The 55,908-nt window shown below is 75.0% G+C and carries 53 protein-coding genes (1 of these 53 only partly in view); 26 read left to right on the forward strand and 27 right to left on the reverse strand.

What is annotated here, in order from left to right; all coding sequences use genetic code 11:
- From KCH_RS41750 to KCH_RS28900, 5 genes are all read right to left on the reverse strand, one after another.
- Positions 1–182 (reverse strand): FAD-dependent oxidoreductase (locus tag KCH_RS41750; protein ID WP_157032448.1); only part of this gene is annotated, 182 nt, incomplete at its 3' end.
- Positions 179–496: a phosphopantetheine-binding protein gene (locus KCH_RS28885; protein ID WP_084223982.1), complete on the reverse strand. Its 318-nt coding sequence runs from the start codon at positions 494–496 to the stop codon at positions 179–181. The genes KCH_RS28885 and KCH_RS41750, both read right to left, overlap by 4 nt.
- Before the next feature lie 195 nt (positions 497–691).
- On the reverse strand, positions 692–2,227 hold the full coding sequence (locus KCH_RS28890; RefSeq protein ID WP_051653560.1) for an amino acid adenylation domain-containing protein: 1,536 nt from the start codon (positions 2,225–2,227) through the stop codon (positions 692–694).
- 822 nt (positions 2,228–3,049) lie between these two features.
- Positions 3,050–3,259: a DUF397 domain-containing protein gene (locus KCH_RS28895; protein WP_035867777.1), complete on the reverse strand. Its 210-nt coding sequence runs from the start codon at positions 3,257–3,259 to the stop codon at positions 3,050–3,052.
- A gap of 393 nt (positions 3,260–3,652) precedes the next feature.
- Positions 3,653–5,833: a M4 family metallopeptidase gene (locus KCH_RS28900; RefSeq protein WP_035867780.1), complete on the reverse strand. Its 2,181-nt coding sequence runs from the start codon at positions 5,831–5,833 to the stop codon at positions 3,653–3,655.
- A gap of 209 nt (positions 5,834–6,042) precedes the next feature.
- Here KCH_RS28900 and KCH_RS28905 point away from each other — a divergent pair, with 209 nt between their 5' ends.
- Both KCH_RS28905 and KCH_RS28910 read left to right on the forward strand, forming a co-directional pair.
- Entirely contained in the window at positions 6,043–8,778 is a 2,736-nt protein-coding gene (locus KCH_RS28905; protein ID WP_244305475.1) for a helix-turn-helix transcriptional regulator, read from the forward strand.
- Positions 8,779–8,864: 86 nt separating this feature from the next.
- On the forward strand, positions 8,865–9,620 hold the full coding sequence (locus KCH_RS28910) for an alpha/beta fold hydrolase (protein WP_035867782.1): 756 nt from the start codon (positions 8,865–8,867) through the stop codon (positions 9,618–9,620).
- A 73-nt stretch (positions 9,621–9,693) separates the two neighbouring features.
- Here KCH_RS28910 and KCH_RS28915 read toward each other — a convergent pair whose 3' ends face one another.
- Positions 9,694–10,587: a hypothetical protein gene (locus tag KCH_RS28915; protein WP_035867783.1), complete on the reverse strand. Its 894-nt coding sequence runs from the start codon at positions 10,585–10,587 to the stop codon at positions 9,694–9,696.
- A gap of 128 nt (positions 10,588–10,715) precedes the next feature.
- On the opposite strand from KCH_RS28915, the gene KCH_RS41755 reads away from it, so the two are divergent.
- Together KCH_RS41755 and KCH_RS41760 are read left to right on the forward strand one after the other, a co-directional pair.
- Positions 10,716–11,381 (forward strand): hypothetical protein, encoded by a 666-nt coding sequence (locus tag KCH_RS41755; RefSeq protein ID WP_035867785.1) that lies wholly within the window; start codon positions 10,716–10,718, stop codon positions 11,379–11,381.
- Entirely contained in the window at positions 11,381–11,923 is a 543-nt protein-coding gene (locus KCH_RS41760; RefSeq protein WP_035867788.1) for a hypothetical protein, read from the forward strand. Before KCH_RS41755 ends, KCH_RS41760 begins: the two co-directional genes overlap by 1 nt.
- On the opposite strand, the gene KCH_RS28930 is transcribed toward KCH_RS41760, so the two are convergent.
- The 3 genes from KCH_RS28930 to KCH_RS28940 all read right to left on the reverse strand — a co-directional run bounded on the left by KCH_RS28930 (position 11,878) and on the right by KCH_RS28940 (position 13,640).
- Complete coding sequence (locus KCH_RS28930) at positions 11,878–12,387, reverse strand: NUDIX hydrolase (RefSeq protein WP_341865427.1); 510 nt, start codon at positions 12,385–12,387, stop codon at positions 11,878–11,880. The genes KCH_RS41760 and KCH_RS28930 overlap by 46 nt on opposite strands.
- 11 nt (positions 12,388–12,398) lie before the next feature.
- Positions 12,399–12,935, reverse strand: coding sequence for a GNAT family N-acetyltransferase (locus KCH_RS28935; protein WP_035867790.1), 537 nt, complete (start codon positions 12,933–12,935; stop codon positions 12,399–12,401).
- Between the two features lie 102 nt (positions 12,936–13,037).
- Complete coding sequence (locus KCH_RS28940; RefSeq protein WP_035867793.1) at positions 13,038–13,640, reverse strand: TetR/AcrR family transcriptional regulator; 603 nt, start codon at positions 13,638–13,640, stop codon at positions 13,038–13,040.
- A gap of 55 nt (positions 13,641–13,695) precedes the next feature.
- Between KCH_RS28940 and KCH_RS28945 the strand changes: the two genes are divergently transcribed.
- Positions 13,696–14,556 (forward strand): alpha/beta fold hydrolase, encoded by an 861-nt coding sequence (locus KCH_RS28945; RefSeq protein WP_244305476.1) that lies wholly within the window; start codon positions 13,696–13,698, stop codon positions 14,554–14,556.
- A 15-nt stretch (positions 14,557–14,571) separates the two neighbouring features.
- Here the strand turns inward: KCH_RS28945 and KCH_RS28950 are convergent, their stop codons facing one another.
- Positions 14,572–14,961, reverse strand: a complete 390-nt coding sequence (locus KCH_RS28950) for a VOC family protein (RefSeq protein WP_035867802.1) — start codon at positions 14,959–14,961, stop codon at positions 14,572–14,574.
- A 369-nt stretch (positions 14,962–15,330) separates the two neighbouring features.
- Between KCH_RS28950 and KCH_RS28955 the strand changes: the two genes are divergently transcribed.
- The 3 genes from KCH_RS28955 to KCH_RS28965 all read left to right on the forward strand — a co-directional run bounded on the left by KCH_RS28955 (position 15,331) and on the right by KCH_RS28965 (position 20,001).
- Entirely contained in the window at positions 15,331–16,809 is a 1,479-nt protein-coding gene (locus KCH_RS28955; RefSeq protein WP_051654061.1) for an APC family permease, read from the forward strand.
- Positions 16,810–16,858: 49 nt separating this feature from the next.
- A complete protein-coding gene (locus tag KCH_RS28960; RefSeq protein WP_035867805.1) occupies positions 16,859–18,499 on the forward strand; it encodes an amidohydrolase in 1,641 nt (546 codons plus the stop codon).
- 122 nt (positions 18,500–18,621) lie between these two features.
- Entirely contained in the window at positions 18,622–20,001 is a 1,380-nt protein-coding gene (locus tag KCH_RS28965; RefSeq protein ID WP_035867810.1) for an NAD(P)/FAD-dependent oxidoreductase, read from the forward strand.
- A 93-nt stretch (positions 20,002–20,094) separates the two neighbouring features.
- On the opposite strand, the gene KCH_RS28970 is transcribed toward KCH_RS28965, so the two are convergent.
- From KCH_RS28970 to KCH_RS28980, 3 genes are all read right to left on the reverse strand, one after another.
- Entirely contained in the window at positions 20,095–21,657 is a 1,563-nt protein-coding gene (locus tag KCH_RS28970; RefSeq protein ID WP_051653562.1) for an adenosine deaminase family protein, read from the reverse strand.
- A gap of 114 nt (positions 21,658–21,771) precedes the next feature.
- Positions 21,772–23,415, reverse strand: a complete 1,644-nt coding sequence (gene pgm / locus KCH_RS28975) for a phosphoglucomutase (alpha-D-glucose-1,6-bisphosphate-dependent) (protein WP_035867812.1) — start codon at positions 23,413–23,415, stop codon at positions 21,772–21,774.
- Positions 23,416–23,524: 109 nt separating this feature from the next.
- A complete protein-coding gene (locus KCH_RS28980) occupies positions 23,525–24,325 on the reverse strand; it encodes a LysR family substrate-binding domain-containing protein (protein ID WP_035867814.1) in 801 nt (266 codons plus the stop codon).
- Positions 24,326–24,384: 59 nt separating this feature from the next.
- Between KCH_RS28980 and KCH_RS28985 the strand changes: the two genes are divergently transcribed.
- The gene (locus tag KCH_RS28985) at positions 24,385–24,774 is read left to right on the forward strand and encodes a DUF5997 family protein (RefSeq protein WP_035867817.1); all 390 of its coding nucleotides are present in this window, start codon (positions 24,385–24,387) and stop codon (positions 24,772–24,774) included.
- Between the two features lie 189 nt (positions 24,775–24,963).
- Positions 24,964–26,046, forward strand: a complete 1,083-nt coding sequence (galT, locus tag KCH_RS28990) for a galactose-1-phosphate uridylyltransferase (RefSeq protein ID WP_035867819.1) — start codon at positions 24,964–24,966, stop codon at positions 26,044–26,046.
- A gap of 78 nt (positions 26,047–26,124) precedes the next feature.
- Here the strand turns inward: galT and galK are convergent, their stop codons facing one another.
- A complete protein-coding gene (gene galK, locus KCH_RS28995; protein WP_035867820.1) occupies positions 26,125–27,270 on the reverse strand; it encodes a galactokinase in 1,146 nt (381 codons plus the stop codon).
- Between the two features lie 123 nt (positions 27,271–27,393).
- On the opposite strand from galK, the gene KCH_RS29000 reads away from it, so the two are divergent.
- Positions 27,394–28,185 carry a DeoR/GlpR family DNA-binding transcription regulator gene (locus tag KCH_RS29000; RefSeq protein WP_035867821.1) on the forward strand — a complete coding sequence of 264 codons (792 nt, stop codon included), beginning with the start codon at positions 27,394–27,396 and terminating at the stop codon, positions 28,183–28,185.
- A 4-nt stretch (positions 28,186–28,189) separates the two neighbouring features.
- On the opposite strand, the gene KCH_RS29005 is transcribed toward KCH_RS29000, so the two are convergent.
- From KCH_RS29005 to KCH_RS29020, 4 genes are all read right to left on the reverse strand, one after another.
- Positions 28,190–29,146 (reverse strand): lytic polysaccharide monooxygenase auxiliary activity family 9 protein, encoded by a 957-nt coding sequence (locus tag KCH_RS29005; RefSeq protein WP_035867823.1) that lies wholly within the window; start codon positions 29,144–29,146, stop codon positions 28,190–28,192.
- A 38-nt stretch (positions 29,147–29,184) separates the two neighbouring features.
- A complete protein-coding gene (locus KCH_RS29010; RefSeq protein WP_035867825.1) occupies positions 29,185–30,729 on the reverse strand; it encodes a PAS domain-containing protein in 1,545 nt (514 codons plus the stop codon).
- 47 nt (positions 30,730–30,776) lie between these two features.
- Positions 30,777–33,260 (reverse strand): choice-of-anchor A family protein, encoded by a 2,484-nt coding sequence (locus tag KCH_RS37965; protein WP_051653563.1) that lies wholly within the window; start codon positions 33,258–33,260, stop codon positions 30,777–30,779.
- Positions 33,261–33,326: 66 nt separating this feature from the next.
- On the reverse strand, positions 33,327–34,856 hold the full coding sequence (locus tag KCH_RS29020) for a sensor histidine kinase (protein WP_063750196.1): 1,530 nt from the start codon (positions 34,854–34,856) through the stop codon (positions 33,327–33,329).
- 243 nt (positions 34,857–35,099) lie between these two features.
- Between KCH_RS29020 and KCH_RS46270 the strand changes: the two genes are divergently transcribed.
- From KCH_RS46270 to KCH_RS29040, 4 genes are all read left to right on the forward strand, one after another.
- Complete coding sequence (locus tag KCH_RS46270) at positions 35,100–35,630, forward strand: hypothetical protein (RefSeq protein ID WP_035867827.1); 531 nt, start codon at positions 35,100–35,102, stop codon at positions 35,628–35,630.
- A 339-nt stretch (positions 35,631–35,969) separates the two neighbouring features.
- On the forward strand, positions 35,970–36,710 hold the full coding sequence (locus tag KCH_RS29030) for a response regulator transcription factor (protein ID WP_084223987.1): 741 nt from the start codon (positions 35,970–35,972) through the stop codon (positions 36,708–36,710).
- A 186-nt stretch (positions 36,711–36,896) separates the two neighbouring features.
- Complete coding sequence (locus tag KCH_RS29035; RefSeq protein WP_035867830.1) at positions 36,897–38,162, forward strand: sensor histidine kinase; 1,266 nt, start codon at positions 36,897–36,899, stop codon at positions 38,160–38,162.
- Positions 38,147–38,818 carry a response regulator gene (locus KCH_RS29040; protein ID WP_035867831.1) on the forward strand — a complete coding sequence of 224 codons (672 nt, stop codon included), beginning with the start codon at positions 38,147–38,149 and terminating at the stop codon, positions 38,816–38,818. Before KCH_RS29035 ends, KCH_RS29040 begins: the two co-directional genes overlap by 16 nt.
- A gap of 65 nt (positions 38,819–38,883) precedes the next feature.
- Here KCH_RS29040 and KCH_RS29045 read toward each other — a convergent pair whose 3' ends face one another.
- The 3 genes from KCH_RS29045 to KCH_RS37970 all read right to left on the reverse strand — a co-directional run bounded on the left by KCH_RS29045 (position 38,884) and on the right by KCH_RS37970 (position 41,739).
- Positions 38,884–40,050 carry a glycosyltransferase family 4 protein gene (locus KCH_RS29045; RefSeq protein WP_035867833.1) on the reverse strand — a complete coding sequence of 389 codons (1,167 nt, stop codon included), beginning with the start codon at positions 40,048–40,050 and terminating at the stop codon, positions 38,884–38,886.
- A 45-nt stretch (positions 40,051–40,095) separates the two neighbouring features.
- A complete protein-coding gene (locus KCH_RS45180) occupies positions 40,096–40,503 on the reverse strand; it encodes a hypothetical protein (protein WP_244305477.1) in 408 nt (135 codons plus the stop codon).
- A 951-nt stretch (positions 40,504–41,454) separates the two neighbouring features.
- Complete coding sequence (locus KCH_RS37970) at positions 41,455–41,739, reverse strand: hypothetical protein (protein ID WP_157032232.1); 285 nt, start codon at positions 41,737–41,739, stop codon at positions 41,455–41,457.
- Positions 41,740–41,910: 171 nt separating this feature from the next.
- Here KCH_RS37970 and KCH_RS29060 point away from each other — a divergent pair, with 171 nt between their 5' ends.
- The 6 genes from KCH_RS29060 to KCH_RS29085 all read left to right on the forward strand — a co-directional run bounded on the left by KCH_RS29060 (position 41,911) and on the right by KCH_RS29085 (position 47,082).
- Positions 41,911–42,777: a helix-turn-helix domain-containing protein gene (locus tag KCH_RS29060; RefSeq protein WP_051653566.1), complete on the forward strand. Its 867-nt coding sequence runs from the start codon at positions 41,911–41,913 to the stop codon at positions 42,775–42,777.
- Positions 42,778–43,057: 280 nt separating this feature from the next.
- Entirely contained in the window at positions 43,058–43,912 is an 855-nt protein-coding gene (locus tag KCH_RS29065) for a dioxygenase family protein (protein WP_035867835.1), read from the forward strand.
- 283 nt (positions 43,913–44,195) lie between these two features.
- Positions 44,196–44,573, forward strand: coding sequence for a divalent-cation tolerance protein CutA (gene cutA / locus KCH_RS29070; RefSeq protein WP_051653567.1), 378 nt, complete (start codon positions 44,196–44,198; stop codon positions 44,571–44,573).
- Between the two features lie 119 nt (positions 44,574–44,692).
- Positions 44,693–45,880: a serpin family protein gene (locus tag KCH_RS29075; RefSeq protein WP_244305478.1), complete on the forward strand. Its 1,188-nt coding sequence runs from the start codon at positions 44,693–44,695 to the stop codon at positions 45,878–45,880.
- A gap of 110 nt (positions 45,881–45,990) precedes the next feature.
- Complete coding sequence (gene lepB / locus KCH_RS29080) at positions 45,991–46,638, forward strand: signal peptidase I (RefSeq protein WP_063750197.1); 648 nt, start codon at positions 45,991–45,993, stop codon at positions 46,636–46,638.
- Positions 46,639–46,674: 36 nt separating this feature from the next.
- Positions 46,675–47,082 (forward strand): DUF3224 domain-containing protein, encoded by a 408-nt coding sequence (locus tag KCH_RS29085; RefSeq protein ID WP_035867836.1) that lies wholly within the window; start codon positions 46,675–46,677, stop codon positions 47,080–47,082.
- A gap of 53 nt (positions 47,083–47,135) precedes the next feature.
- Here KCH_RS29085 and KCH_RS29090 read toward each other — a convergent pair whose 3' ends face one another.
- From KCH_RS29090 to KCH_RS29100, 3 genes are all read right to left on the reverse strand, one after another.
- On the reverse strand, positions 47,136–47,318 hold the full coding sequence (locus KCH_RS29090; RefSeq protein WP_035867839.1) for a hypothetical protein: 183 nt from the start codon (positions 47,316–47,318) through the stop codon (positions 47,136–47,138).
- 4 nt (positions 47,319–47,322) lie between these two features.
- Positions 47,323–48,546 (reverse strand): aminotransferase class V-fold PLP-dependent enzyme, encoded by a 1,224-nt coding sequence (locus KCH_RS29095; protein ID WP_035867841.1) that lies wholly within the window; start codon positions 48,544–48,546, stop codon positions 47,323–47,325.
- Positions 48,547–48,921: 375 nt separating this feature from the next.
- Entirely contained in the window at positions 48,922–49,443 is a 522-nt protein-coding gene (locus KCH_RS29100; RefSeq protein ID WP_035867842.1) for a GNAT family N-acetyltransferase, read from the reverse strand.
- Positions 49,444–49,518: 75 nt separating this feature from the next.
- On the opposite strand from KCH_RS29100, the gene KCH_RS29105 reads away from it, so the two are divergent.
- Positions 49,519–50,265, forward strand: a complete 747-nt coding sequence (locus tag KCH_RS29105) for a dienelactone hydrolase family protein (RefSeq protein WP_035867844.1) — start codon at positions 49,519–49,521, stop codon at positions 50,263–50,265.
- 103 nt (positions 50,266–50,368) lie between these two features.
- Here the strand turns inward: KCH_RS29105 and KCH_RS29110 are convergent, their stop codons facing one another.
- Positions 50,369–51,046, reverse strand: coding sequence for a CGNR zinc finger domain-containing protein (locus KCH_RS29110; protein WP_035867846.1), 678 nt, complete (start codon positions 51,044–51,046; stop codon positions 50,369–50,371).
- A 92-nt stretch (positions 51,047–51,138) separates the two neighbouring features.
- On the opposite strand from KCH_RS29110, the gene KCH_RS29115 reads away from it, so the two are divergent.
- Together KCH_RS29115 and KCH_RS29120 are read left to right on the forward strand one after the other, a co-directional pair.
- The gene (locus KCH_RS29115; protein ID WP_035867848.1) at positions 51,139–52,050 is read left to right on the forward strand and encodes an arginase family protein; all 912 of its coding nucleotides are present in this window, start codon (positions 51,139–51,141) and stop codon (positions 52,048–52,050) included.
- Positions 52,047–52,556, forward strand: coding sequence for a hypothetical protein (locus KCH_RS29120; RefSeq protein WP_035867850.1), 510 nt, complete (start codon positions 52,047–52,049; stop codon positions 52,554–52,556). The genes KCH_RS29115 and KCH_RS29120 overlap by 4 nt, the downstream gene beginning before the upstream one ends.
- A 16-nt stretch (positions 52,557–52,572) precedes the next feature.
- Here KCH_RS29120 and KCH_RS29125 read toward each other — a convergent pair whose 3' ends face one another.
- Entirely contained in the window at positions 52,573–53,595 is a 1,023-nt protein-coding gene (locus tag KCH_RS29125; RefSeq protein ID WP_035867853.1) for a C40 family peptidase, read from the reverse strand.
- A 149-nt stretch (positions 53,596–53,744) separates the two neighbouring features.
- Here KCH_RS29125 and KCH_RS29130 point away from each other — a divergent pair, with 149 nt between their 5' ends.
- Positions 53,745–54,149 carry a BlaI/MecI/CopY family transcriptional regulator gene (locus KCH_RS29130; protein ID WP_051653569.1) on the forward strand — a complete coding sequence of 135 codons (405 nt, stop codon included), beginning with the start codon at positions 53,745–53,747 and terminating at the stop codon, positions 54,147–54,149.
- Complete coding sequence (locus KCH_RS29135) at positions 54,146–55,057, forward strand: M56 family metallopeptidase (protein WP_035867855.1); 912 nt, start codon at positions 54,146–54,148, stop codon at positions 55,055–55,057. The genes KCH_RS29130 and KCH_RS29135 overlap by 4 nt, the downstream gene beginning before the upstream one ends.
- A 122-nt stretch (positions 55,058–55,179) precedes the next feature.
- On the opposite strand, the gene KCH_RS29140 is transcribed toward KCH_RS29135, so the two are convergent.
- Positions 55,180–55,908: the 3' portion of a VOC family protein gene (locus tag KCH_RS29140; RefSeq protein WP_035867857.1), read on the reverse strand. Its footprint extends 51 nt past the window's final position; 729 of the gene's 780 nt are visible here — the last part of the coding sequence; its start codon lies beyond the right edge, outside the window; its stop codon occupies positions 55,180–55,182.

The following is a 55,908-nucleotide window of genomic DNA, read 5'->3' on the forward strand; positions in this document are numbered from 1 at the left end:
CGTCCCGGCGCGACCTCGATCCCGCGGACCCGGCCGCCGACCCGGTCCCGGGCCTCCAGCACCGTCACCCGCACGCCGCGGTCGGCCAGTTCGACCGCCGCGGTCAGCCCGGCGAGGCCCGCACCGACCACGATGACGGAACCCGGCGCCGGGTGGTGGACGGAGAGAGCTGCCGCGCTCACCGGGTGGCCGCCGGTGCGCCGTGCTCGGCCGCGGCGGCGACGATGCGGGAGGCGAGGCCGGCCGGGGTGGGGTCGGTGAGGAAGTCGTCGAAGGTCAGCTCGACGCCGTGCCGACGGGCGACGGCGCTCAGCACCCGGGTGGCGATCAGCGAATCCCCGCCCAGCAGGAAGAAGTTGCCGTCGGCCGGTACGTGGTCGAGCTCCAGGATCCGGCCGAACACCGCGCTCAGCTCCGCCGTCAGCGCGGCCTCGTCGGACGGCGGCGCTGCTTCGGGGGTGGCGGCGGATGCGGTGACGGGTATGTCGAGGCTCATCGGGGGGTCTCCTTCGACCGGTGCGGGGTGCGCGTGGTCCGGCGGTGCCAGCGGTGCGTGGTGCGCGGTGCTGTACGCGGGGAAAGGTCGAGCTGCGACGCGGTGGGTGGGGCGCGACTGCCGAGCTGGGGCGAGTGACTGACGGAGCGTCCGATACAAGCCGCCGCAGGTGCCGTGGGGGAAACGGTCGCGGGGTCAGCGCGGGGCGGTGGTGCTGCCGCCGTGGAGGCGGTGCGAGGCGGCGCGGTCGACCTTGCCGCCGGCGGTGCGGACCAGGTCCGGCACCACGGTGATCCGGCTCGGCACCAGATGGCCGGGCAGCCGCCCGCGCAGGTAGTGCATCAGCTCGGCGGCGAGCGCGGGATCGGCTGCGCCGGCCCGCGGGACGACGTACGCGACGAGCGCGGGCCGACCGGCCAAGGTGGCGGCGGTGACGGCGGTGGCGCCCACGGCAGGGTGGGTGCCGAGTCCGGCCTCCACCTCGGCCGGGTCGACCCGGATGCCACGGATCTTCACCTCGTGGTCCAGCCGCCCGAGCGGGTCGAGCACCCCGTCCGCGCCCCGGGCCATCCGATCCCCGGTGCGGAACCAGCGCCGTCCGTCGCGGAGGACGAACCGCTCGGCGGTGGCCTCCGGGAGTCCCGGGTAGCCGGCGGCGAGGGCCGGCCCGCCGATCAGCAACTCGCCGTTTTCCGAGAGGAGTTCCGTGACGTGGGGGAGTGCGCGTCCGATCGGCGCCCGGGCGGCAGGATCCCAAGGCTCGCCCGGGGCAGGGGAGTTCGGCCCGAGCAGGTCCACCGCGTGGGTGATCAGGGTGGTCTCGGTGCAGCCGTAGGTGTTCAGCAGCCGGACTCGGGCACTGCTGCTCAGCCGGCTCCAGTCCGCGAGCCGGGCCGGGCTCGCCGCCTCGCCGCCGATCACCACGAGCCGTACACAGTCCGGGAGTTCGGTCGGATGCCGGTCCTCGGTGAGATGCAGGACCAGTTCGTGCCAGAACGCGGTGGGCAGGTCGAGCACGGTGATGCCGCGATCTTCGACCATTCGCAACAGCCGGGGGAACGACGCCGAGTGCGCCTCCGGGTCGAACACCAGGCGCGCGCCCGAGGTGAGGGCGGGCAGGATCTCTTCGAAGCAGGTGTCCCAGTTCAGCGAGGCGAACTGCAACACCCGGTCGGTCGGGGCGAGTTCGAAGAGCTGCCGTAAGGAGGCGACCGAGACCGAGACGGCCCGGTGCGGGGTCAGTACGGGTTTGGGCCGACCCGTGGATCCGGAGGTGAACAGGAGGTAGGCCGGGTCCTCCGGTCCGGGGGCCGCTGTGCCGGTCGCATCCTCGGCGCTCGCTGTCTCGAACTCGACGTTTTTCAGGCCGAGTCGGGCGGCTTGGCTGCGTGCCCCGTGGCCGACCGAGGCCCGGCAGCCGGCTGCGGCTGCCATCCGGCGCTGCCGTTCCACCGGGAAGTCCGGGTCGATCGGGACGTAGGTGCCGCCCGCCGTGAGGATGCCCAGCAGGGCCACCACCGTGTCCGGGCGGTGCCGGGCCGGTACGGCCACCGGCCCCGGCCGGTGGCCGAGTGCGGCGGCCAACTGCCGGACCGATAACGCGAGTTGCTGGTAGCTGAGAGTGTGCTCGGGGGACTCGATCGCGATTCGCCCGGGCCACCGGAGAACGGTTTCCGCGAACGCGTCCAGCAGGTCGGAACCCGATCTGTTGACGCCGCCGTTCTTTGACATGCCCGCTCCAAGGTAAATGCCCAGAGGCGCCAGTCCGTGCTTCGGCGAACCGGGACTCTACCTCCAGCGATCGGCCCCCACAATGGTTGTTGAAGTGGTTTTCCCGCGGTCGTGCGGCCGACGCGTGAACTCCCGGCGCGACTGCCCGGGTGACGCTCTGTCATTGCCGTCCTGAGGTGAGGGCAGCCTTCCTGCGGCTCTGTGGTGGTGGCCCTCGGGGGGCGCTGCGGTGGGTGACGGCGTCGCGTGCGAGCGGACCGCCGGTGTCCGGCGCGGGTGCCGCCCGACGCCGCCGGCCCGCCGGCCGGCCGGAGGGTATTCCGGATTGGATTCGATTCCTCTGTGTCCGGATCAATGACCGGCTGCGGTGCGTGCATCGGGCGCGCAGCAGAATGCGAAGTGATGGCCCGTCATCGACCGGTCGGCTCTCAATTCCGGGTGTGCTCAGGTTCGACGCGATCGCCGTGGTGGCGGCCCGGTGTCCCGACGGAGCGTCACCGAACGAAGGTTCGGTCGATGCGGTACGGTTTTCGCGCGACGTGGCGCGCATCGGGGCGGTCCGGAGCGGCGTGTCTCCAGCTCGGTGACGCGCGGAGATGCCCGCGACGGGCGTCACCGGCGGGTGGGCGACGGCCCGGTCAATTCGGCGCGGTCGTCAACTCGCGCAGCCCTCAGGTGATTTGAGCCAGCTGGCCGGAATGCTCGGTCGGGGTGGGCGGGATTCGGCCGCGCCCGAACGGCCGTGGGCGGACGGGGCGGAAGGCGAAGGCCCCCGCCGCCAGTGGCGGCAGGGGCCCGAACTCAGCGATCGGAAGGTCGAGTTCAGACCTCACCGAAGACGCCGTCGGCGGCTGCGGTCGCGAACGCCGCCCACGCCCGGTTCGAGAAGCGGAGCTGCGGTCCGCTCGGGTCCTTGGAGTCCCGGACCGCCGTGGTCGCGGAAGTCGGAGCGGCGATCTCGACGCACGCGCCGTTCCCGCCGCTGTAGCTGGACTTGCGCCAGGTCAGCTCGACGTCCGTGGTGTTGCTCATGGTGGTAGCTCCTCCAACTATGGCCCTGGGCATGGCGATCGGCCGTACCGGGGGGCCGGTGCCGATCTGGGGAGATCATAGGTACATGAGCATGACCAGACGATGCTCGGAGCACGGCCCGGTCGCCCGGAAGCGTGAGCCTCGGCGTAATCGCCGTTCGCACGGGTGGAAGGTGCGAGGATGCTGTGGGGTCCATCCCGGCACGGAGCGGTCCGCCCCCGGTGCCGGAGAGCGAGCGCGGGGCCGGCGGCCCCGGCGGCCGGACTCTGCCCCACCAGGGCCGGCCGCCGGTCTGCCGCCTTCGTGGCTACCCCGCGTGAACGCGGCAGTCCTCCCGCCGGGCCCATCCCACAACGGAGGTCCCGACGGGAGGAGTTCGGGTGAGCGGGTCGGTCAGCCGATGCTGACGTCGTCGATCAGGAAGACGGTCGCCAGGTAGGCGTCCTCGGTGCCGGCGAACTCGAGCTTCACCGACTGGCCCTTGTAGGCGGACAGATCGACGGTCTTCTGCACGTAGCCGGCGCTCGCGTTGGCGTTGGAGTAGGTCGCCAGGGTCGCGCCGTTGACCTTGACCTTCAGGGTGTCGTAGGCGGTGGAGCCGGACTCCTGGGTGCTGACCTTCAGCCAGAAGGTGAGCTTCGGGCTGCCGGAGGCGGGGACGGCGATGTTCGACTGGGAGAGGGACTCGACGGCGGAGGTGCCGTAGCCCATCATCCAGGCGTACCAGGAGCCGCCGTGGGCGGGCTGCAGCGTCGAGTTGGTGATGTCGTTGTCGCTCTGGGTCCAGCCGGCCGTGCCCTGCTCGAAGGCGCCGTTGGTCAGCGCGTTGCCCGGGTTCGGGCTGCCGGAGGACGACGGGGACGGGGACGGGGACGGGCTGGTGGAGCCCGAGGGCGACGGGGACGGGCTGCCGGTGCCCGGGTCCGGCAGGGCGGTGCCGACGCTGACGGCGGCCCAGGCCTTGGAGACGAGGTACCGCTCCTGCGAGTTGGCGCCGTACAGGTCGGCGGCGGCCTGCAAGGTGGCGGTGCGGGCCCCCGCGTAGTTGGTGGTGGAGGTCATGTAGGTGGTCAGGGCGCGGTACCAGACGGCCGCGGCCTTGTCGCGGCCGATACCGGTGAAGGTGTCGTTGTTGCAGGTGGTGCCGTTGTGCGAGCGCCCGCCGATGGTCTTGGCGCCGGTGCCCTCGGCCGCCAGGTAGAAGAAGTGGTTGGCGATGCCGGAGGAGTAGTGGACGTCCACCGAGCCGGCGCCGGAGCTGTAGCAGGACAGCGAGTTGCCGTCGACGGAGGGGTTGTCCATCCGGCGCATGTAGCCGTTCGGCATGTTGAGCTTCTCGCCGATGTAGTAGTCCCCGGGGTCGGAGCTGTTGTTGGCGTAGAACTCGACCATGGTGCCGAAGATGTCGGAGGTCGCCTCGTTGAGGCCGCCGGACTCGCCCGAGTAGTTGAGGTTGGCGGTGGCGGCGGTGACGCCGTGGCTCATCTCGTGGCCGGCCACGTCGAGCGCGGTGACCGGCGTGTTGCTGTTCTGCGAGGAGCCGTCGCCGAAGAACATGCAGAAGCAGTCGTCGTCGTAGAAGGCGTTCAGCAGGCTGCTGTCGACGTGCACGTACGCAGGCGCGCCGCGGCCGTCGTTGCGGATGCCGGAGCGGTTGAAGGTGCTCTGGTAGAAGTCCCAGGTCTTCGCCAGGCCGTAGGAGGCGTCCACCGCGGCGCTCTCGCGGCTCGACGTGGTGCCGGTGCCCCAGGTGTTGGTGGTCTTGGAGAACGTCCGGGCGTTCTGCTTCGGGTTCGACTGCGGGCTGTTGTACGAGTCGTAGACGACCGTGGAGCCGTGCGCGGCGTCGGTGAGGGTGTAGCCGCTGCCCGACTGGGTGGTCTCGATGGAGACCTGGCCGACGGTCACGCCGTTGCCGGTGCCGGTGATTCCCTGGTGCAGCTCGTACTGGTCGAGCGGCGCGCCGCTGGCCGCGTCCACGATCACCGCCTCCCGCGAGGCGGGACCGGTCTCGCCCTCGCCGGTGACGGTGGAGCGGTAGGCGAGCACCGGCACCTTGCCGACCGCGTACACCACCAGGGCGCTGCTGTCGGAGCTGTCGGTCCTGGCGTTCTTCACGTGCTTGGCGTGCTTCACGGCCGCGGCCGAGGCGTCGGCCGCGGTCAGCTTCGGCGCGGTGCCGGCCATCCTGATCGCGCCCTGGTGGGCCTGGTCCGAGCCGGTGCTGCGACCGTCCTTGCCGTAGTGCACGACCAGGTCGCCGCCGATGACGGGCAGGCCGCGGTAGGTGCGGTCGTAGCGCACGTGCCGGGCGCCGTCGGTGTCGAACAGGACGTCCTTGGCCACCAGGCGCTCGTCGGCGCCGAGACCGAGCGACCTGGCGACGGCGGCCGCCTCGCGGTCGGCGGTGCGTATCGCCTCGCCGCGTGCGTCGGCCGTCATCGCCCGGAACCCGGCGCCGGGCCGGGCGGAGGAGCCGCTGGCGGCCGCGGTCGACTGGGTGGCCGCCACGGTCACGGTGCCCAGGGTGAGGGCCGCCGCGACAGCGGCAGCCAGAGCGTTCTTGCGGGACATCACATTCCTTCCGCCGAGCTGGGGTTGAGGGGGAGGGCGGCGGCGGGACGTCTTCGCGGGGTGGGGGGCGTCCGGCGGCCGGTGACAGCTCGACTGTGGCGATGACCCTAGGGAAGCCGGGGAGCAGCGGGCATCAGGGCAATCCCTTGTCCTGGCGCAGGGTGACCCCGGGGGCGCACCATGGCCCGGTGCAAGACTCTGCGACGTGGGTGAACGCGCTTCAGGAGACCTCCACCGCCGGGCCGTCGACGCTCCCGGAAGGGGCGCGGGGCGCCCACCGGGTGGTGCTGTTCGGCCCGCCCGGAATCGGCAAGACCACCGCGGCCGCCCGCCTGGGACGGCAGCTCGGCCTGCCCGTCCATCGGCTGGCACCGGGCCCGCAGGACGCCCGGATCCCCTGCGCCGGGCTGCTCGAACTCGCGCTGGCCCTCCAACCGCTGCCCGCCGCACGGGAACTCGCCGAGGCACTGGACGGGGCCGCCGGTGAACCGGACTCCCCGGACGGCGCCGGAACGGCCCTGCGCCTGCGGCGGCTGACCGCCGCCGTCCTGCGGGACGCGCCGCCCCTGACGCTGGTGGTGGACAACGCCCAGTGGCTCGACGCGGCCAGCACCGCCGTCCTCGGCTGGGCCCTGCGGCTCGCACCGGCCCTCCCCGTCGTCGTGGCCGAGCGCGCCCGGCGCCCCGAGGCCGGCGGCCACTGGTGCGGGGAGGACGCGGCGACGGTGCGCGTCCCGCCCCTGACGGCCCCTCAGCTGGCGACCCTGCTCGCGCCGTACCGCCTGACCCCCCGCGAGGTGGAGCGAATCCACCTGCGCAGCGGCGGGAACCCGGCACTCGCCCTGGCACTCGCCGACGCGGGACCGTCCGCGAGCCGGCCCGGCGAGGACGAGGCCGCCCTTCCGCCGCCGGCCCGTCGGCTGGTCGGCGAGTGGCTGCACGAGGTGTCCGCCCCGGTGCGGGAGCTGCTGACCCTCGCCGCCCTCGACGACCGCCCCGACCTGGCACTGCTCGGCCGGCTGGCGGGCCCGGCGGCGGAGCAGCTGCTGGTCGAGGCCGAAGCGGCCGGGCTGCTCGACCCGGGGCAACCCGACGGGAGAGTGCGGTTCGCCGCCTCCGCGATCGGCACGGAGCTCGCGGCCCGGCTGCCCGACAGCACGCGCAGACTCCTGCACGCCCGCCTCGCCGACGCCGGCCACGACGCCGTCCGCCGCGACCGGCACGCCGTCCTGGCCGCCGATCCCGCCGACCCGGGCGCCGCCCGGCAGTTGGCGAGCACCGCCACCCGCGCCGCCGGCCGCGCCCGGCTCCGCGGCGAACACCCGCTGGCCGCCGAACTCTCCCTGCTCGCCGCCGAACGCACCCCGCGCGAGGACGCCGAGCTGCTGACCGAGCGGGCACTGACCGCGGTGCGCGACGCCGCGCGCTGCGGCGACCTCCCCCGCAGCCGGTCCGCCGCCCGGCTCGTCCTCGGCCACGACAGCAGGCCGGCCCCGCGCGTCGACGCCCTGCTCGCCCTCATCGACGCCAGCGGACAGCACCTGCACAGCGCGGACGAACTGTTCGCCGACGCCGTCCACGAAGCAGCCGGGCAACCGGACCTGACCGCCCGGATCCTCGTCCGGCAGGCGATCTGGGCCAACGTCAACGACGGGGACCCCCAACGGGCGTGCGCCCTGGCCGCCCGGGCCGCCGGCCTCGCCCGCAGCGCCGGAGACACCGTCAGCACCGCCATGGCCCTGACCATGCAGGCCCGCCTCCAACGCATCCTCGGCCGTCCGGAGGCCGAGGCCACGCTCGGGCGCGCCCTGTCGCTGCCGCGCGGCACGCACATTCCAGTCAACGCCACACCCGAGCACCTGGCCGCCCGGCACGCCCTCTTCGACGACCGGCTGGACGACGCCCGCACCGCGCTGCTGCCCCTGCTGGTCGAAGCCGAGCGCACGGGCGACGCCGAGGGGACCGTGGACGTGCTGCGCGGCCTCGCCGAGGTGGAGGTCCGGGCCGGACGGTGCACCCGGGCCGTCGACTGCGCCCGGCGCGCCCAGGAGTTGACCGACCGGGCCGCCATGCCGCCCGGCCCCGCCTGCTACACCTCCGCCCTCGTCGCGGGCGCCGCCACGTGCACCGACTCCGCTCTCGCCCAGGCGCGCCGCGGCGTCGACGCCTCCCGGCAGGGCGGCAACCGCGTCTTCCTGTCCCGCAACCTCAGCGCCGTCGGCCACCTCCTGCTGGTCACCGGCCACCCGAAGGAAGCCCTGGAAGCGCTGGAGGAGGTCCGTGCCCTGGAGCGGCTGCAGCAGGTCCGCGACCCGTCCGTCCTGCGCTGGCACGCGGACCTGGCCGAAGCCCTCGTCGCCGTCGGCCGCCTCGGCGAGGCCGACGACCTGCTGGCCGAGACCAGCCGCGCCGCCACCGAACTCGGCCGGAGCTCCGTCCTTCCCGCACTCGAACGCTCCCGGGCCCTGCTCGAAGCCGCCCGCGGCGACTACGACACGGCCGCCCGCCGCCTCACCGACGCGGCGGACCGCCTTCACCTGCTCCCCCTCGAACGCGGACGGACGCTGCTGGCACTCAGTCACACCGAACGACGCGGACGCCGCCGGGCCAGCGCCCGCGCGGCAGCCCGGAGCGCCGTCGACCTCTTCACCGCCCACGGGGCGCACGCCTGGACCGACGCCGCCACCGGCACCCTCCACCGCCTCGACCACGCCCCCGCGGCCATCGGCACCCCGCCCCGCCTCACCGGAGCCGAACAGCGCTGCGCCGAGCTGGCCGCCGGCGGGGCGAGCAACCGCGACATCGCCGCCACCCTGAACGTCAGCGTGAAGACGGTCGAGGCGACCCTCACCCGGATCTACCGGAAGCTCGGCCTGCAGTCCCGGGTCCAGCTCGCCCGCACGGTCGCCCCGGGCCGGGCACGAGCCGACCGGCCGGCGCCGTGAACCCGGAGCGCGCGCCCGTCGCACGGCACGGCGGTTCTGACTTCGCGTCAGTTCGGAATGCCGGTCCGCGGGGAACGACCGAGGGCATGACGATCCCTCACCGATTGACCGGCGGCGGCGACCACCACGTTCTGGTGCTGCACGACTGGTTCGGGACCAGCGCCGGCTGGGGCCCGTTCCTCGACTACCTGGACGGGGACGCGTTCAGCTACGCGTTCCTGGACTACCGCGGCTACGGGGAGCGCAAGGACGTCCCCGGCGCGTACACGCTCGCCGAGATCGCCGCCGACGCGCTCGCGCTGGCGGACCAACTCGGCTGGGAGCGCTTCTCGTTGGTCGGGCACTCGATGGGCGGGAAGGCGGCCCAGCAGGTGCTCGCCGAGGCGCCGCTGCGGGTGCGGAAGCTGGTCGGGCTGGCGCCGGTGCCGGCCGGGGCGTACCCGTTGGACGAGGCGGGCGAGGCGCTGTTCTACGGCGCCGCCGAGGACCGGGAGAAGCGCTTCGCGATCCTCGACCTGGTCACCGGTCAGCGGGCCGGCCGGGTCTGGCTGGACCGCATGGTCGACCAGTCGCTCCGGCTGTCCCACCCCGAGGCCTTCGGCGGCTACGTGCGCGACTGGGCGACGGCCGACATCGAGCGGCGGATCAGCGGAAACCCGGTGCCCGTCAAGGTGATCGTCGGTGAGCACGACCTCGCCCTCACCGCCGACGTGATGCGGGGCACCTTCCTCGCCCACTACCCCAACGCCGAACTGGAGGAGCTGGGCGGCACCGGCCACTACCCGATGTACGAGACCCCGGTCGCCCTCGCGGCGTCCCTGGAGGGCTTCCTGCACAACTGACCCCACCGCCCCGGAGCGGCACGGGAGGCCGGCCCCACCCGACCTCCCGTGCACCGTGCACCGCGCGGGCCGCTCAGCCGCCGACGACGCCCGCGGCCGCCAGCGCGAGGAAGGCCGCGGCCGACCCGGCAGCCGCCGCCACGAGCACCAGGACGCAGGCGCCGTACACGTTCTCGCCCTGGCTGCCGCGGAGGAGGACGCGGGACGGCCGGCGGGGGTCGAAGGCGATCTCGAAGGTCCCGCGGTCGAACCGCACCTCGGTGTGGCGGTCGGTCGCGGTCCGCGGCCGGCCCTCGGCGTCGACGAAGGCGTACACGGCGTGGCGCGTGCGGCGGCCGCGGTAGCCGTACGTGATCCGCACCTGCTCGACGGCGGCCATCACCGAGATCCCCCGCCGCCACAGCACCCAGCGCAGCCACAGGTAGGGGACACCCGGATCGCCGGCGCCGGCGACGACGGCGAGCAGCAGGGGGAGGGCCGGCAGCCAGGCCAGGGCGTTGCCCACGTCCCGGCCGATGCGGAGAACCAGCAGGAGCAGCAGCACGACGGCCCAGACGCCGATCGCCACCGCGGCCGCCCGGAGGAACGACCCGGCGCCGGCCCAGGCGGCCGCCGCCCGTGCCAACTGCCGTGGCAGCACGCCGGATCGCACCACCGGGACCGACTCCACCCGGCCCGACCCGTCCGCCCCCGGCAGGCTCGCCGAGACGGCGCGCGCGAAGGCCCGGGCGGCCTCGGCCCTGCGCTGGCGGATCACGAACTCGCCCACCGGCCCGCTGCCCGCAGCGAGGCGGAGGCGCACCGTGCCCGTCCCGTCGTCCTCGACGGCCTCGATGGCGGTCAGCGGTATCCGGTGGTGCGCCCCGCGCTCCTCCACCACCACCAGGCCCCCGGCGAACCGGGCCACCCTGCCGCCGCCGCGCAGCACCACCGACGGGACGGCGGACGGCGAAGACTCGGAGATCATCCCGGCAGGATAGAGGCGCTCCCGGCCCGCGCGACAGCCGCCACGGCCTTCCGGTCCGCGCCTTCGGGACAGCCGCTGCGGCCTTCCGGCCGGTGGCGGCGCGACCTGCGGGTCGTAGGATCCGGCGGATGAACAGCACCGCCTTGTCGATCGACGCCGCCGTGGTCCTCTCGGTCGCCGCCGGGCTCCGGCTCGGGCCGCGTGCGCTGAAGCGGATTGCGGCGCCCCGGCGGGACGGGTGGACGGTGCGGCCCGAGGTCGGGCTGGCCGTGGTGGTGGGCGCGGTCTACCTCAACCAACTGGTCTGCGCGGCCTACGTGGTGAGGGTGCACGGCGGGGACGCCTCGTTCGTGGCGCGCCACCTGCCGCCGGGGTGGTTCGACCAGCCGGTGGGGAGCCCACTGGTGCGGGCGCTGGCGGAACGGCTGCCGGAGCCACGGGTGTTCGGGCCGAGCGTGCTGCGGGTGCAGGCGTTCCTGGAGCTGCCGTTCGTGCTGTTCGCTTACGGGACGGTGCTGCGGCGGCTCAGCCCGGCGCTGTACCGGGCGGTGTGCGGCTCCGGCCCGCTGGTGTGGGCGACGGCGCTGTCGTACACGGCGGTGTTCAGCGTGGTCGAGTGGGCGCTGCGCAACCCGTGGACGGTCCAGGACGTGCTGATCCGCGCCGTCTCGGCGGCCGTCACCGCGCCGCTCGTTCTCGCTCGGGCCCGCCGCGACCGGGGCCCGAGCACCGGCCCGGGCCGGGCGGGCTGCTGCACTTCGCCGTCTCGCTGTGGGCGCTCGGCGGGCTGGTGATGGTGGTCTACGACACCGCGCTGCTCTACAACTCGGCGCATCTGCGCACCCGTTGGCCCGAGCTGGCGGGGTGGGTCGCGGTGCTGGCGGTCACCGGGCGGTGGCGGCCCGCCGACCCGGCGGCGGTCGGCCCGGGCACGGCCGCGCTCGCCACGGTGCTGCGGCGCGGGCTGGTGCTGTTCCTGGTGCCGGCCCTGGCGGTGCGGTACGGCCTCGGCTTCGCCGATCCGCGGGTGGCGCTTGCGGGCGGACTGCTCACGGCTGCCTGCGCGCTGGCGGACCGTCAAGTCCGCGCCGCACTGCTGCCGTTGAGCCTCGCCGTGACGGCGGGCCTGGTCGCCGGGTACGTCGCGCTGCGCGCGGTCACGGACACGTATGTGGAGAGCGGCCTGCTCCGGGCGATGGCGGCGCTGCTCGGGACGGCGACGGTGGTCTGCGCGGTGGCCGATCGGCGGCGCCGGAACGGTCCGTCAAGTCCATCGCCGCATCGGCAGGTTCAGCCGGGCGCCAGGTCGCTGTCCTCGTCGAAGTCGCCCAGGTGAAGGGGGACCGGGCCGGGGCCGGTGCGGAGCAGGGCGGCGAGGTGGTGGGCCAGGCGGCGCGGGCGGACGGTGCGGTCGGTGGCGGCCAACTCCTCGATGCTCCACCAGTGGTGGCCGTAGCGGGCCTCCTCGGTGACGACCCGGACGGCCGCCGCCTCGGAGGCGGTGAGCCGCAGCAGCCGGTACTCCTCGGACTGGTCGAAGCGGCGGCCGTCGACGCCGAACCGGCACCGGCGGGTCCAGACCGGCGGGCCCAGCCGGTCGGCGGGCAGGGCGAGCGCGGTCTCCTCGCGCAACTCCCGTACGGCGGCGGCCACTGCGTCCTCGCCGTCCTCGATCCCGCCGCCGACGGTGAACCACCAGCGGGCGCCGGCCCGGCGCGGATCGCGGCCGCAGAGCAGCAGCAGGCGCTCGCGGTCGTCGAGCAGCAGGATGCGGGAGGTGCGGCGGCGGTGCAGCGTCACGGCGGCCGGGCTCAGGCGGGCTGCCGGACGCCGAACCACTGCTCGGCGCCGAACTCCTGGAAGCGGTCGACCTCGGTGAAGCCCAGTCGGCCGGCCAGGCGCAGGGCGGCGTCGTTGGCGACCTGGGTGCACAGGACGACGGGTTCGCCGGGGAGGGCGCCGGCGGCCCATCCGAGGGCGGCGGCGCAGGCCTCGGTGGCGTAGCCGCGGCCCCAGGCCGACGGCGTGAACAGGTAGCTCAGTTCGGGTTCCTGGGCCTCGGGGTGGAGGTGGCCGGGGCGGTCCGAGGCGCGGCGGTCCAGGGTGACCATGCCGATCATCGCGCCGTCGAGGTCGACCACGAACAGGCCGGGCCGCCGCCGGGGCGTCTCGGGCACGGTCCGTTCGAACTCCTCGCGCGGGCGCGCCCCGCCGAGGAAGGCGCACACCTCCGGCGAGGTGAACAGCCCGATGATCGCCGAACGGTCGCGCGCCTCGGGCTCCCGCAGGACGAGGCGCTCGGTGCGGATCGGTGCGGGCGGCCAGGCGACGGGTCCGAGATCGGTCATGCCAGGCAACCTACCGCAGCCCGCCGCGCCCGGTCGGTGCACGGTCGGTCGGTACGCGGTCGGTCGGTGCACGGTCTGGCCCGGGCGCAGCTTGACGGGGCGTCAGGCGTCGAAGAGTTCGTCGAGGTGGTGGGTGAGGATCGCCAGCGCCGCCTCGCCGTCGCGCTGGCCGCCGAGGACGCTCTGGCCGAGGCCGTTGACCAGCGCGGCGAGGCCGGCGGCGGTGATCCGGGGGTCGCGGGCGGGGGAGAGGCCGCCGTCCCGCTGGGCGGCGCGCAACTGCTCGGCGAGGAAGGACTCCAGCAGGTCGGCCTGGCCGGTGCCGTGCTTCGCCAGCGCCTCGGGGTCGTTGAGCACCAGGGCGTAGTACGCGGTGTAGGTGCGGGCGATGCGCCGGCTCTCGGCGTCGGTGGGCAGGATGCAGGCCAGGACGGCGGTGACCAGGGCACGCGGGGTGGGCGGGCTGCCGGCGGCGGCGATCCAGCGGGCCATCCGGTCCTGCAGTTGGGCGCCGAGGCGGGCCAGGGCGTCCAGCAGCAGGCCCTCCTTGGTCTCGAAGTAGTACTGGACGAGCCGCAGCGAGACGCCGGCCTCGGCGGCGACGGCGCGCATGCTGGCGGACTGCAGTCCTTGGGTGTCGGCGATCCGGAGCAGCGCCTCGGCGATCTGCCGCCGGCGCTCCTCGTGTTCGACCTTCGCGTTCATGATCCGGCCTCCCTGGTACACCCGTATCATGCCGTGATACAGATGTACCATGCGAATGAGCGAGTTCAGGAACGCCCGGTCCGCCGCCCGCTTCCGTACCGCCTACGACCATGCCCTGGCCGTGCTCCTGCCCGGCCCGCGCACGGCGATCGAGGTCTCCACCGCCCACGGCACCACCCGCGTGCACCGCGCCGGACCGGCGGCCGGACGGCCGATCGTGCTGCTCCCCGGCTCCGGCGGCAACGGCCTGATGTGGCACCACCAGCTCGACGAACTGGCCGCCCGCCACCCGGTGTTCGCGATCGACCCGATCGGCGAACCGGGCGCGAGCGTGCAGCGCGCGCCGATCGCCGACGGCGCGGACGCGGCCCGCTGGCTGGAGGACGTGCTCACCGAGCTCGACCTGACGGACGCTCACCTGGTGGGCTGCTCGTACGGCGGCTGGGTCGCCCTCCAGCACCGCCTGCACCACCCGGGGCGGGTCGGCGCGCTGACGCTGCTCGACCCGGCCGGGTTCAACGGCTTCGGGTTCCGCTTCTACGCCTGGCTGATCGCCGGCGGCCTGGCCGCGAGCGCGCCCCGGGCGCTGCGGCCCCGGCTGGCCCGGGCGGTCGGCAACAGCGCGGTGCTGGAGGACGAGTTGATGAGACTGACCCGCGCCGCGATGGGCTTCCGCCGCGCGCTGCCCGTCCCGCCGGTGCTCGACGACGAGGAGCTGCGGCGGATCGACCTGCCCGCCCTGTTCCTGCTCGGCGCGCGCAGCGCCCTGCACGACTCCGCCGAGGTCGCCGCCCGGATCGCCCGGGTGCTGCCCGCCACCGCCCGGGTGGAGCTCGTCCCCGGCGCCGGGCACTCGCTGCCGATGGACGCGCCCGCGCTGGTCACCGAGCGGATCCTGGCCCGGACGGCGGCCTGATGCCGCGTCACCCCGCTACGAGGTGCGAACGATCTGCACCAGGTTGCCGCAGGTGTCGTCGAACACCGCGGTGGTCACCGGCCCCATCCGGGTCGGCTCCTGGGTGAACTCCACCCCGAGGGCGCGCAGCCGCTCGTACTCCGCCTGCACGTCGTCCACCGCGAACGAGACCGCCGGAATGCCGTCCTTCACCAGTGCGGTCTTGTACGGCGGGACGGCCGGGTGGCCCGAGGGCTCCAGCAGGAGTTCGGTGCCCTCCGGCTGCTCCGCCGAGACCACCGTCAGCCACCGGGCGCCGCCGCCCAGCGGCACGTCGTGCTTCTTCACGAACCCCAGCACCTCGGTGTAGAAGCGCAGCGCCTTCTCCTGGTCCTCGACGAAAACCGAAGTGATGTAGATCCGCATCCCGCCGCCCTCCGAGCCCGACCGTCCGCCCCGACCCTACGGCCCGTCAGTGGCCGGGCCGGCGGCGGCGCGCCGGGGCGGAGGCGGGTGGCCGGGGCCTCGGGGCTTACGACAACGGCATTGACGTGCAGGGCGGGCGCGGGTTTCATGGCGTGCCACCGGCGCTCGCCGCCGGCACCCCCACCCCCCGGCGTGCCGCACGCTCCGCGGCCCGCCGTCGTACCGCCGTGCCCGTTCCGCCGGGCCGGCGCTCCCCGACTCGCGCCCCCGCACGGGCGTTCCCCCACGAACTGAATCGGTGGTGATCCCTTGGCAGCGACGGTCGAGGACGGCGGTCCCGTCCCGAGCAGCGGCTCCGCCCCGGAGACGATGCGCAGATCGGTCGGCGTCGGCGCGGTGGTGGTGATCGCCGCGTCCTCCACGGCCGCCACCACCTCGATCGGCATCGGCCTGGGCCTGATGGCCGGAGTGGTCGGCCTGCACCTGCCGGCGATCATGCTGCTGGCGTTCCTGCCGGTGCTGGGCATCGCCTGCGGCTACGGCCGGCTCAACCGGGTCGAGCCGGACGCCGGCAGCTCCTACCGCTGGGTGGGGCGGGTGCTCAGCCCGTGGCTGGGCTTCCTGACCGGCTGGGTCAACATCCTCACCACCATCGTGTTCATGGCGTACACGACGACGGTGACCGGCTCGGCGCTCGTCCAACTGGCCGGAAAGGCGGGCCTGCACGCGCTCCCCGGCGTGCTGCTGGACCCGGACTCCAGCGTCCAGTGCACACTGATCGGCATGCTGGTGCTGCTGGCGGCGACGGTGGTCGCGGTGCGCGGGCTCGACCTGGCGGCCGCCCTGCAGAAGTACCTGCTGATCTTCGAGTACGCGGTGCTGATCGCGTTCTGCGGGTACGGGCTCGTCGCCGGCGACCAGCCGTTCAGCCTGTCCTGGTACAACCCGTTCGAGATCCCGTCCCTGAGCGCCCTCGCCCAGGGCATGGTGCTGGCGGTGTTCTGCTACTGGGGCTTCGAGTCGGTGTTCAGCGTCGGCGAGGAGGTGCACGACCCGAAGGACGCCACCCGCGGCGGGTTCCGGTCGCTGCTGCTGATGCTCGGCCTGTTCCTGTTCGCCGGCACCGCCTTCCAACGGGTGCTGCCGCTCGACGAGCTGGCCGACAACGGGGCGACCGGCCTGGCCTACTTCGCCGACCGGCTCGCCCACCAGCCGCTGGCCGCACTGCCGTTGGTGGCGCTGACTTGCTCGGCGGCGGCCTCGCTGCAGGCCTCGGTGATCCCCACCGCGCGCGGCGCGCTCGCCATGGGCCGCGACGGCACCCTCGGCCGGGTGTGGACGCGCCTGCACCCGCGCCACCGCACCCCGTCCACCGCCACCTGGCTGATCACCGGCATCGCGCTGGCACTGGCGACGCTGTCGCTGGTCATCCCGACCGTCACCGAGCTGATCTCGGCGACCGTCAACGCCATCGGCATCGTGGTCGCGCTGTACTACGCGCTGGTGGCGATCGCCTCCGCGGTGCGCTTCCGGCACCTGCTGCGCGAGAACCTCGCCGAGGCGCTGAAGGCCGTGGTCGCGCCGCTGCTCGGCGGGGCGGTGCTGCTGCTGGTCGGCGGCTACCTCGCCTGGACCTTCTACGACTCCACCGACCACTTCGAACTCGCGGCCGACAACGGCTGGTTCGAGCTCTCGGTGCCGGCCCTGATGATCGGCTCCGGGGTGCTCGCCGCGGCCTGGTCGCGCTGGGGCCGCCGCTCGCCGTACTTCGCGTCCGGCGCGTCCGGCGCGTCCGGCGCGTCCGGCGCATCCGGCGCGTCCAGTACGCCCGCTGCGGACCCGGCGTGACCCCGCCCCACCTGCACCCCACCTGCACCCCACCGAAGGAGCACCGCACATGACCCGCGCCGACCTGGTCTTCACCGGAGGACCGATCCACACCGGCGACGCCGCCCGCACCCGGGCCTCCGCGCTGGCCGTCACCGGCGACCGGATCACCGCCGTCGGCCACGACGAGGTCCGAGAGCTGATCGGACCCGGCACCGAAGTCGTCGACCTGCACGGCAAGTTGCTGATCCCCGGGTTCCAGGACGCGCACATCCACGCGGTCTACGGCGGCATGGAGATGGCCGCCTGCGACCTCACCGGCACCGTCGGCGTCGACGAGTACCTGCGGCGGATCGGCGAGTACGCCGCCGCCCACCCGGAACGGGAGTGGATCACCGGCGGCGGCTGGTCGATGGAGAGCTTCGACGGCGGCCTGCCCACCCGGCAGCTGCTCGACCGGGTGGTCCCCGACCGGCCGGTGCTGCTGGCCAACCGCGACCACCACGGCGCCTGGGCCAACACCCGCGCCCTGGAAGCCGCCGGACTCACCCGCGACACCCCCGACCCGGCCGACGGCCGGATCGAACGCGAGCCCGACGGCACCCCCAGCGGCATGCTCCAGGAGGGCGCCTGCGGCCTGGTCGGCCAGCACGCCCCGCGGGCCACCGCCGCCGACCGGCTGGCCGGACTGCTGCGCGCCCAGCAGTTGCTGCACTCGCTCGGCATCACCGCCTGGCAGGACGCCCTGCTCGGCGACTTCGGCGGCAACCCCGACCCGTCCGACGCCTACCTGACCGCCGCCCAGGACGGCACGCTGACCGCCCGGGTGGTCGGCGCACTCTGGTGGGACCGCGAGCGCGGCGCCGAGCAGATCCCCGAACTCGTGACCCGCCGCGAGAAGTTGAGCCACGGCCGGTTCCGGGCCGGCACGGTGAAGATCATGCAGGACGGCATCGCGGAGAACTTCACCGCCGCCCTCACCAGCCCCTACCTGGACGGCTGCGGCTGCGCCACCGGCAACCGCGGCCTGAGCTTCGTCGACCCGCTCGCGCTGCGCGAGCACGTCACCGCACTCGACGCGCTCGACTTCCAGGTGCACTTCCACGCGCTCGGCGACCGCGCCGTCCGGGAGGCGCTGGACGCCGTCGAGGCGGCGATCGCCGCGAACGGGCGGCGCGGCAACCGGCACCACCTCGCCCACCTGCAACTCGTCCACCCCGACGACGTGGCGCGGTTCGCCGCGCTCGGCGCGACCGCCAACCTCCAACCGCTGTGGGCCGCCCACGAACCGCAGATGGACGAACTCACCATCCCCTTCCTCGGGCCCGAACGCGCCGCCTGGCAGTACCCGTTCGGCGACCTGCTGCGCAGCGGAGCCACCCTCGCCGCCGGCAGCGACTGGCCGGTGTCCAGCCCCGTCCCGCTGGAGGGCCTGCACGTCGCCGTCAACCGCCGCGAACCCGGCGCCGACCCCGGCACGCCGGTCTTCCTGCCCGAGCAGCGCCTCGACCTGGCCACCGCGCTGGCCGCCTACACCGCGGGCACCGCCCACCTGAACGGCCTCGACGACACCGGCACCCTCCACCCCGGCCACCTCGCCGACCTGGTGGTGCTCGACCGCGACCCGTTCGCCGCCCCGGCCGAGGAGATCGCCGACACCCGCGTGCTGCGCACCTACGTCGGCGGACGCGCCGTCTTCACCGCCCCCTGACCCGGACACCGTGTCAGGCCCGGGAGGGGAGGCCTGACACGGTGTCCGTTGCCGGGCCCGGGACGGCCCGCATAACGTCCCAGCACGCACCGCCCCCCGACCACCGGAAGCAGGACAGGCACATGACCACCGTCAACGGCGGCGTCTCCTTCTGGTACGCGGCGACCGGACTCCCCGAGCGCCGGCCGCCGCTGGCCGGCGACACCCGGGCCGACGTCTGCGTGGTCGGCGGCGGCTACACCGGCCTGTGGGCGGCCTACTACCTGAAGCAGGCCGCCCCCGAGCTCGACGTGGTGCTGCTGGAGCGCGAGTTCTGCGGGTACGGGGCGTCCGGGCGCAACGGCGGCTGGCTCTACAACGGCATCGCCGGCCGCGGCCGCTACGCCCGGCTGCACGGCGAGGACGCCGCGCGGCGGCTCCAACTCGCCATGAACGACACGGTGTCCGAGACCCTGCGGGCCGCCGGCGCGGAGGGCATCGACTGCGACGCGCACCGCGGCGGAGTGCTGGAGATCGCCACCAGCCCCGCCCAACTCGCCCGGCTGAAGGAGCGGTTCGCCCACGAGCAGGCCTTCGGCGCCGACGAGGTACACCTGCTGAACGCCGCACAGACCGCCGAACGGCTCTACGTGCCAGGCGCGTTGGGCGCCACCTGGACGCCGAACGGGGCGCGCGTGCACCCCGCGAAGCTGGTCCTCGGACTCGCCCGCGCCGCCGAGCGGCTGGGCGTCCGGATCCACGAGTCGACGGCCGTCCGCGAGATCGCCCCCGGCCGGGCCGTCACCGCGCACGGCACCGTCACCGCCCGCGCGGTGCTCCGCTGCACCGAGGGATTCACCGCCGGGATCCCCGGGCAGAAGCGCAGCTGGCTGCCGATGAACTCCTCGATGATCGCCACCGAGCCGCTGCCCGCCGAGGTCTGGGAGGCGATCGGCTGGGACGGCCGCGAGGTGCTCGGCGACGAGGCGCACGCCTACATGTACGCCCAGCGCACCGCCGACGACCGGATCGCCCTCGGCGGTCGCGGACGCCCGTACCGCTACGGCTCCCGGATCGACCAGGACGGCGCCACCCCCGACGGCACCATGGCCCAACTCCGGGAGATCCTGCGGAAGATGTTCCCCGCCGCCGCCGACGCCCGGATCGACCACGCCTGGTCCGGCGTGCTCGGCGTCCCCCGCGACTGGTGCGCCGCCGTCGACCTCGACCCCGCCACCGGACTCGGCTTCGCCGGCGGCTACGTCGGCAGCGGCGTCGCCACCACCAACCTGGCCGGCCGCACCCTGCGCGACCTGACCCTCCGCCACCTCGGCCGGGGCGGACGCACCGAGCTCACCGAACTGCCCTGGGTCGGCCACCGCGTCCGCCGCTGGGAACCCGAACCGCTGCGCTGGCTCGGCGTGCACGCCCTGTACGCCGCCTACCGGCACGCCGACCGCCACGAGCACGCCGCCACCTCGCCGCTGGCCGGCCTCGCCGACCGGATCAGCGGCCGCGCCTGACCGTCCGCCGCCGACCGTCCGCCACCGACCGGGCCCCGCGCGCGGCGACGGCCCGCCGGGAGCGTCCCCGACGGGCCGTCAGCTCCCGGGCCGCTACGGCTGCGCCAGCACCGTCTGCTCGAAGCCGCGGAGCGCGTTCTCCAGCCGCCACTCCAGGTCCGCCTTCGGGTTGGCCCGCAGCAGCGCCGCGCACTGCGGCGTCGGCGTCGTGCCCAGCGGGCGGCCCTGGCACTCCGGCACCGGCACGAAGCCGTTCCGGTCCCGCCACAGGCTGCGCCCGGCGACGAAGCCGTACTCCAGCGAGGTCCGCGCCAGGTCCTTCAAGTCCCGGTAGGTCAGCCCGTACGCCTGGGTGGCCCGCACGTACTCGTGGGTGATGTCGATCCGCTCCACGCCCGGGTCGTCGGTGGACAGCGCGGCCGGCACCCCGTTCTTCCGGTACAGCGCGAACGGGTGGTCCTGGCCGGAGACCTGGAGGATCTGCTCGTTGGAGGTGAGCGGCACCTCCACCAGCACCTTGCGCTCGGCGAGGGTGCGCAGCAGGCCGGCCGGGTCGTCCTCGTGCGCGACGTCCACGCCGTGGCCGATCCGCTCGGCGTGGCCGGTCAGCACCGCCTCGCGGATGTGGAAGCGCAGGTCCTCCGGCTTGGCCAGGCCCGGCGCCAACTCGCCCGCGTGCAGGCTGATGTGGGCCTTCGGGTAGAGCGGGTGCAGGTAGTCCAGCATCCGCATCTGGAGGTCGTAGTTGTCCAGCGAGGACTGGTAGTCCTCCGGCTGCACCAGGTTCACCGCGACGAACCGCTCGTCCTGGGAGGCGAGTTCCATGCCGAGGAGCAGTTGGGTGAAGACCCGCTCCGGGGCGGCCGCGCGGGACGCCTGTGACTGGATCCGCACCGTGACGGCGCAGCCCGCCCGGGCCCGGGCGGTGCCGCACTGCTCGGTGTCCTGGTACTCCGCCATGGCCCGGTCCAGGTCGCCGCGCGCCTGGTCCACCAGGGCCTGCACCTGGCCGTCCGCGAGCAGCTTCTGCCGCAGCGCCGCGAAGTCCGGGTCGAAGCCGGTCTTCGCCGCGAGCGCCGCCGCCCCGCCGGAGGCCGGTGTCAGCATGGTCTCCAGGTAGCTCTGGTGCTGCGCGGCCATGGTGTCGGTGACCTCGGCGAGCATCCGGCCCGGGTGGCGCCAGCTGGCCTCGCCGAACTTGCCGAAGGTGGCGAAGAAGTGGTCGTGACCGGACTCCGCGCCCGGGGTGAAGTCCTGCATCGACCAGGCCCGCACCACCTGGGTGCGGAACGCCTGGTCGGTCACCGCGTCCTGCGCCGGGCGCGCGGTGCCCTGGCACGGGCCGTTCGCCGAGACGTACGTCGCCGAGTCGATGCACAGGCCGTCCTCGGCGGCCAGCTGGATCAGCAGCTCGGTCGACGCCGCGCCCGACAGGTGGTTGTGCAGGTCGCCGCCCTTCGGCAACTGCCGCATGAAGGCGTGCAGTCGGGCCGGGTCCTGGCGGATCCCGTCCAGGTACGCGGCCACCCTCCCCTCCGAGGGACGCCCGCCGGGCAGCTGGGGCCCGGCCTGGGCGGAGGCCATCGGCGCGAGCAGCGCCGCGCAGGCGACGAGAGCGGCCGTGGTGGTACGGCGTAGCGAGATCATGGCCGCCATGCTGACGTCCCGTCAGCCGCCGCACCCCACGCGGCCGCGCGTGTCGCGCCCGCACCATCCGAAAGAGTGGCCGCCCGCCGGGCCCCCTGCCGGGCCCCGCTGGCGCCTGCCGGGTCAGGCCTTGGCGAGCACCTCGCCGACCAGGGCGCGGGCCTCCTCCTGGACCTGCGCCAGGTGGTCCGCGCCGCGGAAGCTCTCGGCGTAGATCTTGTACACGTCCTCGGTGCCGGACGGCCGGGCCGCGAACCAGGCGTTCTCGGTGCAGACCTTGAGGCCGCCGATCGCCGCGTCGTTGCCCGGGGCGCGGGTGAGCACGGCCGTGATCGGCTCGCCCGCCAGCTCCGCCGCCGTGACCCGGTCCGCGTCCAGCGCGGCCAGCGCCGCCTTCTGCTCCCGGTCGGCGGGCGCGTCGACCCGCGCGTACACGGGGTCGCCGTGCCGGGCCGTCAGGTCGCGGTAGTGCTCGGACGGGGTGCGGCCGGTGGCGGCCGTGATCTCGGACGCCAGCAGGGCCAGCAGGATGCCGTCCTTGTCGGTGGTCCACGGCGAGCCGTCGCGCCGCAGGAACGACGCGCCCGCGGACTCCTCGCCGCCGAAGCCGACCGTCCCGTTCAGCAGCCCGTCCACGAACCACTTGAAGCCGACCGGGACTTCGAGCAGCTCCCGGCCGAGCGCGCCCGCCACCCGGTCGATCATCGAGGAGGACACCAGCGTCTTGCCGACCGCGGCCGCCGCCGGCCAGCCCTCCCTGGTCCGGAACAGGTAGTCGATCGCCACCGCCAGGTAGTGGTTCGGGTTCATCAGGCCGCCGTCGGGCGTCACGATGCCGTGCCGGTCCGCGTCCGCGTCGTTGCCGGTGGCCAGCGTGAACGCCTCCCGGCGCTCGATCAGCGAGGCCATCGCGTACGGCGAGGAGCAGTCCATCCGGATCTTCCCGTCCCAGTCCAGCGTCATGAACCGCCAGGTCGGATCGGTCAGCGGGTTGACCACCGTCAGGTCCAGCCGGTGCGTCTCGGCGATCCGGCCCCAGTACGCGACGGACGCCCCGCCGAGCGGGTCGGCGCCGATCCGCACCCCCGCCGAGCGCACCGCGTCCAGGTCCAGCACCGCCGGCAGGTCGTCCACGTACGCGCCCAGGAAGTCGTAGCGGCCCGTGGTGCCCGCCGCCAGCGCCCGCGGGTACGGGATCCGGCGCACCCCCTTCAGGCCCGCCTCCAGCAGCTCGTTGGCGCGGCGCTCGATCCAGCCGGTGGCCTTCGAGTCGGCCGGGCCGCCGTGCGGCGGGTTGTACTTGAACCCGCCGTCGGCCGGCGGATTGTGCGAGGGCGTCACCACGATGCCGTCCGCCAGCGCGGCCGGCAGGCTCCGGTTGTGCGCGAGGATCGCGCGCGACACCGCGGGCGTCGGCGTGTACCCGTCCGCCGAGTCCAGCAGCACCGTCACCCCGTTCGCCGCCAGCACCTCCAGCGTGGTCGCCCGGGCCGGCTCGGACAGCGCGTGGGTGTCGATGCCGAGGAACAGCGGCCCCGTGGTGCCCCGTTCCGCCCGGTAGTCGCAGATCGCCTGCGCCGTCGCCGCGATGTGGTCCTCGTTGAACGCCGCCTTCGACGCCGAACCCCGGTGGCCCGAGGTGCCGAACGCCACCCGCTGCCCGACGTCCGCCGGATCCGGGTGCAAGGTGTAGTAGGCCGTCACCAGGCGGGCGACGTCGATCAGGTCCTGCGGCTGCGCCGGCTGCCCGGCCCGTGCGTGCACCATGGTCGCTTCTCTCCTCGGTCGGTACGGCAAGGATGCCCGCCGACCATCATGCGGGCCACACCGCGCCAACTGCGGGAACGCGAACCGAACCTGGCGGTGCGTCGGAGGGCTACCGCTTGCGCCCCCGCTTCGCCTGGGCCGCGCCCTTGCCCTGACCCTTGCCCGGCGCCTGCCCCTGGCGGCCCGCCGCGCCGCGCGGCTTCTGCTGCCGGCCGCCCGGCTGCGCCGGGGACTTGGCGGACCGGGCGGCGGCCTTCTTCGCGGCGGGCTGCTTCTTCGCCGGCTCGGCCGCGGCCCGGCCGCGCGAACTGTTCGCGGTGCGGCCGCGCACGATGCCGATGAACTCCTCGACCAGGTCGGTGGTCGCCTCCTCCGGCCAGGCCAGCGCCACCTGCGACTGCGGGACGTCCCCGGTCAGCGGGCGGTAGGTCAGATCGCGGCGGTGGTGCAGCCGGGCCAGCGACTGCGGGACGGCCAGCACACCGACGTTCGCCGCCACCAGCTCGATCGCGTCGGCGGTGGTGGCCGGCCGCTCGAACGCCGGCCGGCCGGGGAGCTCCGGCCAGTCCAGGGTGTCGTCCTGCGGGTGGAAGACGATCTCCTCGTCGAGGTCCGCGACGGCGACCTCCTCGGCGGCCGCCAGCCAGTGGTCCTTCGGGAACACCACCACGGTGGCCTCGGTGTACAGCGGGATCGCGCTCAGCACCGTCCGGTCCACCGGCAGCCGCACCAGGCCCGCGTCCGCGCCGCCGGACAGCAGCAGGCCGTGCCCGTCCGCGGGCGTGGCCTGCAGCAGCTCCAGCGGAACGTCCGGCAGCCGCTCACCCCACACCCGCAGCCACTTGGTCGGGGTCACGCCCGGCACGTACACCAGGCGGAAGGAAGCGGAGGGCTGCTCGATCTCGGTCACACCGTCCAGGCTACCCACCGTGACCTGGGCAGGTGCGCACTCCCTATACCCTTGGACCCATGACTACGCCCAAGCCCAAGAGCACCCAGACCATGAAGCCCGCGACCGCGGCCAAGAAGCTGGGGATCTACCTGGCGGCGACCCCCGCCGAGTTCCAGGCGGGCGTCGTCACCCGCGACGAGCTCAACGCCATGCAGGCCACCCCGCCGCAGTGGCTCGCCGACCTGCGCCGCAACGGCCCGCACCCGCGCCAGGTGGTCGCCGCCCGCCTCGGCATCTCCGTCACCGGCCTGAACCGGGCCGGCGTCTCCGAGGCCCTCACCAGCGAGCAGATCGACGCCCTCCGCGAGGAGAACCCGGACTGGCTCCAGCGCGAGCGCACCATCCAGGCCGAGGTCCGCAAGGAGGCCCAGCGCCTCAAGGACAAGCCGGCGCCGAAGAAGAAGTAACCGCCGCGCCGGCACCGAACGCCCACGCCCCGGGACGGATCATCCGCCCCGGGGCGTTCGCGTTCCCGTCCCGGGCCGCCCTGCTGCCACGCCGACCGGGCACGACCCGGCGCGCCCGGTGTGTTGCATTGCGGTGCTTCATGTTTGAAAATGTTCGATGTGATGGTCGAATCTCGAGGGAGCGCCGCCGTGCACAAGACGGTGACCAAGCTGGCCGACGGCCGGGAGCTGATCTACTACGACACCGAGCCCACGGTGCGCGACGCCGTCGACGCGCGCCCGCTGGAGCCGGCCGCGAGCGTCTCCGAGATCCGGATCGACCCGTTCACCGGGGACGCCGTCACCATCGCCGCGCACCGCCAGGGCCGCACCTACCACCCGCCGGCCGACGAGTGCCCGCTGTGCCCGTCCCGGGACGGGCGGCTCAGCGAAGTGCCCGCCGCGGACTACCGGGTGGCGGTCTTCGAGAACCGCTTCCCGTCGCTGGCCGGCTCCTCCGCCGACCACGTCGCCCCCTGGTCGGACGGCCCGTACGCGCTCACCCCCGGCACCGGCCGCTGCGAGGTGGTCTGCTTCACCTCCGACCACGGCGCCTCCTTCGTCGACCTGAGCGAGCAGCAGGCCCGCCTGGTCCTCGACGCCTGGACCGACCGCACCGCCGAACTGCACACCCGCCCCGACGTCCGGCAGGTGTACTGCTTCGAGAACCGCGGCGCCGACATCGGCGTCACCCTCGGCCACCCGCACGGCCAGATCTACGCCTTCCCGTTCACCACCCCGCGCACCGCGCAGGCCCTCGCCCGGGCCGCGGAACACCTGCGCGCCACCGGCCGCAACCTGTACGACGACGTGCTCGCCGCCGAACGCGCCACCGCCGGCCGGGAGGACTCCCGGGTCGTGCTGGCCGGCGAGCACTGGACGGCGTTCGTCCCGTTCGCCGCCCGCTGGCCGTACGAGGTCCACCTGTACCCCCACCGCCGGGTCGCCGACCTCACCGAACTCGACGAGCCGGCCCGCGCCGAGTTCCCCCGGATCTACCTGGACCTGCTGCGCCGCTTCGACCGGCTGTTCCCCGAGCCGGCCCCGTACATCGCCGCCTGGCACCAGACGCCGCGCCCCGCCGAGACCGAACTCGCCCTGCACCTGGAGCTGTTCACCATCCGGCGGACCGCCGGCAAGCTCAAGTACCTGGCCGGCACCGAGTCCGGCATGGGCGCGTTCATGAACGACATCCGCCCCGAGACCGCGGCCCGCACCCTGCGCGAGCTGTAACCGCCGGCCGCGACCGGCGCGAAGCCCCGCCCGGGGAAGGGAAGTTCCCGGGCGGGGCTTCGTCGTGCCGCCGCCCGCTCAGGCGATCCGGTGCGCGCCCTGCGACGGCACGGCCGGGAACACGAACGGGTCGGTGAACCCGGCCCCGGCGAACGCGGCGCGCACCGCCCGCTCCACGGCCTCCAGCCGGTCCGTGTCGACCAGGGCCAGCACCGAGCCGCCGAAGCCGCCGCCCATCATCCGGGCGCCCAGCGCGCCGGCCGCGTTCGCGGCGGACACCGCAAGGTCGGTCTCCGGACAGGACACCCGGTAGTCGTCGCGGAGCGAGGCGTGCCCGGCGGTCAGCACCGGGCCGAGCCCGCGCGGCTCGCCCGCGTCCAGCAGCCGGATGGCGTCCAGCACCCGCTGATCCTCCGTCACCACGTGCCGCAGCAGCGGCCGCAGCTCGGCGGGCAGCTGCTGCTCGGCCGCCGCCAGCTCCCCGATGCCGACGTCGCGCAGCGCCCGCACCCCCAGCAGCTCCGCCGCCCGCTCGCAGCCGGCCCGCAGCGCCGCGTACGCGCCGTCGCCCAGGTCGTGCTTGACCCGGGTGTCGATCACCAGCAGCGACAGGCCCACGGCGGGCAGGTCGAGCGGGACCTGACGGCCGGTCAGCGTCCGGGTGTCCAGGAAGAACGCGTGGCCGGCGACGCAGCAGCTGGACGCCATCTGGTCCAGCGCGCCGCACGGCACGCCGACGAAGTCGTTCTCGGCGCGCTGGGCGAGCAGCGCCCGGGCCGGGGCGTCCAGGCCGAGGGCGAACAGCTCGTCCAGGGCGATCGCAGTGGCGCACTCCAGCGCCGCCGAGGAGGAGAGGCCCGCGCCGGTCGGCACGTCCGAAGAGAACGCGAGGTCCGCGCCGCCCACCGGGTGGCCGGCCTGCGCCAGCGCCCAGAACACGCCCGCCGGGTACGCCGCCCAGCCCGGCACGGCGCCCGGCGCGAGCTCGGCGAGGAGCAGTTCGGCGACCCTGCAGTCGCCCTGCACGCTGGTCAGCCGGATCCGGCCGTCGGTGCGGCGCCGGGCCGCGACCCGGGTGGTCTGCGGGAGGGCCGCCGGCAGGACGAAGCCCTCGTTGTAGTCGGTGTGTTCGCCGATCACGTTGATCCGGCCGGGCGCGGCCCACACGCCGTCGGGGGAGTCGCCGTAGGCGGCGGCGAAGGCGTCGGCGGCGTCGGTGGTCATCGGGCACTCCAGCGATCACGATATGGGGATACTCAACACATTCAAACACACAGCACCAGAGCCGAACAGCGTTGTGCCCGTCGACTATGCTGGCGGCTCCCCAACACCCCGGCGGAGGACCGAGTGACCGACGGCGTACTGCTCGCCGCCCAGCGACGGGCGCTGATCCTCGACGAGGTCCGCCGGCACGGGGCCGTCAAGGTCGCCGAGCTCGTCGACCGGCTCGGCGTGTCCGACATGACCGTCCGCCGCGACCTGGACGCCCTCGCCCGCACCGGCGCCGTCCGCAAGGTCTACGGCGGCGCGGTCGCCCGCACCGCCACCGCCGACGAGCCCGCCTTCGAAGCCAAGTCCGGCCTGGAGACCGACACCAAGGCCGCCCTCGCCGAGGCCGCCGCCGCCCAGGTCCAGCCCGGCAGCGTGGTCGCGATCTCGGCCGGCACCACCACCTACGCGGTCGCCGCCCGCCTCCTCGACGTCCCCGGCCTGACCGTGGTCACCAACTCCCTGCCGGTCGCCGAACTGCTGCGCACCCACACCGGCGACCGCGGCGAGGACGCGCCCGCGCTGCTGCTCACCGGCGGCGCGCCGACCCGCTCCGCCGCACTCGTCGGCCCGCTCGCCGACCAGGCCGTCCGCTCGCTGCACGTCGACCTGCTGATCATCGGCGCCCACGGCGTCAGCGAACACGCCGGCCTCACCACCCCCAACCTCGCCGAGGCCCAGACCAACCGCGCCCTGATCGCCTCCGCCCACCGCACCGTCGTCGTCGCCGATCACACCAAGTGGGGCATCGTCGGCCTCAGCAGCTTCGCCGCCCTCACCGACATCGACTGCTTCATCACCGACCACGACCTCCCCCCGGACGCCCGCACCGCCCTCGGCGAATCCTGCGGCGAACTCCTGATCGTCTGAGCGACTAGCGGTGCCGGCCGCGGCGCGCGAGCAGGCGGTGGCGGACGACCAGCACGACGGCCGCCAGCGTGAACGCGGCGCCGATGGCGAGCAGCAGGTCGCGGGAGCGGGCGGAGCCGGTGTCGGAGTGGGCGACCGGCTGGGTGAGCGGCCGGCTGTCGGGCGTGTCAGGGGCGGACGGGACGACCGGTGCGGCGGAGGTGACCGGCGTCACCGGGGTCGGGGCAGCGCCGGCGGAGCGGGACGGCGAGGGCGACGGGCCGGGCGAGGGGCTGTGGCTGTGGCCGGCCGCGGCCGGGGCGGTGGTCGGGGCGGTGACGGTGCCGGTTCCGTCGAAGACGACGTCGGAGCAGGAGTAGAACGCCTCCGGGCTGTCGGAGCGCTGCCAGATCAGGTAGATCAGCTGGCGTCCGGTCCGGCCGGCCGGGATCTTTCCCGTCAACAGGTAGGAGCCGTTGACGAGTTGGGGGTCGGTGGCGGTGAGGAACGGCTGCGGATCGAGGTTCGACCAGGCGAGCGGCCGGGTCGGGGAGTAGCTGGAGTTGGTCAGGTACAGCTGGAAGGTGCCCTTGTGGGGCGCGGTGGCCCGGAAGTCGAAGGTGAAGCTCGCGCCGGACTTCAGGCTGGTGGCGGGCCAGTCCGCCCGCGGCAGGTCGAGGCCCTTGTACATCTCGTTGCCCGCGCTGCACAGCTTGCCGTCCGGGATCAACTGCCGGTGGCGTCCGGCCGCTTCGCCGATCCGCAGGCTCATCCAGTCGTACAGCGCGGCGGTGCCGCCGGTGGCGACCGCGGCCCGGCAGGCGGCCGACCGGGGGTTCTCGGCGCCCTCCAGGTAGCAGCCCTCCACCCGGCTGAGCGGGTTCTGCATCGAACCGTGCGCGAGGGCGGGCGCGGCGGCCGGGCCGGCGGTGACGGCCAGCGCCGCGCAGGCCACGGCGAGGATCCGGCGGAAGCGAGGCATCTCAATTCCCTTCGAGGGGGGGTGAAAATGGCGGAGCGTCAGGCCGAGCGGAGTGCCCGGTGACGTCCGAGCGGCACGCTCGGCAGCAGCCGCGGATCCGGCCCGAGCGCGGCCACCGGCCGGGCGTGCCGCCGCCGCGAACCCGAAGAGTCCGACGGGCCGGACGAGTCCGACGGGCCGGACGGCTCGGCGGCGGGCGTCAGCGGCAGGTCCACGACGTAGGTGATCCCGGCCCGGCCGGTCGGGCGGTGCGGCTGCAGGACTCCGCCGTGCACGGCGACCATCGCGCGGGCCAGCGGCAGATGGGTGGCGCTGCCGCCGTCGCCGGGGCCGGTGATCTCGATCCGGACGCCGTCGCCGCCCGCGTCCGTGCCACCCGCCAGCCGTACCGTGGGCGGGAGTCGACCGTCCGTCGGGACGGGCCCGCCCGCGTCGGCGGCCAGGTGGGCGAGGGCCTCGGCGAGCAGGTGCGGGTCGGCCGTGACCTCGACGGCGGCGGCGTGCACCGAGAAGCGGACCCGGCCGAGCCCGGCCAGGGCGCTCGCCCGGTCCACGGCCCGCCGCAACACCTGGCGCAGCGCGACCGGTTCGGGGTGCAGCGGGTCGCCGGTGGCGACGGCGGGCGGGCGGCGGCCGAGCGCCTGGCCGATCAGGGCCTGGGTGCGGGCGCTCTCCTCGGCGAGGCGGCGCAGCTCCTCGGCGGCCTCCGGCCACAGCCGGGTGGCGGGGTCCTCGGCGAGCCGGGACAGGCGCTCGGTGAGCGCGGCGGTGGACGGGCCGAGGCTGTTGCGGAGCACGGCCGTCAGGTAGGCGTGGTCGGCGGCCAGGGCGAGTTCGCGGCTGCGGTCGGTGAAGGACATCACCGCGCCGACCACCCGCCCGCCGGCCCGCACCGGAGCGGCCCGCAGGGCGACGGTCAGCAGCCGGCCGTCCTGGCGGCGCAGCACCGCGGAGCCCTGCTGGGGGCGGCCGGTGGCGAGCGCGGCGAGCAGTGCGGGCCGGGCCGGGTCGGCGCCGGCGGCGGGCGGCGGCAGCAGCGGGTGCACGGGGTGGCCGGCGAGCTCGTCGGCCCGGTAGCGGAGCAGGCGCAGCGCGGCCGGGTTGGCGAGCACGCAGCGCCCGGCGGGGTCGATGCCGAGGACGCCCTCGGAGCTGGTGCGAAGCACGGCCTCGGTCTCGGCGCGGCGCAACTCGGCGTCAACCAGGGCCTGGTGGACGCCCGTCAGGTCGCGGGCCAGCACCAGCACCGGGCCGGTCGCGGGGAGCAGTCCGGTCGACGGGAGCAGCGCGGCCAGCGCCTCGTCGAGCGGGCCGGTGCGGACCTCGACGGGGAACGTGCCGCCGCCGATGCGGTGGGCGGTCAGCACGGCGGCCGCTGTGGGGCCGGGGCCGGGGTGCAGGTCGAGGCCGGGCAGCAGGTCGAGGACGCCGAGGCCGGTCAGCCTGCTGCCGGGGCCCCGAAAGGCCTGCCGGGCCGCCGAGTTGACGGTCAGTACGGTGCCGTTGGAGTTGATCACCAGGGCCGGGTCGGGCAGGGCGTCGAGGACAGTGGCGAGGCCTTCGCGGGGCAGGGGGGCGTTCACGGTGTCCGTCCCGTCGGGGTGGGCGGTCGTCGGAAGAAGAGGGCTGGTCAGCAGTGCGGCGCGGCGGCGTCCACCGCGGCCCGGGTGGCGGGCCCGAACACGCCGTCCTCGCCGCGGATCCCGGCCCTGCGCTGGAAGGAGGTCAGCACGGCCTGCGTCCAGTCGTCGAAGGTGCCGGAGACCCGGGGGAACGGCGGCGGGTAGCAGGCGAGTTCGAGCAGCCGCAGCTGGAGGCGGCGCACCTGCGGGCCGCTGTCGCCGAACCGCAGGACCGGTGCGGACGGGCTGCTGCCGGGTGTCGCCGGGCGGGTCGCGGCGGGGGTCGGCGGGGTGGTGACGGGCACGGCCGCCGGTGGCGGGGGCGCGGTGGTGGGCGCCGGGGCGGTGGTGCTCCGGGGCGGCGTGCGGTGCGGTGCGGCACTGCTCGGCGGGTCCGACGGCCGGGCGGTGGTGCCCGGCGCGGGGGAGCTCGGCGCGGGCGAACTCGGCGCGGCGGGCGGCTCGGTGGCGAAGGTGACCGCCAGCGGCGCGGGCACGGCGCGGTCGGTGTGCGCCGGGGCGAGCAGCGCCGCGCCGAGGCCGCAGCCGCACACCGCGAGGACGCCGGAGGAGGCGAGCGCCACGGCGGTCCGGCGCAGCGTCCACGGGCGCCGCCGGTGGGCTCCCGGCCGCCGCCCGGCGGGGCCGGTGCGAGCGTGAACTCGCCCAGCGCGGCCGGTGGTTGGTGGAAGAGCGCGGGCAGGTGGAACTGCGGCGGCGGCGTCGGGGTGTCCGCCGGGCGGGCGGGCGGCACGTACGGCCGGACCATCGAGGTCGGCTCGAACCGGGGCGGCGGCGCGGCGCAGTCCACGGGGTGCGCGGGCCGCAGGACGTCGCAGGTGCAGGGAGGGGACGGCATGACGCTCCGGTCCGAGTCGGGGGAGGGAACGGGTCGAGTCGGGGGAGGGGAACAGGCAGCGGGCAATGGGCAGCGGGCAACGGGGATCGGGCAACAGCGGGACGGCCCGGGAGCATGGGCCGTCCCGCCGCCGGTCCGCCCGTACGCGAGGAGGCGGACCGGCTCTCGTCCGGACCCGGTCGGGCGCGCCGCCGGGCCGCTGGCCCGGTGGCCGGGGGCCGCACGCCGCCCAGGTCCGGACGAGAGGTCTCAGCCTCGGCGGCGCCGGGTGACCACCACGATCCCCGCGCCGACGGCCAGGACCACCACGGCGGTTCCGGCCAGCGCGAAGGTGCCGGTGGAGCCGGTGAAGGCCAGCGAGGTGCCCGGGGCGTGCGGCTGTTCGGGGGTGGCGGACGGGCTTGCGGCCGGCGGCTTGCCGGGGCGGCGGTGGACGGCGCGGGGCGGCTCGGCGAGGGCCGGCCGGTGGAGGGGCGGTGGGCGTGGCGGGGGCGCTGCCGGACGGCGTCGGCGCGGGGCTCGCGGGCGCGGACGGCGGCGGCGCGGGGGCGGGCGTGCAGTCGAACACGGGGGTGCCCGTCCACGGGTAGTTGTGCGTCTCGTTGCCCGAACCGTGCATCTTCACGTCACCGCCCACGTACAGGCGGCCGTTGGTGCTGGCGGTGAGGTCGGCGGAGGCCTTCGGCGCGAGCAGCGAGCCGATGAAGTTGCCGCCGCCGCCGAGGGTGAGCTGCGGGGTCTCCCGCAGGTTGTACAGCACCTTCGCGGCGGCCTCGCCGAAGTGCGCCGAGCTGTACACGTCGACGCGTTCGCCGTTGTAGCCGACCGCCATCGGGGAGACCGAAACCGGGTGCGGGCCGGTCACGTTGACCAGCACCGAGGCGTCCGCCGGGATGTTCTCGAAGACGAAGGTGGACGCCCCGTCGAGGTCCGCGCCGGCGATCTCGAACACCTGCAGCTTGCCCCGGGACGGTCCGGTGCTGCGGAAGGTCACCGATCCGCCGGAGGCCTTCGCGGTGCCGGTGGGCGGCAACGCGCCCAGCTGCGAGGACTGTTCGCGCACGGTGGCGGCGAAGCCGGTGTACGGGGCGAGCGCCCGGTCGGCGCCCAGCCCGGGGCGCAGGTCGCCGCCGTTGGTGTTCACCGCGCCCTGGCCGTCGACGGCGCCGCCGGCCTGCACGGTGCCGCCGTAGCCGGGGCCGGTGAACAGCCCGGCGCCGACGTCGACGGTGGTGCCCTTGGCGACGGATATCCGGCCGCCGACCGCGAGCATCAACTCGCCGCCCGCCGGCAGGATTCCGGAGCCCGCACCGGCCCGGCCGACGTTGAAGACACCGCCCGGGTTCTTCGCGAAGCTCGCGTCCCCGCCGACCACCAGCAGACCCTCGGCCTCGGCGCCGCCGCCGTCCACGCTGTAGGAGCCGCCCGCGAAAAGCGCCACATTGCCGTCGGTGAATTTCGGGTCGTGGCCGATCGGCGGGAATTGACCCGGTGTCGGGCAGGACGCCGAACGGCCGCTCCCGGAGGCCGGATCGGCCGCGTGCGCGGTGCTGCCGGTGAGGAGAATTCCGGTGCACGCCGCGACGGCGAGCGGGGCGGAAATCCGGTCGAGGTTCTTGGTTCCGATCTTCACGCCACGACACTCCCACGGCCCGCGGAGGCCGGAAAGCCGCCGGACAACGGTCCGGCCTCGGCGGTTTCAAGGCGATTCCCGGTTTTCTTCAAGAAACTCCAATGCCCCCGCCCGGCGGCCCCGGCGCCTGCCGCCGGACGCTCCCGCCGCGCCCGCGCGACCCGGCCCGCGAAGGCCGCACCAGCGCCGCGGCCGTCGCCCCGCCGCCCGCCGCCGGCCCTCGGCGGGCAGCCCGAACGGCTCCGGCTCCGGACCGGCCGGCAGCGTCAACTCCAGCTCCGCGCCGCCCAGTCGGGACCGTCCGAGCCGCACGCCGCCGCCCGCGTCCTCGGCCAGCCGGCGCACGATGTCCAGGCCCAGTCCGGTGGACCCGTCCTGCTCGCTGCCGACCCCGCGCCGCAGCGCGGCCTGCGGATCGGCGATGCCGGGCCCCGCGTCGCCGACCGTGACCACCACCTGCTCGCCGACCCGCAGCGCCACCGTGAAGGCGGTGCCCGCCCGGGTGTGGCGGAACACGTTGCCGAGCGCCGCGTCCATCGCCGCCGCCAGGTCGGCCCGGGCCACCGGCACCACGGCCGGGCCCGGATCCGCCGCCGACTCCCAGGGCCGGCCCTGGTCCTCGGCCAGCGCCGACCAGAACGCCATCCGCTCCGCCAGCACCTCGGCCGCGTCGCACCGCGCCGGTTCGCGCTGTCCGCTGCCGGCCCGCGCGCCGGTGATCACGAAGTCGACCTCGCGCTCCAGCCAGCCCACCACCTCGCGGGTCTGCTCGGCGAGAGGGCCGTCGTCCATGGCCGCCGCGTTGAACCGCAGCGCCGTCAGCGGGGTGCGCAGCCGGTGCGACAGGTCGGCGGCGAACTCCCGCTCCGCAGTGATCATCTGACGCATCCGCCGGGCCATCGCGTTGAACGCCAGCCCCACCTCCCGCAGTTCGTACGGCCCGGCGGTGTCGGCCGTGACGTCCAGGTCGCCCGAGCCGAGGGTGCGCGCCACCGCCGCCAGGTCGCGGGTGGCGCCCACCAGGCGGGCGGCCAGCCGGTCCGCGACCAGGCTGGAGATCACCACCAGGCTGAGCGCCACCCCGCCCAGCACCCACCAGGTGCTCCACAGGCCCCGGGTGAGGTCCGCGTCCAGCAGGTACACCTCGACCAGCGCCACCGCGCCGTGCTCAGCGGCGCCCTGCTCGGCAGCACTCTGTCCCGCGGCACCCTGTCCCACGGCGTTCTGGCCAGCAGTTCGCCGGTCCACCGCGACCGGTCGCAGCACCGCGTACCCGCCCGGCACCCGCACCGTGTACACCCGGCCCTGCCGGACCGCCGCGTCCAACTGCTCCGGGCCCGAGTGCGCCGCCCCGACCACCACCCCGGACGGCAGGTGGACGGCGATCCGCCCCGCCTGGCCCGCCGGGATGCTGGCCAGGGCCCGCTGCAACTGCTCCTGATCGGTCGTCACCACCAGCACCGGCTCGATCGCCGCCGCCTGCTGCTCGGCCTGCGTGAACGCCCGCTCCCGGGCGAACTCACGCACCGTCAGGGCCAGCGGAATCAGGAACGCCAGCGCGACCATCGCGGCCACCGCGACGGCGAACCGCGCCATTCCGCCCCTCACCGGAGCCGGCCGTCCGTTCCTTCCGGCAGCGACCACGCCATGCTTCCCACCCCGCAACCGGAAGAAAGGGCCCGCGGCAGGAGCGGCGGGTTCCGGTGACGAATGCGCCACCGCCCGGAATGGTAACCATTCGGCGGCTTTGCCGAACGCGGTGCCCGAGTGCCGGAACCGCGGGCGGCCGGGCGGGACGCGGTGCCGGAACTCCGGGCGGGGTGGGGCAGGATGGCGCCCATGCGAATGGGGACCATGACGGCGGCGTGGGTCGCCGCGACCGCCGCGGCAGCGGCCATATCCTGGGCCGGCGTCAACCTGGTCCTGCGCGAAGCCGTGTTCGGCCCGCCCGACACGGTGTTCCTCCCCGCCCCGGCGAACACCCGGCCCGGCACCCCGGCCCTGATCCCCGCCACCACCCTGTCGCCCGCGGCGACCGCCGGCCGGCCCACCGCCTCGCCCGGCCGGACCGCGACGTCCTCGCCGTCCTCGTCGCCCTCGCCCTCCGCGACCCCGACGGTCCCGAGCTCGGTCCCGCCCGCCGCCACCGGCCCCGGCCGGTCCTACACCGTGCAGGGCGGCCAGGTCTCCGTCTCCCTCGGGACCGACTCCGCGACGCTGCTCTCCACCAGCCCCGCCCCCGGCTGGGCGGTGAAGGTCTGGCGCTCCGACACCTGGTTCCGCGTCGACTTCACCAAGGACGGCCGCACCTCCTCGGTCTTCGTCACCTGGAACGGCCACCCCCCACTGGTCGACACCTACGAACAGTGACGGGCCGTTCGGCGGAAAGCATCCGGGAATTCGGGTGGAATTCGGTGGCCGGTGCGGAACCCCCACCGCTCGACGGGGTGACATCCCGTCACCGTGGACGATTGTCGCGCCACCGGGCGGAAGCGACCGAATACTTTCCTTCGAAAGCCGCTGCTCGCGGTGGACCGGCGATCAAATGATCAATTTTCGCCACCGAGGTTCCCCATCGACTGATTGACGTCCTATGATCCGATGGCCGTGGATCGCGCGGCGCGCGGCGGAGTTCCCGCCGACCCCGCCGCTTTCCGCACCCGACTTCGATCCCGAAACCCTCAACGAGAACGCAGTCCAGGTCACTTCATGACTCCTCAGCAAACCGCCCACCACGCGCCCGCCCCCGTCCACGGGGCCGGCGGAACGGCGCCGACCGTCCTCGTCGTCGAGGACGACCCGATCGTCCGCACCGTCCTGATCCGCCACCTCACCGCCGCCGGCCACCCGGTCCGCAGCGTCGGCACCGCGCTCGGCGCGCTCCGCGAGGTGTCGCAGGCCGGCTGCGACCTCGTCGTGCTCGACCTCGGACTGCCCGACCTGGACGGCGGCGACGCGCTCAAGATGATCCGCAGCGTCACCGACGTCCCGGTGATCATCTCCACCGCCCGCGACGACGAGAAGGAGATCGTCCGGCTGCTCAACGACGGCGCCGACGACTACCTGGTGAAGCCGTTCTCCGGCGACCACCTGAGCGCCCGGATCGCCGCCGTGCTCCGCCGCTTCGCCGCCGCCGCCCCGCCCGTCTCCCACCTGCTGCGGGTCGGCGGGCTCACCGTCGACACCCGCCGCCGCGAGGCCGCTCTCGACGCCCGCCCGCTCGAACTCACCCGCCGCGAGTTCGACCTGCTCGCCTACCTCGCCGCCCGCCCCGGCACCGTGATCACCCGCAAGCAGATCCTCGCCGAGGTCTGGCAGCACAGCTACGGCAGCGCCCAGACCATCGACGTCCACCTCTCCTGGCTGCGCCGCAAACTCGGCGAGACCCCCACCGCGCCGCGCTACCTCCGCACCGTCCGCGGCGTCGGCTTCCGCCTCGAAGCCCCCTGACTGCCCGTCAGTCCGGCCTCCCGGGGTTCCGGGCCGGCGGCCGCTGTGATCGACTGGTCGCATGGGGGACGAACGAAAGCTGTACGGGCCGCTGGAACTCCTCGGCGGACGCTGGGCGGTGGGGGACTCCGCGCTGCCGGGCGGCCGCTGGGTGGAGTCGGGCGCGGACGGGGAAGGGGGCCACGGATGGACGTCGCGGTGTGGGTGGCGGTGCGGCGGCCGCTGCGGTTCCTGGTGTCGGGCTGGCCGTGGCGGATCTGGGCGCTGCTGCTGAGCGGCGCGGTGCAGGGCGCCGTGGTCCTGCTGGCGCTGCTCGTCGGCGAGTTGCTGGGCATCACGCTGGCCGTGGTCGGCATCGGCGTGCCGATCCTCGCCGCGACGGCGGCCCTCGGCGTTCCCGTCGGGGCGCTGGAGCGCCGCCGCCTGCGCCTGGTCGAACCGGTCCGGCTCGCCGACCCGCACCGGACGGTGACGGAACGGTGGCTCCGCACTCGGCTGCGCGAGCGGGCCACGTGGCGCGAACTGGCCTACGCCGCGCTCCAGTCGACGGTGTTCACCGCCGTCGGGCTGCTCTTCGCGGCGCTGCTCGGGTTCTGCGCCGTGCTGCTGTCCGCGCCGGTGTTCATCTGGGCGGTGAGCCCGGACACGGTGATGCTGCTGCCGGGCCGCCCGGTCTCCGGCCCGCTGGACGGGCTCGCGGCGAGCGCCGTCGGACTGCTCGGACTGGTCGTCGCCGCGTACAGCGGCGCGCTGGTGGCCGGCATCCAAGTCAGGCTCGCCCGGCTGCTGTTGACCGTCCGGGACGACGACCTCGGCGCGCAGGTGGTCGAACTGACGCGCTCCCGGGCCCGGTTGGCGGACGCCTTCGAAGCGGAACGCCGACGGATCGAACGCGACCTGCACGACGGCGCCCAGCAGCAACTCGTCGCCCTCGGCATGACCCTGGGCCTCGCCGAACTCGAACTGCACGGCCTCGACAGCCCGGCCGCCGCGCTGGTCGGCCGCGCCCGCGCCGAGGCCCGCCTCGCCCTGGACCAGCTCCGCTCGCTGGTGCGCGGCATCCACCCGCAGGTGCTCACCGACCACGGACTCCCGGCCGCGGTCGCCGAGTTGGCGCTGCGCCACCCGGTGCCGGTGCTGGTCGACCTGGACCTGCCGCACCGACTGCCCGGCCCGGTGGAGAGCGCCGCGTACTTCACCGTCACCGAGGCGCTGACCAACGCCGCCAAACACAGCCACGCCGACGAGATCGCCGTCCGCGGCGCGCTCGACGGCGACACCCTGGTGCTGTCCGTGACCGACAACGGCCGCGGCGGCGCCGACCCCGACGCCGGCGCGGGCCTGCAAGGACTCGCCGACCGGGTGGCCATCCTGAGAGGACGACTGACCGTGACCAGCCCCGCCGGAGGGCCGACCCACCTGCGCCTGGAGGTACCGTGCTCCGGATCGTGATCGCCGAGGACGCCGTCCTGCTGCGGGCCGGTCTCACCGAACTCCTCGCCCGGCTCGGCCACCGGGTCATCGCCCAGGTCGGCGACGCCGAACAGCTGATCGCCGCCGTCGACGCGGACCGCCCCGACATCGTCCTCACGGACGTCCGGATGCCGCCCGACCACCACGACGAGGGCCTGCGGGCAGCGCTCCACCTGCGCGAACGCCACCCCGGCCTGCCCGTCCTGGTGCTCTCCCAGTACGTCGCCACCGCCTACGCGACCCGCCTGCTCGGCGCGGCCACCGCCGACCGGGGCGGCCTCGGCTACCTGCTCAAGGACCGGGTGATGGACGTCGCCGACTTCACCGACGCGCTCGAACGCGTCGCCGCCGGGCAGACCGTCATCGACCCGGAAGTCGTCCGCATCCTGCTCGCCCACCGCACCGCCGACGACCCGCTGCGCCGCCTCACCCCGCGCGAACACGAAGTCCTCGCGCTGATGGCCGAGGGCTTCAACAACCAGACCATCGCCCAACGCCTGACCGTCACCGAAGCCTCCGTGGTCAAGCACGCCGGCAACATCTTCGCCAAGCTCGACCTCGACCCGACCGAGGGCAACCGGCGCGTTCTCGCGGTCCTCGCCTACCGCAACCGCCCTGCCGCCGAGCCTGCCTGACGCCGCCGCGGCCCTTGCGCGGCGCCCTTGCCCGGAATCGGCCGGGCGGTTTGCCGGGGGCGGCGTCAGCGTGGCCGGGGCTCGGTCGGGAGCCGGTCCGGTGGGGTGGTGGTGTCGGCGAGGAGGGCGTTCAGGCGGGCGGCGGAGGCGTCCCAGGTCCACTGCCGTTCGACCCAGGCGCGGCCGGCTCGGCCGAACTCCGCCGCGTGGGGCGGGTCTTCCAGGTACGAGGCGACGGCGTCGGCGAGCACCGGCAGATCGCGGCCGTCGACGACCGTGCCGGTGCGGTGCGGGAGGACGGCGTCCGGGGCGCCGCCGGAGCGGCCCGCGACGACCGGGAGGCCGCTGGCCGAGGCCTCCAGGAAGACGATGCCGAGGCCCTCCGCCTCCAGGCCCGCGCGGCGGGTCCGGCACGGCATCGCGAAGACGTCGGCCGCCGCGTAGAACGGAGCGGTGTCGCCGTGCCGGTGCCCGCCCGCGAAGACCACCGCGCCCGGGGCATGACGCTCCGCCAGCCGCCGCAGGCGCGTCTCGTCGGGGCCCTGACCGACCAGCAGCAGAGTGCTGCCCGGGACGCGGCGGCGGATCAGCGGGAGGGCGCGGACCAGCATGTCCTGCCCCTTGCGCGGCACCAGTCGGGCCACGCACAGCACCACCGGCGCGTCCCCGAGCCCGTACCGCTCGCGGACCGTCCGCCGCGCGCTCGCCGAGGGCCGGAACAGCGACGGGTCGACACCCGGCACCAGCCGCTCCAGCCCCGCACCCGGGCCCAGCGCGGGCCCGATCCGTTGCCGGGTGTACTCGCCGAGGTAGGTGACGACGTCGCAGTGCGCACCGACCCGGCGCAGCAGGGCGCGGGCCCCGGGCGTCCGCGCCCACCAGATCTCGTGGCCGTGCGTGGTGGCCACCAGCCGCCGCACACCGCCCTGCCGCAGTGCGGGCGCCATCGCGGCCAGCGGTGCCGCCGCCCCGAACCACACCCGCTCGCACCCGTGCGCCCGGGCCAACTCGACGGCGCGACGCGTCACTCGGCCGGTCGGCAGCAGCATCCGCGAGCGGTCGCGGACCACCGGGAACGGGAGGGTCCGGTCGAACGCCTCCGCGCCCGGCTCGGCGGAGGTGTAGACGACCACCTCGTGCCCGGGCATCCGGACGGCCATCGCATGGACGAAGGTCTCGATGCCGCCCTGCCGGGGCGGGAAGTCGTTGGTGACGATCAGTGTGGTGGGCATGGGGCGCGGCCTCGCAGCGGGATCGGTCGTGAAGGTTCGTTCGGCTCAGGGGAGTTGACGGGGTGCAGCGGCGGGCGGGGCGTCGTCGACCGCGAGCGGCGTGGCCGGGGGTCCGGTGAGGCGCGTGAAGACCGCGAGGAACACCGGCAGCGCCAGGTAGCCGAAGCGGCCGGCCGGTGCGAGCAGGAACGCCAGGGCCAGGCCGATCGCCAGGCGGTCCGCCGCAGCCACCGCGTTCGCGGGCGGGCGCCGGACCAGCGAGACGGCCACCGCGAGTCCGCCGAGCAGCAGCACCGTGAGCGCCAGCCACCAACCAGCCGGCCCGAGTTGGGCGAGCAGCCGACCCGGCAGCGGACTCGCGGCGGGCGTCCGCCACGCGCCGAGACCGAGCGGGAACGCGAACACCTGACGCGCCATCGGCCCCGGCGCGATCAGCGCCCAGGGCAGCACCAAGGCGCCCGCCCCGCCACCGCGACCCCGGCACCACGCCACGCCGCCCGCCGACCGGCCACGGCCGCCAGCAACGCGAACGCCACCGGAACGGCAGGCCACGCCGTCCACTTCAACGCACAGGCGGCCGCCAACGCCAACCCGGCACCGCCGCCACGGCCCCGCGAAGCAAACGCCAGCGCCAGACACAGCAGCCCGGTCATCGGCAGATCGACCCCGCTCACCACCAACGGCAACGCCACCACCGGCGAGGCCGTCAACGCCACCACCCCGGCCCCGCGCGCGGACGGTTCGGGCGGCCGGCGCTCGGCCGGCGGGACAACTCGGCCGGGCGGGTGGGTGCCGGTGCGGCCGGCGGCCGCGCTCCCGCCGTGGGCCGCCCGACGCGGGGGCCGACCGGGAGGTGCGGCAACGTGTGCCGGCCGGCGGGTGGTTGAGCAGGCATCCCGGCCGGCCCGGGCCACTCGGAGGCGCGAGCCGCGAGCGGTACCCGCGTTCCCGCTGCGGACAGTGCTGCGCGCGGGGCGGCCGGGTGGTGCAGCAACTCGCGCCCCGCGGCCGGTGCTTGTGCGGACGGACAGGTCACGAGCGAGGTGCGGAGTGCGGTCGCGGACTGTCCCGCGTGCGGGCCGGTGGATGCCGTGCGGGACGGCAACGTGCCCCGGCCGAACAGCGGTTGAGCAGGTGTACCGGCTGGGCGGGGCGCGGGCGGTGGCTGCGCTCCTGTTGGGGGCCGCCTGAGCAGGTGCCAGGCGCCGCCCAGCGCCGCCAGGAACGCCGCCGCGCACCACAGTCGCGGGTCGCCGAGCGCGGTGTCCGCGCCGAGCAGCCCTCTCGGCAGGCCGAACGCCGCCATGCCGGGCAGGTACGGCGTCAAGTCCGCCACCTCTACGGGCGCTTCGACGTACGGCGAGCCGTGCGCCAGCAGCCTCTCGCCGGCCCGGCCGATCACCGTCACCTCGCTCTGGCCCGTGCCTGCCCCGAGTGCCAGGGCGAGCGGCAGCAGCGCACCCGCCCGAACGCCACCACGGCGGCGGCCAGTTGTCCGCCCCTTTGCCGGACGAGCGCGGACAGCGCCGCCGCCACCAGGTAGCCGACGGCGGCGACGGCGCCCCAGGCGCGGTGCGGACCGAGCGGCGACAGCAGCGGGAAGAGAGCCGCCCAGGCGGCGCAGGCGAGCCAGCCGGTCGGCCACAACCAGCGTCGGTCCGGCACGAGTTGAAGACGGGGAATGGGCACCCGTCCATTCCAGTCGGCGGCCGGGGTGACGTCAGCAGGCCCAGGTCGAGACCTGGTGGTCGACTTTTCCCTACCCTTTCCCTCCCCCTTTCCTCCCCTCGGCCGCCGCCCATGACCAGCGATGGTCTGGACCACTGGACGGTTCGCGGGGTGTCTGCGCACACTGGCGCGATGACGCTCCGACCACCCGCCGGACTCGAACTGCACGACCTGGACGTGCCGGACCCCGGGTTGCTGCCGTTCGCCGCCGGCAGCTTCGACTCCATCGGTCCGCTCTCCCGGGCGGACTTCCCGCACCGCCACTCGTTCTACGAACTGGTCTACGTCACCAGGGGGACAGGGACGCACGTGGTGGACCTGGCGGAGTACCGGATCGAGCCGCCGGTGCTGTACGTGGTGCTGCCCGGGCAGGTGCACCACTGGGAGCGCGCGCGCCAACTGGACGGCTGGGTACTGCTGTTCAACGAGGACTTCCTGCACCGGCACCCGGAGGACCTCACCCTGCTGCGCACCCTGGCCGGGGCCACCGCGTCCCGGCCCTCGCACCACGGGCACGGCGAACTGGTCCGGCTGCTGCGCGAGTTGACGGCCGAGTACCGGGCGGGGCTGGACGGCGGGCTGGGCGTCCTGCAGGCGCTGCTGCACGTCCTGCTGGTGCGGGCGCTGCGCGTCGCCCGCGAGGGCGGGCCCGACGGGACGACCGCGCCGCGGGCGCCGGTGCATCCGCTGGCCGAACGGTTCAACCGGCTGATCGCCGAGCCCGACCGCACCGACCGCTCGGTGCTCGCGCTGGCCCGCGAACTCGGCGTCTCCGCCGGGTACTTGCACGAGGTGGTGAAGGAGGCCACCGGCCGCACCCCGGCCCGCCTGATCCGCGAGCAGCAGACTCTGGAGGCCAAACGCCTGCTCGCCACGACGGACATGACGGTCCGTCAGGTTGCACTCGCGGCCGGCTTCTCCGACCCGGCCTACTTCTGCCGCTTCTTCCGGCGCGAAGTCGGCCGCACCCCGGGGGAGTTCCGCGAACGCGCCGGCTGAGCGCCGGCGCCCCGAGGGCGCGGAGGGAGGGGCGGGGAGGGTGAGGGGACCAGGAACGCGGAAACGGGAACGCGCCGCAGGTTCAACCGCGGGTAAAGCTCTGCTGAGGAATGCACCACGTCCGGCGGCCCCCGTCCATCGACGGCCCGCCCGGCAGCGCCTAGCGTCTGAGGCACCCCACAGCGCCGCCGACCGGGGACACCCGACCTCTCCAGGTGTCATGTCCCAACCAGCGGAATCCGAGCGGCCGGCGACCGACGAAGCACCCGAACGGAGAGCCATGTCCACCCCCCACAACCCCCTGGGCGACCGGCAGATCAGCCGGAAGAGCCTGCTGAAGGCCGCCGCGCTGGCCGGTGCCGTACCGGTGCTGATCGGCGGCGGCACCGCACTGGCCCGTGACACCGCCGCGGCCGGCGGGACGGCGGCCCCGCTCACCCCCGACTGCCACGACGGCGACGCGCCCACCGGCGAGCAGATCGAGGGCCCGTACTTCAAGCCGGGTTCCCCGCTGCGCACCAGCCTCGTCACCGCCGGGACCCCCGGCACCCCGCTGACCGTCAGCGGCTACGTGTTCGGCCGCAACTGCGCCCCCATCTCCGGCGCGCTGCTGGACTTCTGGCAGGCCGACACCAACGGCAACTACGACAACAGCGGCTACACCTTCCGCGGCCACCAGTTCAGCGACGCCAACGGCGCGTACACGCTGACCACGATCGTGCCGGGCCTCTACCCGGGCCGCACCCGGCACATCCACGTCAAGGTGCAGGCCCCCGGGCAGCCGATCCTCACCACCCAGCTGTACTTCCCGAACGAGCCGCGCAACGCCACCGACACCATCTTCGACCCGGCGCTGGTGATGACCGTCCGTCAGGTCGGCAACGGGCGCGAGGCCAGCTTCGACTTCGTGCTGAACGTCAACGGGACGCCGAAGCCCAGCACCAGCCCGACCGGGTCGTCCAGCCCGAGCCCGAGCTCCTCGCCGGGCGGGACCACCACCTGGAAGGCCGGCACCAGCTACAAGGCCGGCGACCAGGTGACCTACAACGGCGTCACGTACGTCTGCATCCAGGCGCACACCGCCTTCGTCGGCTGGGAACCGCCGAACGTTCCCGCCCTCTGGTCCCGTCGCTGACCGCACCCACCCCCACGAGGGGCGGTCAGCGACGACAAGCCACCCGAAGCGGCGGCGCGGCCGCACTCCCCGGGAGGGGAAAACCGGGAGTGCGGCCGTCAACCGTCAAGCGCCATGGCGGCCCGAGCGCGGGGTGCCCGAGCCGCCATGGCGCGCCACGCGCCGCACCCGCACCGACACCACACGGACTCGTCCGGCACCACCCGCACCCAGTTCAGCGACGCCACCCCGATTCGTCCGAAGCCGCCCAGGGCCTCCCTCCCGACCCCCGTAGGCTCGGCCCATGACCGAGCCCCAGCACCAGCACCTGGTGGTGACCACCACCCACGAGGACGAGGAAGCCGCCCGCGCCCTCGCCACCACCCTGGTCCGCGAACGCCTCGCCGCCTGCGCGCAGCTCCACCCCGTCCGGTCCGTGTACTGGTGGGACGGCGAGGTCCAGGACGCCGCCGAGTGGCGGATCGACCTCAAGACCGGGGCCGCGCTCGTGCCGCAACTCGTCCGCCGGATCGTCGAGTTGCACCCGTACGACACCCCGGAGGTGATCGCCGTGCCGATCACCGCCGGGGCGCCCGGCTATCTGGCCTGGCTGGACGCGGAGACCGCCGCCCCAGGACCCGGACGAGCCGGACAAGCCGGATCGGCAGGACAGGTCCGATAATCGGTCGCGGCGCGCTCCGGCGCTGCCCTACGCTCCGCAGCGGAACCGCCGTCCGAGGAGCTGCCCGCCGTGCCGATCCCGTCCCACACCGTCCGCGCCGTCAACGACCTGACGGCCCGGTGGGCCCGGAGGGCCGCGACGCCCGGGCAGAACACCGCGTTCAGCGCCCCCTCGGCCTGGGCGCCGCTCGCCTTCCTCGCCGCCGGGCCGCCGGCCCGGCCGCCGCCGAACTCGGGCTCGCGCTGGGCGTCCAGCCGCATCGGGCCGCCCAGGCCGGACGGGAACTGGTCGACGCACTCGGCGAGTTGCGCGGCGTCGAGGTCGCCCTGGGCGTGTGGACCCGCGCCGACCTGCCCGTCGAACTGCGCTGGACGGCCGCCCTGCCCCCGCACAGCCACGGCCTGCTCGGACCGGACAAGGACAAGAACCGGGCGGAGCTGGACCGTTGGGCCGCCGAGCGGACCGCCGGGGCGATCCCCCGGATGCCGATCGCGGTCGAGGAGAACACCGAACTTCTGCTGGCCGGCGCACTCACCCTGCGCACCGACTGGATCCGGCCGTTCGACGCCCGCCCGTACCTGCCGCGGGGTGGCCCGTGGGGCGACCTGCTCGTCAACGGGCTGTCCCGCACCACCGCCCTGCTCGACCGGGTCGGCGTCGCCGACACCGAGGCCGGCCCGCTCACCGTGCTGCACGTGCTCGGCCGGGACGGCATCGACGTCCACCTCTGCCTGGGCACCGAGGACGCCGACCCCGGCGCCGTCCTCGCCGCCGCCGTCCGCGCCGCCGAACAGCCCCGCACCCTGCGCCCCGGCAGCACCCTCGCCGACGGCGAGCCCGGCCCCGGCCTGCGGGCCGGCTGGCGGCGGAGCTACCAGCGCGAGCAGCAACTCGCAGTGTGGACCGTGGAGTTCGAGCTGTCCGCCGAACACGACCTGCTGGCGGACGCCGAGCTGTTCGGGCTGCGCGCCGCCACCGACGCCACCCGGGGGCACTTCCCGGGGATCAGCTCCGAGCCGCTCGCGATCGGCGCGGCCGCGCAGTCCGCCACCGCGCTGTTCGGCCCGGAAGGCTTCCGGGCCGCCGCCGTCACCGCCCTCGGGGTGGGGGCCGGCGCCGGCCTCGGCCCGACCAGGCTCCCCCCGTACGTGGTACGGCGGATCGAAGCCGACTTCGACCGGCCCTTCGCGTTCCTGGCCGTGCACCGCGCCTCGCGGCTGGTGCTGGCGGCCGGCTGGGTGGCCGCGCCCCGCGTGGTCGAGCCCGAACCGGAGGACTGGGAGGACTGGGAAGACCCGGAGGACTGAGGCGAGCCCGAGGGCTGACCGCCCGTCACCGCCGGCCCCGGCCCCCGCTACACTCCCGAACGCCCACGCGCACCGCATGGGCGTTCGAAGCGCGGAACGGGTGTGTGCACATGCGGCGATGGAGTCGACTCGGCAGGGCGGCCCTGGTCGTAGCGGTCCTCGGGGTGCTGCTCGTGCTCGGCGGGTTCGGCTACGGGCTGGCGCTGCGCCCGAGCACGACGGCCGTCGGAGGCTCCGACATGGCGCCGACCTACCGGCCCGGTCAGCGCGTCGTGACGGCCGCTGTCGACCCCGGTCAGGTGCGGCGCGGCGACGTGGTGGTCTTCCGGTACGCCACCGAGTCCGGACCGGCCGTCGGCCACTTCAAGCGGGTGATCGCGCTCGGCGGCGACCACGTCTCCCAGTGCGGCGACCAGCCCGTCCAGTTGAACGGCGCGCCGCTCGACGAGCCGTACCTGCGGTCCGGCACGGTGAACGGCTTCCGCTGCTTCGACGTCACCGTCCCCGAGGGCCGGATGTTCGTGATGGGCGACCACCGCGCCAACTCCCTGGACTCGCGGGTGTGGGGCGCCGTCCCGCTCGACACCGTCAAGGCCCGCGACGTGCCCGGCACCGCCGCGCGGCTGGGAATCGTCGTCGCACTGGGCCTGCTCGGCCTGCTCCTCCTCGCCCTGGCCGCGATCCTCGGTGCGGTGGCCCGCCGCCGCGGCCGCACCGCGCCGGCCGCCTACCCGGCATGGGTCGTACCCGCGCCCTGATCCCCGTTGTCGGTGGCGGCCCCTAGCATCACGTCCATGCGAGCATCAGGAACCTTCACCGTCCCCGAGTTCACCCCCGCGCCCGTCCCGGCGGGCGACATCACGACCGCCGTCGGGGTCGGCGTGGCCACCATGCGCAAGGAGTTCCAGGGCGAGATCGCGGGCCGCTCCACCACCCTGTTCACCTCCGCCTTCGACCACGCCGCGGGCGTCGGCACCTACCTCGCCATGGAGTCCTTCGCCGGCCGCCTGCACGAGGCCGAGGGCGCCTTCAACTTCGCGCACTCCGCGACCACGCTCGGCGCCGGCCGCGAGGGCGAGTACTTCGTGATCGTCCCCGGCAGCGGCACCGCGGGCCTGGCCGGCATCACCGGCACCGGCAGCATCGTGATCGACGAGGACGGCACCCACCGCATCCACCTCGACTACGAACTCGGCCGGTAGAGCCGGTAGCCGGTATCGTCAACCAGATTGGTGGCAAGGGCGGTTGGAGGCGTTCACCGGCGGGGGGACCAGTTCGCCTCCACCCGCCGCCGCTCCTCCTCCAGCAGCCCCCGCACCACCGCCGCCACGGAACGGTGCGAGAGCTCGGCGAAACCCTGCAGCCACTCCGCCAGCTCCACCGGCAGATCCACCTGCACCCGCCGCTCGCCCGGCTCGACCCGGCGATAGCTCCCCATCGCGCTAAGCCTCCTGGCGGGCCTTCAGGGCCCAGTCGCAGAGCACCGGTACGCACCGCTCGGCGAAGTACTCGTAGTCCGCGGGCGTGTTGTACACGTGCGTGGAGAGCCGGAAGTACCCCGTCCCGCCGAAACTGGTGAAGGCCGCCTCGACACCCAACTCGGCCGCCACCCGGTCGCGCAGGCCGTCCGCCTCCAGCCGGGTCCGGCCCAGTCCGGCCGGCAGCCGCACCAGGCGCAGCGCGTTGACCGGCATGCCGACCTCCGCCGCGGCCGGCTCTCCGGTCGCTTCGCCCATCGCCTCGCCGATCAACGCCTCCGCGTAGTCGGCCAGTTCGGTCATGTACCGGCGGGCCCGGTCCCAACCCCACTGCCCGGCAACGAAGTCGAGCGCGGCCGGCGCGGCCAGCGGGCCGGTGGCGTCCACTGTGCCCTGGGTGTCGAAGCGCTCCGGGAACGGCTCCTCCGCGCCCCAGGAGTCGATCAGCGGGTAGAGCGCGTGCCGGAGTTCGCCCCGGGCGACGAGCGCGGCGGTGCCGCGCGGCGCGCAGCCGAACTTGTGCAGGTTGCCGACCCAGGCGTCGCAGTCCAGGCCCGCCCGCGGGTCCTCGGACAGGCCGGGGGCGTGCGCGGCGTCCACCAGCAGCGGGACGCCGCGCTCGCGGGCGGCCGGGCCGATCAGGTCGATCGGGAGCCGGCGCGCCGTCGCGGAGGTGACCTGGTCCAGCACCACCAGCGCCGTCCGGTCGCCCAGTTGCTCCAGCACGGCGGCCGCGGCCTCCGCCGGTCCGGCCGCCAGCGGCACGTGCGCCGTGCGGACCGAGCCGCCCCAGCGCCGGGCCAGCCGGGCCGCGCCCATGGTGACCGCCCCGTAGCCGTGGTCGGTGACCAGCACCTCCCCGCCCGGCCGGTGCGGCAGGCTGCCGTAGACCGTGCTGGCGCCCGCGCTGGCGTTCGGCACCAGGGCGGTGAACTCGGCCGGGACGCGCAGGAATTCGGCGATCGCGGTGCGCGCCCCGGCGACCCGGCGGGGGAGCGCCGGGAACCACACCACGGGGGAGCGCTCCATCTCGTCCCGGAGCCGCTGCTGCTCGCGCTGCGCGGCCAGCGGGACCGCCCCGAACGAGCCGTGGTTCAGGTGCCGCATCGACGGGTCCAGCGACCAGCCGGCGGCGGCCGGCCGCCCGTCCTGGAGCAGCAGGGGCGCGGGAGCGACGACAGGGGCCACAGTCCAACTCCGATCCGGCCGCGGGCGTCCGTGCCGGGGCGGCCTGCTGCCCGATCCTGGCACAGGCTGCTACCGGGCCGGGCGGGAGGGCGGCCCTGGCCCGTTCGGGTGGCTTCCCGTTGCGCCGTCCGGACGCCGCCGGGCGGGCCGCCCATGCTGATCGCACACGACCCGCCCCGTCCCACCGGCGGGCCGCCGATCGAGAACGAGGATTTCCGCATGTTCCAGCAGTCCCGCCCGCCGGCCATCCCCGCGCCGCGCCGCCCGCCCTCCGGTGTCCGCCTCACCGCGCGCCCGCCCGTCCGCACCCTCCGGCCGCCGCGCAGCCCCGCGAGTGGTGACCCGACGCCCCGGCCCCCGCCCGGGGCCGGGGCGTCAGCGCGCCGTGCGGGCGTCCGGTCCGGAGGTGTCGATCACCCAGTGGCGGGTGCGCAGCAGCCGCCCGGCGAACACTGTGTCGCGCTCGCCGAGCAGTTCGAAGCCGAGCGCGCGGCACAGCCCGTTCGACGGCCCGTTGGCCGCCCCCGGGAAGGCGTGCACCCGGCCCCAGCGCCCGTCCGCGCGGGCCGCTTCCAGCAATTCGCGGACGGCCCGCTTGGCCAGCCCGCGGCCCTGGAACTCGGGCAGCACCATCCAGCCGATCTCGGAGATCCGCGCCCCGTCCTCCTCGTGCGGCCAGAGCGTCACCGTCCCCGCGACCAGCTCCGGCGCGGCGGCGTCCGGCACGATCATCCGGACCCACCAGTCGTCCGCCGCCGTCCGCTCCACGTCCAGCCGGACCTTCTCGGCCATCCCCCCGGCCGGCAGCGGACCGCCCAACTCGGCCATCATCACCGGATCGCAGCGCATCCGGACGTACGCCTCGACGTCCCCCGCCGTGACATCGCGCAACAGCACGCCGTTCGCCCCTTCCGCTCTGCCCGCAGCTAAGACCGTACCGACCGGGCCCGACACTCCGTAGGGTCGGGCCGCATGACGACGACGGTCACCACCCGCACGGTCCGCTACCCCGCCGACGGCCTCACCATGGTCGGCCACCTCGCGCTGCCGGCCGGCACCGGCCGCCGGCCCGCCGTCCTGATCGGCCCCGAAGGGCCCGGCCTGAGCGACGCCGTGCGCGAGCGGGCCGACGCCCTCGCCGAACTCGGTTACGTCGCGCTGGCCTTCGACATCAACGGCGGCCGCTGGATCGCCGACCCGCAGGAGATGCTGGCCCGCGCCCTCCCGCTGCTCGACGACCCGGAGCGGATGCGCGCCATCGGCCACGCCGCGCTCGACGTGCTGCTCGCCGAACCGCGCACCGACCCCGACCGCATCGCCGCCGTCGGCTACGGCACCGGCGGTGCGATCGGCCTCGAACTCGGCCGCGAGGGCTACCCGTTGCGGGCCATCGGCACCGTCAACGGGCTCGTCACCGGCCGCCCCGGCGAGGCCGCGAACATCGCCTGCCCGGTCTGGGCCGGCGTCGGCTCCGAGGACCCGATCATGCCCGCCGAGCGGCGCGACGCCTTCGCCGCCGAGATGCAGGCCGCCGGCGTCGACTGGCGCCTCACCGTCTACGGCGGCGCCCAGCACGCCTTCCACCACCCGACCGCCGACCACGAGGTCCTGCCCGGCGTCGCCCACCACCCCCGCCAGGCCGCCCGCGCCTGGCAGGACGTCCTGGCCCTGCTCGCCGAGTGCCTGCCCCTCGGCGAGCAGGCCGGGCGCGCATCCTGAGCGCCCGAGGTACCGCCGCCGGAGCGCCCCGGACACAGCGGGCCGAACTGCGGGACGCAGCGGCCGGCAGCACGATGCCGGGCCGCCCATCCCCCGTGCGGGGCTACGGACGGGGCTCGCCGGCGGTGTCCCGCTTCCGCCGGTAGTGGGTGCGGCCCTTCGCGGAGTTGCCGCAGGTGGCCATGGAGCACCAGCGGCGGCCCCCGCCCCTCGACTTGTCGATGAAGAGCCATCCACACCGCATGCCGGGGCAGAAACGGACCCGCTGCCACGGCGCCGACCGGAGCAGGTCGAACGCCCGCAGCGCCAAGTCGTGGGCGAGGAAGTCGAGTTCAGAGGTCTCGACGCCGGCCTCCCAGCGCGGCGTGCCGCCCCGGACGGTGAGGCGCGCGGCGGCGACCGCCCGCTTCCCGTGCGCCTCGACCCGCTCGACCGCCGCCGCCGGAGCCGGCCCGCCCGCGCCGAGCAGCGCCTCGTCGGGCAGCGCCGCACCGAGCAGCGCCGTGACGAGCTCGTGCACCGCCTCGCGCAGCTCGCGGACGCGGTCCAGCGCCCGTGCGGCCCCGGCCGGGTCGGCCTCGGCCATCTGCCGCAGGTCCGCGAGGGCGGCCGGGTCGAACTCGCCGGTGAGGGCCGCCCATTCGAGCAGGCGCGGATAGCCGTCGAGCCGGTCGACCGGCTCCGCGTCGCGGGCCGTGACGGTGTTCACCAGGTCGAGGACGAGGTGCCCGGCGAGCAGGTCGCGGCCTTCGAAGGTGTGGGCCCGGACGGTTCCCGCCACGTCTGACCGCCTTTCAGGTCTTGCCCGATCATGTCCAACCAGTGTACGGATGTTATCCGGTTGGAATCCCCTGCTACCGGAAGGAGACAGCCGTGGCTGCCGCCGTCGAGCTCCTCGCCGCCCCGTGGAACCTCGGCCTGCGCCCGCCCGCACCCGGCCGCGAACCCGGAACCTGGCGGGCCCCGCAGGCCCTGCTGTCGGCGGGGGCGGCTCGGCTGCTGCGGCCGGCCCGGGTGGTGCAACTCGACCGTCCGACCTACGAATTCGACCCGCAGCCGGCGACCCGCATCCGCAACGGCGTGACCATCCGCGAGCACACGCTGCGGCTCGCCGGGGCCGTCCGCGAGACGCTCGCCGCCGGCCGCTTCCCGGTCGTGCTGGGCGGCGACTGCAGCATCCTGCTCGGCTGCCTGCTGGGCGCCCGGCAGTCCGGACGCTGCGGCCTGGTCCACCTCGACGGCCACAACGACTTCCGCCACCCCGGCAACCACGGCACCGGCACGGCCCTGGGCTCGGCCGCCGGCATGGACCTCGCGCTGGCCACCGGCCGGGGCGAACTGCTGCTCACCCACTGGCCGTTGGTGGGCCGGCCGCTGGTCGCGGACGAAGACGTGATTCAGATCGGCGACCGGGAGGACGCGGCGGAACTCCCGTTCGCCCGCTTCACCGCCCGGGAGATCCGGTCGACGGGCGTCGCCGACCTGGCCGAGCGGGTGCTCGACCGCCTCAAGCACCGTGGCCTGGAGCGCAGTTGGCTGCACCTCGACCTCGACGTGCTCGACGAACGCGTCCTGCCGGCGGTCGACTCACCCGGCCGCCCCGGTCTGGACTACGCCCAACTCGCCGAGCTGGTCGCCGCCTTGGTCCGCACCGGCCGCGTCGCCGGACTCGACGTCGCCGTCTACGACCCGGAACTCGACCCGGACGGCGTCCACGCCGCCGCCATCGCCGCCTGCCTGGCCACCGCCCTGTCCCCGCTCACCGCCACGGAGACGCACGCATGAAGACCCTGCTCGCCACCGGCCCCGGCCCCGACCACCCGGCCGAGATGGAGCAGTTCGGACGGCTCGCCGGACACTGGGCGACCGTGATCACCCACCACCCCGCCGACGGCTCACCGACCCACCGGGTCAGCGGCGAATGGGAGTTCGGCTACGCGCTGGAAGGCCGCGCGGTCCTGGACGTCTGGCGCTGGCCCGGGCCGCAGGACCTCGCCGACACCGGCCGCACCGCGGACCAGGAGTGCGGTCTGTGCGTGCGGATCTGGGACGCGCGGCTCCAGCTCTGGCGGTTCACCTTCCACGGCACCGCCCGCGGCGACCAACTGCACATGTACGCACGGCAGATCGACGACGAGATCGTGATGGAGCGCGCCACCGCCGCCGCCCTGGTCCGCTGGACCTTCGCCGACACCACCGCCGACAGCTTCCAGTGGCGCAACGAACGCTCGACCGACGGCGGGGCGAGCTGGCGGCTCGACCAGGAGGTGAGCGCCCGCCGCCTGCGCTGAGCCCGGGCGGGCCCGGTCAGGGGCGGACGGCGCCCATGTACGGCATCACGTCGATGCCGACGATCTCGACGTTCTTGCCGGTGCGCGGGGCGTGCAGAAGCTTGCCGTTGCCGATGTAGATGCCGACGTGGTGCAGGTCGTTGTAGTAGAAGAGTAGGTCGCCGGGCTGGATGTCGGCCTTGGCGATGCGCTTGCCGGCGTTCCACTGGTCCTGGGAGACCCGGGGGAGGCTGACGCCGCCGGCCCGGAAGGCCATCTGGGTGAGGCCGGAGCAGTCGAAGGAGTTCGGTCCGGCGGCGCCCCACTGGTAGGGCTTGCCGATCTGGGCGTAGGCGAAGTCCAGGATGGCCTTGACCTGGCCGGTGGCGGGCCCGGTGTAGGTCTGGCCGCGCGCCGAACTGCGGGACGCCGCCTGGTTGTTGTCGCCGAGGACGCGGGCCCGGTCGGCGGCCTTCAGGCCGGCCAGGATCCGCGACGCCTCGCCGAGCTTGGCCTGCACCTCGGCCTTCTTGGCGGTCAGCGTGCTCCGGGCCTGCTCCAACTCGGCCAGTTTGGCGGCGGTTTCGGCGCGCTCCTGGTCGATCGACTGCTGGAGCCGCAGCGCGCTGCGCAGCGCGTCGGCCTGCTGCCCGCCGGCCAGGTCCTGCAGGCCGGCCCGCCGCAGGTACTCGTCGGGGGAGGCACTGAGCATCAGTTGCACGCCGGGGTCGAGGCCGCCGCTGCGGTACTGCTCGGCGGCCAGCGCGCCCAGCGTCTCCTGGAACTGCAGGACCTTCTCCTGCTGCCCGGCCAGCCGGTCCTGCAACTTCCCGGCCTGGTCCTGGAGTTGCTTGGCCCGCTCGTCGACCTTGTTGTACTCCTCGGTGGCCGCCTCGGCCTCCTCGTACAGGCCGTCGACCTTCGCCTTCACCTGGTCGAGGCTCGGGGCGGGCTCGGCCCATCCGGTGCCGGCGGGCAGCAGGACGGCGGCGCCGGCGGCCGCGCCGAGGACGGCCGTCCTGGCGCGTCCGGCGGGCCGGGCGCGGCGGTGCGTTCCCATCGCTGCGGTCTCTCCTCGGGTCGGGGCACCCGCCGTCCGGGCGTTCACTACGAGACAACTTAGTAGTTCAGTAGAACGACCGGCAAGCCACCCCCGGCCCACTACGATGAGCCCGACCACCGGACGACGGCACCAAGGGCGGAACGGCAGTGCGCAGACTCGGCGACCTGGAGGCGGAGATCATGGACCGCCTGTGGACCTGGGGCCGCCCCGCCACCGTCCGGGAGATCGTCGACGACCTCAACCGGTCCCGGCCGCTGGCCTACACCACCGTCATGACGGTCGCCGACATCCTGTACCGCAAGGGCATGCTGCGCCGCGAGAAGTCCGGCCGGGCCTGGAACTACCGGCCCGCCTGCACCCGCGAGGCGTACAGCGCCGCCCTGATGCGAGACGTCCTCGGCGAGAGCCCCAATCCCACCGGCGCCCTCGCCCACCTGGTCGGACAGCTCACCCCCGAGGAGCTCGACGCGCTGCGCGCCGCCATCGAGTCCGTCGGCCGCGACCAGCCCGGCGGCCGGCCCGGCGACGGCGGCCCGGGAGCCGCCCGGTGACCGCCGCCCTCGCGCTGCTCGGCTACGCCCTGCTGGTCGGCGTGCTCGCCCCGCTGCCACTGGCCCGGGCCCGCTGGACGCACCGCGCGCCCCGGCTGGCCGTCGCGCTCTGGCAGGGGCTGACGCTCTCCTTCGTCACCGCGCTGGTGCTCGCCGCCCACCACCTGGCCGTCCCCGGCGTCCACCTGCACCTCGGACTGGCCGGCCTGATGCACCTGTGCGGCGTCGACCACCCCGGCGGCCTGCTCGCCACCGGCCCCGGCCAGGCCTGGCGGCTGCTGCTGCCCGCCGCGGCGGCGGCCTGGCCACTCGGCCGGTACGCCGCCGTGCTGGTCCGCACCGCCCGGCACCGCCGCCGCCACCGCACCCTGCTCGACCTGGTCGCCGCCCGCGACCCGCGCCTCGGCGCGCACGTCCTCGACCACGACACCCCCGCCGCGTACTGCCTGCCCGGCCGCCGCGCCCGGATCGTGCTCACCCGCGGCGCCCTCGATCTGCTGACGCCCCAGCAGCTCGCCGCCGTCCTCGCCCACGAGCGCGCCCACGTGGCCGGCCGCCACCACCTGGCCCGCACCGCCGCCGACGCGCTCGCCGCCGCCTTCCCGTTCCTCCCGCTGGCCCGGCTCGCCGCCCGGGAGACCCCGCTGCTGCTGGAGATGGCCGCCGACGACCGCGCCGTCCGCCGCCACCCGCGCACCGTGCTCGCCGCCGCCATGTACCGGGTGGCCGGCGGCCCCGTCCCGCAGTCCGCGTTCGCCGCCGGCGGCACCGCCGCCCTGCTGCGGGTGCGCCGCCTGCTGGCTCCCGCCGCCGCCCCGCACCCCGCGCTGCGCGCCGCCGCCGCACTCACCGCCGCCGCCGCGCCCGTGCTCCCGCTGCTGTTCACCTGCGGCCCCGTGGTGCCCTGACCCGCCGGACCGCCCGCGCCACGCCGGACGGCCCGCGCCACGCCGGACCGCCGGCGACACACCGGACCGCCCGCCCGGGCGGACCCGGACGGGCGGCTTCTCGACTTCGGGAGGAGGGGCTCCTACATCGGCACCGGCTTGATCATCGCGAACGGCGCGCCCTGCGGGTCGGCGACCACCGTCATCCGGCCCGCCATCATGTCGAACGGCGGGGCCAGCACGGTGCCGCCGGAGCGCACCAGCGCGTCCACGGTGGAGTCGACGTCGTCCACCGCGAAGTAGGTCAGCCAGTGGGCCGGGGTGCCCGGCGGGTCGTTGGCGAGGAGTGTGGCGCCGCCGACATCGCGGCCGCCGACCCGCAGCGCCCAGTAGTTGTCCGCGCCCTCCATTGGCTCGATCTCGATACCGAACGCCTCGCCGTAGAAGGCGGTGGCGGCCGGGATGTCGCTGGTGTGCAGCTCGTTCCAGACCACCGCGCCGGCCTCGTTGACCACCTGCGCGCCGAAGAACTCGCCGGGCTGCCAGACGCCGAACACCGCGCCCTGCGGGTCGGCGGCGATCAGCATCCGGCCCAGCTTGCCGACGTCCATCACCGGGGCCAGCAGGGTGCCGCCGGCCGAGACGATCGCGTCCTGGGTGGCCTGCGCGTCGGTGGTGGCCAGGTAGCCGGTCCACACGGTGGGCGGCTCCGGCATGCCCTCGGGCGCCATCGCGGGGCCGATGCCGGCGACTGCCCGGCCGTCCAGCTGGCAGACCGCGTACCCGCCGAACTCGGCGGGGCCGGGCTGCCCCTGCCAGCCGAACAGGTCGCGGTAGAAGTCCAGCGCCGCCTGCTGGTCCTTCGCCATCAG

It is taken from the genome of Kitasatospora cheerisanensis KCTC 2395 (assembly GCF_000696185.1).
Classification (GTDB): domain Bacteria; phylum Actinomycetota; class Actinomycetes; order Streptomycetales; family Streptomycetaceae; genus Kitasatospora; species Kitasatospora cheerisanensis.

Excerpts from the sequence above, each read along its gene's own strand:
- KCH_RS28885 (WP_084223982.1), bottom strand. The coding sequence starts at position 496 with ATGAGCCTCGACATACCCGTCACCGCATCCGCCGCCACCCCCGAAGCA.
- KCH_RS28890 (WP_051653560.1), bottom strand. The coding sequence starts at position 2,227 with ATGTCAAAGAACGGCGGCGTCAACAGATCGGGTTCCGACCTGCTGGAC.
- KCH_RS28895 (WP_035867777.1), bottom strand. The coding sequence starts at position 3,259 with ATGAGCAACACCACGGACGTCGAGCTGACCTGGCGCAAGTCCAGCTAC.
- KCH_RS28900 (WP_035867780.1), bottom strand. The coding sequence starts at position 5,833 with ATGTCCCGCAAGAACGCTCTGGCTGCCGCTGTCGCGGCGGCCCTCACC.
- KCH_RS28910 (WP_035867782.1), top strand. The coding sequence starts at position 8,865 with ATGACGATCCCTCACCGATTGACCGGCGGCGGCGACCACCACGTTCTG.
- KCH_RS28915 (WP_035867783.1), bottom strand. The coding sequence starts at position 10,587 with ATGATCTCCGAGTCTTCGCCGTCCGCCGTCCCGTCGGTGGTGCTGCGC.
- KCH_RS41755 (WP_035867785.1), top strand. The coding sequence starts at position 10,716 with ATGAACAGCACCGCCTTGTCGATCGACGCCGCCGTGGTCCTCTCGGTC.
- KCH_RS41760 (WP_035867788.1), top strand. The coding sequence starts at position 11,381 with ATGGTGGTCTACGACACCGCGCTGCTCTACAACTCGGCGCATCTGCGC.
- KCH_RS28935 (WP_035867790.1), bottom strand. The coding sequence starts at position 12,935 with ATGACCGATCTCGGACCCGTCGCCTGGCCGCCCGCACCGATCCGCACC.
- KCH_RS28940 (WP_035867793.1), bottom strand. The coding sequence starts at position 13,640 with ATGAACGCGAAGGTCGAACACGAGGAGCGCCGGCGGCAGATCGCCGAG.
- KCH_RS28945 (WP_244305476.1), top strand. The coding sequence starts at position 13,696 with ATGAGCGAGTTCAGGAACGCCCGGTCCGCCGCCCGCTTCCGTACCGCC.
- KCH_RS28950 (WP_035867802.1), bottom strand. The coding sequence starts at position 14,961 with ATGCGGATCTACATCACTTCGGTTTTCGTCGAGGACCAGGAGAAGGCG.
- KCH_RS28955 (WP_051654061.1), top strand. The coding sequence starts at position 15,331 with ATGCGCAGATCGGTCGGCGTCGGCGCGGTGGTGGTGATCGCCGCGTCC.
- KCH_RS28960 (WP_035867805.1), top strand. The coding sequence starts at position 16,859 with ATGACCCGCGCCGACCTGGTCTTCACCGGAGGACCGATCCACACCGGC.
- KCH_RS28965 (WP_035867810.1), top strand. The coding sequence starts at position 18,622 with ATGACCACCGTCAACGGCGGCGTCTCCTTCTGGTACGCGGCGACCGGA.
- KCH_RS28970 (WP_051653562.1), bottom strand. The coding sequence starts at position 21,657 with ATGGCGGCCATGATCTCGCTACGCCGTACCACCACGGCCGCTCTCGTC.
- pgm (WP_035867812.1), bottom strand. The coding sequence starts at position 23,415 with ATGGTGCACGCACGGGCCGGGCAGCCGGCGCAGCCGCAGGACCTGATC.
- KCH_RS28985 (WP_035867817.1), top strand. The coding sequence starts at position 24,385 with ATGACTACGCCCAAGCCCAAGAGCACCCAGACCATGAAGCCCGCGACC.
- galK (WP_035867820.1), bottom strand. The coding sequence starts at position 27,270 with ATGACCACCGACGCCGCCGACGCCTTCGCCGCCGCCTACGGCGACTCC.
- KCH_RS29005 (WP_035867823.1), bottom strand. The coding sequence starts at position 29,146 with ATGCCTCGCTTCCGCCGGATCCTCGCCGTGGCCTGCGCGGCGCTGGCC.
- KCH_RS29020 (WP_063750196.1), bottom strand. The coding sequence starts at position 34,856 with ATGGCGCGGTTCGCCGTCGCGGTGGCCGCGATGGTCGCGCTGGCGTTC.
- KCH_RS46270 (WP_035867827.1), top strand. The coding sequence starts at position 35,100 with ATGCGAATGGGGACCATGACGGCGGCGTGGGTCGCCGCGACCGCCGCG.
- KCH_RS29030 (WP_084223987.1), top strand. The coding sequence starts at position 35,970 with ATGACTCCTCAGCAAACCGCCCACCACGCGCCCGCCCCCGTCCACGGG.
- KCH_RS29035 (WP_035867830.1), top strand. The coding sequence starts at position 36,897 with ATGGACGTCGCGGTGTGGGTGGCGGTGCGGCGGCCGCTGCGGTTCCTG.
- KCH_RS29045 (WP_035867833.1), bottom strand. The coding sequence starts at position 40,050 with ATGCCCACCACACTGATCGTCACCAACGACTTCCCGCCCCGGCAGGGC.
- KCH_RS29060 (WP_051653566.1), top strand. The coding sequence starts at position 41,911 with ATGACGCTCCGACCACCCGCCGGACTCGAACTGCACGACCTGGACGTG.
- KCH_RS29065 (WP_035867835.1), top strand. The coding sequence starts at position 43,058 with ATGTCCACCCCCCACAACCCCCTGGGCGACCGGCAGATCAGCCGGAAG.
- cutA (WP_051653567.1), top strand. The coding sequence starts at position 44,196 with ATGACCGAGCCCCAGCACCAGCACCTGGTGGTGACCACCACCCACGAG.
- lepB (WP_063750197.1), top strand. The coding sequence starts at position 45,991 with ATGCGGCGATGGAGTCGACTCGGCAGGGCGGCCCTGGTCGTAGCGGTC.
- KCH_RS29085 (WP_035867836.1), top strand. The coding sequence starts at position 46,675 with ATGCGAGCATCAGGAACCTTCACCGTCCCCGAGTTCACCCCCGCGCCC.
- KCH_RS29090 (WP_035867839.1), bottom strand. The coding sequence starts at position 47,318 with ATGGGGAGCTATCGCCGGGTCGAGCCGGGCGAGCGGCGGGTGCAGGTG.
- KCH_RS29105 (WP_035867844.1), top strand. The coding sequence starts at position 49,519 with ATGACGACGACGGTCACCACCCGCACGGTCCGCTACCCCGCCGACGGC.
- KCH_RS29120 (WP_035867850.1), top strand. The coding sequence starts at position 52,047 with ATGAAGACCCTGCTCGCCACCGGCCCCGGCCCCGACCACCCGGCCGAG.
- KCH_RS29125 (WP_035867853.1), bottom strand. The coding sequence starts at position 53,595 with ATGGGAACGCACCGCCGCGCCCGGCCCGCCGGACGCGCCAGGACGGCC.